This window comes from Commensalibacter melissae (assembly GCF_009734185.1).
Classification (GTDB): domain Bacteria; phylum Pseudomonadota; class Alphaproteobacteria; order Acetobacterales; family Acetobacteraceae; genus Commensalibacter; species Commensalibacter melissae.
On the sequence record NZ_CP046393.1, the window covers coordinates 57,672 to 115,342 of the forward strand.

At 38.2% G+C, this 57,671-nt stretch carries 47 protein-coding genes (2 of these 47 cut by a window edge); 32 read left to right on the forward strand and 15 right to left on the reverse strand.

Translation table 11 applies throughout. The features are described 5' to 3' along the window. Window positions 1-868, forward strand: partial view of an NAD(P)/FAD-dependent oxidoreductase gene (locus GN303_RS00285; RefSeq protein ID WP_158523889.1) — the 3' portion only. 728 nt of this gene lie to the left of the window's left edge; only the last 868 of its 1,596 coding nucleotides appear in the window; its start codon lies off the left edge, out of view; its stop codon occupies window positions 866-868. Window positions 869-1,179: 311 nt separating this feature from the next. Next, the gene (locus tag GN303_RS00290) at window positions 1,180-2,658 is read left to right on the forward strand and encodes a SulP family inorganic anion transporter (RefSeq protein ID WP_110439248.1); all 1,479 of its coding nucleotides are present in this window, start codon (window positions 1,180-1,182) and stop codon (window positions 2,656-2,658) included. Window positions 2,659-2,704: 46 nt separating this feature from the next. Here the strand turns inward: GN303_RS00290 and GN303_RS00295 are convergent, their stop codons facing one another. After that, entirely contained in the window at window positions 2,705-3,259 is a 555-nt protein-coding gene (locus GN303_RS00295; RefSeq protein WP_110439249.1) for a hypothetical protein, read from the reverse strand. Between the two features lie 189 nt (window positions 3,260-3,448). Between GN303_RS00295 and metX the strand changes: the two genes are divergently transcribed. The 3 genes from metX (at window position 3,449) to GN303_RS00310 (ending at window position 6,441) form a co-directional block, all read left to right on the forward strand. Continuing rightward, entirely contained in the window at window positions 3,449-4,636 is a 1,188-nt protein-coding gene (metX, locus tag GN303_RS00300; RefSeq protein ID WP_110439250.1) for a homoserine O-acetyltransferase MetX, read from the forward strand. Continuing rightward, entirely contained in the window at window positions 4,626-5,228 is a 603-nt protein-coding gene (gene metW, locus GN303_RS00305) for a methionine biosynthesis protein MetW (protein WP_110439251.1), read from the forward strand. Before metX ends, metW begins: the two co-directional genes overlap by 11 nt. Window positions 5,229-5,493: 265 nt before the next feature. Then, the gene (locus GN303_RS00310; RefSeq protein WP_110439252.1) at window positions 5,494-6,441 is read left to right on the forward strand and encodes a YihY/virulence factor BrkB family protein; all 948 of its coding nucleotides are present in this window, start codon (window positions 5,494-5,496) and stop codon (window positions 6,439-6,441) included. A gap of 10 nt (window positions 6,442-6,451) precedes the next feature. On the opposite strand, the gene GN303_RS00315 is transcribed toward GN303_RS00310, so the two are convergent. Continuing rightward, entirely contained in the window at window positions 6,452-6,967 is a 516-nt protein-coding gene (locus GN303_RS00315; protein ID WP_196424188.1) for a septal ring lytic transglycosylase RlpA family protein, read from the reverse strand. A 326-nt stretch (window positions 6,968-7,293) separates the two neighbouring features. On the opposite strand from GN303_RS00315, the gene aroQ reads away from it, so the two are divergent. The 3 genes from aroQ to accC are packed head-to-tail and all read left to right on the forward strand — an operon-like array spanning window position 7,294 to window position 9,579. Then, window positions 7,294-7,746: a type II 3-dehydroquinate dehydratase gene (gene aroQ / locus GN303_RS00320; RefSeq protein WP_110439253.1), complete on the forward strand. Its 453-nt coding sequence runs from the start codon at window positions 7,294-7,296 to the stop codon at window positions 7,744-7,746. Beyond that, the gene (gene accB / locus GN303_RS00325) at window positions 7,746-8,222 is read left to right on the forward strand and encodes an acetyl-CoA carboxylase biotin carboxyl carrier protein (protein ID WP_110439254.1); all 477 of its coding nucleotides are present in this window, start codon (window positions 7,746-7,748) and stop codon (window positions 8,220-8,222) included. The genes aroQ and accB overlap by 1 nt, the downstream gene beginning before the upstream one ends. Before the next feature lies 1 nt (window position 8,223). Continuing rightward, a complete protein-coding gene (gene accC / locus GN303_RS00330) occupies window positions 8,224-9,579 on the forward strand; it encodes an acetyl-CoA carboxylase biotin carboxylase subunit (protein WP_110439255.1) in 1,356 nt (451 codons plus the stop codon). A 4-nt stretch (window positions 9,580-9,583) separates the two neighbouring features. Here accC and GN303_RS00335 read toward each other — a convergent pair whose 3' ends face one another. Both GN303_RS00335 and GN303_RS00340 read right to left on the reverse strand, forming a co-directional pair. After that, window positions 9,584-10,144 carry an adenine phosphoribosyltransferase gene (locus GN303_RS00335; RefSeq protein WP_110439256.1) on the reverse strand — a complete coding sequence of 187 codons (561 nt, stop codon included), beginning with the start codon at window positions 10,142-10,144 and terminating at the stop codon, window positions 9,584-9,586. A gap of 82 nt (window positions 10,145-10,226) precedes the next feature. Beyond that, on the reverse strand, window positions 10,227-11,054 hold the full coding sequence (locus GN303_RS00340) for an SDR family NAD(P)-dependent oxidoreductase (protein WP_110439257.1): 828 nt from the start codon (window positions 11,052-11,054) through the stop codon (window positions 10,227-10,229). Window positions 11,055-11,233: 179 nt separating this feature from the next. Here GN303_RS00340 and GN303_RS00345 point away from each other — a divergent pair, with 179 nt between their 5' ends. Both GN303_RS00345 and GN303_RS00350 read left to right on the forward strand, forming a co-directional pair. Continuing rightward, a complete protein-coding gene (locus GN303_RS00345; protein WP_110439258.1) occupies window positions 11,234-11,947 on the forward strand; it encodes an NAD-dependent deacylase in 714 nt (237 codons plus the stop codon). 9 nt (window positions 11,948-11,956) lie between these two features. Beyond that, window positions 11,957-12,550 (forward strand): uracil-DNA glycosylase family protein, encoded by a 594-nt coding sequence (locus tag GN303_RS00350; protein ID WP_110439259.1) that lies wholly within the window; start codon window positions 11,957-11,959, stop codon window positions 12,548-12,550. Between the two features lie 72 nt (window positions 12,551-12,622). On the opposite strand, the gene GN303_RS00355 is transcribed toward GN303_RS00350, so the two are convergent. Beyond that, window positions 12,623-14,071, reverse strand: a complete 1,449-nt coding sequence (locus tag GN303_RS00355) for a glycosyltransferase family 2 protein (RefSeq protein WP_110439260.1) — start codon at window positions 14,069-14,071, stop codon at window positions 12,623-12,625. Between the two features lie 112 nt (window positions 14,072-14,183). Continuing rightward, a complete protein-coding gene (locus GN303_RS00360) occupies window positions 14,184-16,622 on the reverse strand; it encodes a DUF3772 domain-containing protein (RefSeq protein WP_110439261.1) in 2,439 nt (812 codons plus the stop codon). A gap of 206 nt (window positions 16,623-16,828) precedes the next feature. Between GN303_RS00360 and GN303_RS00365 the strand changes: the two genes are divergently transcribed. After that, window positions 16,829-17,431, forward strand: coding sequence for an IMPACT family protein (locus GN303_RS00365; protein ID WP_110439262.1), 603 nt, complete (start codon window positions 16,829-16,831; stop codon window positions 17,429-17,431). A gap of 86 nt (window positions 17,432-17,517) precedes the next feature. Here the strand turns inward: GN303_RS00365 and tldD are convergent, their stop codons facing one another. Both tldD and GN303_RS00375 read right to left on the reverse strand, forming a co-directional pair. Then, complete coding sequence (gene tldD, locus GN303_RS00370) at window positions 17,518-18,969, reverse strand: metalloprotease TldD (RefSeq protein WP_110439263.1); 1,452 nt, start codon at window positions 18,967-18,969, stop codon at window positions 17,518-17,520. A gap of 40 nt (window positions 18,970-19,009) precedes the next feature. Continuing rightward, entirely contained in the window at window positions 19,010-20,050 is a 1,041-nt protein-coding gene (locus GN303_RS00375) for a COX15/CtaA family protein (protein ID WP_110439264.1), read from the reverse strand. A gap of 131 nt (window positions 20,051-20,181) precedes the next feature. Between GN303_RS00375 and GN303_RS00380 the strand changes: the two genes are divergently transcribed. Both GN303_RS00380 and GN303_RS00385 read left to right on the forward strand, forming a co-directional pair. Beyond that, complete coding sequence (locus GN303_RS00380; protein WP_110439265.1) at window positions 20,182-20,877, forward strand: TVP38/TMEM64 family protein; 696 nt, start codon at window positions 20,182-20,184, stop codon at window positions 20,875-20,877. Between the two features lie 47 nt (window positions 20,878-20,924). Further along, window positions 20,925-21,548 (forward strand): glutathione S-transferase family protein, encoded by a 624-nt coding sequence (locus tag GN303_RS00385; protein ID WP_110439266.1) that lies wholly within the window; start codon window positions 20,925-20,927, stop codon window positions 21,546-21,548. A 65-nt stretch (window positions 21,549-21,613) separates the two neighbouring features. On the opposite strand, the gene thiM is transcribed toward GN303_RS00385, so the two are convergent. Next, window positions 21,614-22,435 (reverse strand): hydroxyethylthiazole kinase, encoded by an 822-nt coding sequence (gene thiM / locus GN303_RS00390; protein WP_110439267.1) that lies wholly within the window; start codon window positions 22,433-22,435, stop codon window positions 21,614-21,616. A 131-nt stretch (window positions 22,436-22,566) separates the two neighbouring features. Here thiM and GN303_RS00395 point away from each other — a divergent pair, with 131 nt between their 5' ends. The 7 genes from GN303_RS00395 (at window position 22,567) to GN303_RS08840 (ending at window position 34,396) form a co-directional block, all read left to right on the forward strand. Beyond that, window positions 22,567-23,313 carry an SDR family NAD(P)-dependent oxidoreductase gene (locus GN303_RS00395; protein ID WP_110439268.1) on the forward strand — a complete coding sequence of 249 codons (747 nt, stop codon included), beginning with the start codon at window positions 22,567-22,569 and terminating at the stop codon, window positions 23,311-23,313. A gap of 162 nt (window positions 23,314-23,475) precedes the next feature. Further along, window positions 23,476-23,718, forward strand: a complete 243-nt coding sequence (locus tag GN303_RS08790) for a hypothetical protein (protein ID WP_197037455.1) — start codon at window positions 23,476-23,478, stop codon at window positions 23,716-23,718. 123 nt (window positions 23,719-23,841) lie between these two features. Next, on the forward strand, window positions 23,842-24,453 hold the full coding sequence (locus GN303_RS08795; RefSeq protein WP_197037456.1) for a hypothetical protein: 612 nt from the start codon (window positions 23,842-23,844) through the stop codon (window positions 24,451-24,453). Between the two features lie 151 nt (window positions 24,454-24,604). Continuing rightward, complete coding sequence (locus tag GN303_RS00405) at window positions 24,605-25,267, forward strand: DUF421 domain-containing protein (RefSeq protein ID WP_110439269.1); 663 nt, start codon at window positions 24,605-24,607, stop codon at window positions 25,265-25,267. A 92-nt stretch (window positions 25,268-25,359) separates the two neighbouring features. After that, window positions 25,360-30,249 carry an alpha-2-macroglobulin family protein gene (locus GN303_RS00410; protein ID WP_110439270.1) on the forward strand — a complete coding sequence of 1,630 codons (4,890 nt, stop codon included), beginning with the start codon at window positions 25,360-25,362 and terminating at the stop codon, window positions 30,247-30,249. 86 nt (window positions 30,250-30,335) lie between these two features. Further along, window positions 30,336-32,666, forward strand: coding sequence for a peptidoglycan glycosyltransferase PbpC (gene pbpC, locus GN303_RS00415; protein ID WP_197037457.1), 2,331 nt, complete (start codon window positions 30,336-30,338; stop codon window positions 32,664-32,666). A 182-nt stretch (window positions 32,667-32,848) separates the two neighbouring features. Further along, the gene (locus tag GN303_RS08840; RefSeq protein ID WP_231504035.1) at window positions 32,849-34,396 is read left to right on the forward strand and encodes a hypothetical protein; all 1,548 of its coding nucleotides are present in this window, start codon (window positions 32,849-32,851) and stop codon (window positions 34,394-34,396) included. 98 nt (window positions 34,397-34,494) lie between these two features. Here GN303_RS08840 and GN303_RS00430 read toward each other — a convergent pair whose 3' ends face one another. After that, window positions 34,495-35,766, reverse strand: a complete 1,272-nt coding sequence (locus tag GN303_RS00430; RefSeq protein ID WP_231504036.1) for an MFS transporter — start codon at window positions 35,764-35,766, stop codon at window positions 34,495-34,497. An 88-nt stretch (window positions 35,767-35,854) separates the two neighbouring features. Next, window positions 35,855-36,898: an NAD(P)-dependent alcohol dehydrogenase gene (locus GN303_RS00435; RefSeq protein ID WP_110439272.1), complete on the reverse strand. Its 1,044-nt coding sequence runs from the start codon at window positions 36,896-36,898 to the stop codon at window positions 35,855-35,857. 289 nt (window positions 36,899-37,187) lie between these two features. Between GN303_RS00435 and GN303_RS00440 the strand changes: the two genes are divergently transcribed. Together GN303_RS00440 and GN303_RS00445 are read left to right on the forward strand one after the other, a co-directional pair. Next, window positions 37,188-38,243 carry a Gfo/Idh/MocA family protein gene (locus GN303_RS00440; RefSeq protein ID WP_231504037.1) on the forward strand — a complete coding sequence of 352 codons (1,056 nt, stop codon included), beginning with the start codon at window positions 37,188-37,190 and terminating at the stop codon, window positions 38,241-38,243. 72 nt (window positions 38,244-38,315) lie between these two features. Then, a complete protein-coding gene (locus GN303_RS00445) occupies window positions 38,316-38,639 on the forward strand; it encodes a DUF1971 domain-containing protein (RefSeq protein ID WP_110439274.1) in 324 nt (107 codons plus the stop codon). A 67-nt stretch (window positions 38,640-38,706) separates the two neighbouring features. Here the strand turns inward: GN303_RS00445 and rpiB are convergent, their stop codons facing one another. Then, entirely contained in the window at window positions 38,707-39,165 is a 459-nt protein-coding gene (gene rpiB / locus GN303_RS00450; protein ID WP_110439275.1) for a ribose 5-phosphate isomerase B, read from the reverse strand. 210 nt (window positions 39,166-39,375) lie between these two features. Here rpiB and GN303_RS00455 point away from each other — a divergent pair, with 210 nt between their 5' ends. The 5 genes from GN303_RS00455 to dhaL all read left to right on the forward strand — a co-directional run bounded on the left by GN303_RS00455 (window position 39,376) and on the right by dhaL (window position 44,291). After that, entirely contained in the window at window positions 39,376-40,491 is a 1,116-nt protein-coding gene (locus GN303_RS00455; protein ID WP_231504038.1) for an MDR/zinc-dependent alcohol dehydrogenase-like family protein, read from the forward strand. 64 nt (window positions 40,492-40,555) lie between these two features. Beyond that, complete coding sequence (locus GN303_RS00460) at window positions 40,556-41,833, forward strand: MFS transporter (RefSeq protein ID WP_231504039.1); 1,278 nt, start codon at window positions 40,556-40,558, stop codon at window positions 41,831-41,833. A gap of 18 nt (window positions 41,834-41,851) precedes the next feature. Further along, complete coding sequence (locus GN303_RS00465) at window positions 41,852-42,607, forward strand: SDR family oxidoreductase (RefSeq protein ID WP_110439277.1); 756 nt, start codon at window positions 41,852-41,854, stop codon at window positions 42,605-42,607. A 35-nt stretch (window positions 42,608-42,642) separates the two neighbouring features. Beyond that, window positions 42,643-43,641: a dihydroxyacetone kinase subunit DhaK gene (locus GN303_RS00470; RefSeq protein ID WP_110439334.1), complete on the forward strand. Its 999-nt coding sequence runs from the start codon at window positions 42,643-42,645 to the stop codon at window positions 43,639-43,641. 5 nt (window positions 43,642-43,646) lie between these two features. Next, on the forward strand, window positions 43,647-44,291 hold the full coding sequence (dhaL, locus tag GN303_RS00475; protein WP_110439278.1) for a dihydroxyacetone kinase subunit DhaL: 645 nt from the start codon (window positions 43,647-43,649) through the stop codon (window positions 44,289-44,291). Between the two features lie 66 nt (window positions 44,292-44,357). Here the strand turns inward: dhaL and GN303_RS00480 are convergent, their stop codons facing one another. The 3 genes from GN303_RS00480 to GN303_RS00490 form a co-directional block, all read right to left on the reverse strand. Then, the gene (locus tag GN303_RS00480; RefSeq protein ID WP_110439279.1) at window positions 44,358-45,899 is read right to left on the reverse strand and encodes a carbohydrate porin; all 1,542 of its coding nucleotides are present in this window, start codon (window positions 45,897-45,899) and stop codon (window positions 44,358-44,360) included. A gap of 70 nt (window positions 45,900-45,969) precedes the next feature. After that, entirely contained in the window at window positions 45,970-47,040 is a 1,071-nt protein-coding gene (gene hisC, locus GN303_RS00485; protein ID WP_110439335.1) for a histidinol-phosphate transaminase, read from the reverse strand. 31 nt (window positions 47,041-47,071) lie between these two features. Beyond that, window positions 47,072-47,605, reverse strand: a complete 534-nt coding sequence (locus tag GN303_RS00490; RefSeq protein ID WP_110439280.1) for an ankyrin repeat domain-containing protein — start codon at window positions 47,603-47,605, stop codon at window positions 47,072-47,074. A gap of 391 nt (window positions 47,606-47,996) precedes the next feature. On the opposite strand from GN303_RS00490, the gene tkt reads away from it, so the two are divergent. From tkt to nifJ, 5 genes are all read left to right on the forward strand, one after another. Beyond that, entirely contained in the window at window positions 47,997-50,051 is a 2,055-nt protein-coding gene (gene tkt, locus GN303_RS00495) for a transketolase (RefSeq protein ID WP_110439281.1), read from the forward strand. A gap of 70 nt (window positions 50,052-50,121) precedes the next feature. Continuing rightward, window positions 50,122-52,962, forward strand: coding sequence for a bifunctional transaldolase/phosoglucose isomerase (locus GN303_RS00500; RefSeq protein WP_110439282.1), 2,841 nt, complete (start codon window positions 50,122-50,124; stop codon window positions 52,960-52,962). 72 nt (window positions 52,963-53,034) lie between these two features. Beyond that, window positions 53,035-54,018: a phosphogluconate dehydrogenase (NAD(+)-dependent, decarboxylating) gene (gene gnd, locus GN303_RS00505; RefSeq protein WP_110439283.1), complete on the forward strand. Its 984-nt coding sequence runs from the start codon at window positions 53,035-53,037 to the stop codon at window positions 54,016-54,018. 257 nt (window positions 54,019-54,275) lie between these two features. Further along, entirely contained in the window at window positions 54,276-55,904 is a 1,629-nt protein-coding gene (locus GN303_RS00510; protein ID WP_110439284.1) for an NAD(P)-binding protein, read from the forward strand. Window positions 55,905-55,953: 49 nt separating this feature from the next. Beyond that, on the forward strand, window positions 55,954-57,671 hold the 5' end (the start) of the coding sequence (gene nifJ, locus GN303_RS00515) for a pyruvate:ferredoxin (flavodoxin) oxidoreductase (RefSeq protein ID WP_231504040.1). The gene runs 1,858 nt beyond the window's last position; only the first 1,718 of its 3,576 coding nucleotides appear in the window; the start codon lies at window positions 55,954-55,956; its stop codon lies beyond the right edge, outside the window.

The following is a 57,671-nucleotide window of genomic DNA, read 5'->3' on the forward strand; positions in this document are numbered from 1 at the left end:
TAGTGAGAATATTCATCAATTTGACAGTTTATCGGATTTGGAAAAAACCTTTGAATGGTTAAAAACGCATGAAAGGGTTTTTTATGATTATTTGCTGAAGAAACAATTTTCCATTCTTGATTTTAAATATTTGAGAAAATACGCATCTATTGCGCAGCCCTGTATCTCTGAAAATCATTGGGCATTAACAGGGGATGCATGCATTTTTTTGGATCCAGTTTATTCAAGTGGTATAGATTTGATGTGCATTGAAAACACGTTTATAGTTGATGTCCTTGCACAGGAAAAAAATGGTCAAGACATAAAAGAACGTATGGCATTTTATAATTCGGTCATATCAGATCTGGTAATTGCTTATAGTAACGTATTTGATAAAATGTACGAACAAAAAGATAATTGGTATTATATTTTTGTTAAATATGTTGTTGATTCCGTATTTTATTTTGGATCAATTTGCCCCTGTTTCATGAATAAGGGAATGAGAGATTTTAAAAACGCAAAGATTATATGGGATAAAATTCATAAAATTTATATGGAATATGATAAGGTGAATTCCATACTCAAAACCAAGAAATTTTCTGAAAACAATAGGCAGAATAATTTGGACTTACCAAGATTTATCAATCTTTCTGAAAGTCTATTTGCCAAAATAAACAGTTATTTGACGGAACCTGATAATGACCTGGAGAAATTGATTAACCTGTTACAGGATAATTACCAGGTCATGTGTAAAATATGTGAATATATTTCTTCCGATAGGAATTTATATGATTTGTATATTAGAAGGGATGGACCACCAGAAATCTTTCATACTTCATGGCGTTATGGTGAATTTTTTCCCAATCCAGAAATGGTGAATAGAAATTAATTATTTTCTGATATAGATATTTATATTTTATTATTCTGAAAGTGGCATTTTTATAGAAAAAGCGTTTACGTATTGATTCTGTGAATATTTTTAATTATAAATTATTAGTTTTTGTTACTAGATTGATTGATTTTAAAACTAAATTCTTATTGTTTTGTTGAATCGGAATGTTTGTTTTAACGCCGCCCTAAGTTAGCACTGTGTAACTAATTTTATTATTTCTGTTTTTTTAAAAAAACAGGAACAGGATTGATGCGATCAGTCTGTTATTGATTAATTTTTCAATTTAAAAATATTTATAGGATTATAATATGTTGCTGTCTTGTAATCGACAAGAATGGCTTGGAAATATTCGTGCGGATATTCTATCTGGTATTGTGGTTGCATTGGCCCTGATACCAGAGTCAATTGCTTTTTCCATTATTGCTGGGGTTGATCCGAGTGTAGGACTTTATTCGGCTTTTGCCATTCCTTGTGTCATTTCGTTATTTGGCGGACGTCCTGGAATGATATCCTCATCGACGGGTTCAATGGCTTTACTGATGGGGCCTTTGGTAAAGACTCATGGATTAAGTTATTTACTCGTTGCATCAATTCTTGCAGGTATTTTTCAGATCATTGCCGGATATTTGAAACTTGGTGAATTAATGCGTTTTGTTTCCCATTCTGTCGTGACTGGTTTTGTAAATGCGTTGGCAATTTTGATTTTTATGGCACAGCTTCCGCAATTAGTGCATGTGACATGGCATGTTTACGTGATTGTTGGTGGTGGATTGGCAATTATTTACCTTTTCCCTTATTTAACGAAATTAATACCGTCTCCCTTGATATGTATTATTATAATGACCGCCATTTCAATAGGTTATGGTTTAAATATTCCAACGGTGGGTGATATGGGTAAATTGCCAGGTTCTTTACCAATTTTGGCTATTCCAGATATTCCTTTGGACTTTCATACCCTCATGATCATTTTACCATATTCTGCTGGACTGGCAGCGGTAGGATTACTTGAAACCATGATGACAGCAACGATCGTTGATGAATTCACGGATACTTCAAGTGATAAAAATCGTGAGTGTAAGGGGCAGGGAATTGCCAATATCTGTACTGCTTTTCTGGGCGGTATGGCTGGATGTGCCATGATTGGTCAATCGGTTATTAATATCAAGTCCGGGGGAAGGGGACGATTATCTACCTTGGTGGCTGGTATTTTCTTGCTCATTCTTGTTGTTTTTTTAAAGGAATGGGTGGCCCGGATTCCTATGGCCGCCTTGGTGGCTGTGATGATCATGGTTTCTATTAGTACTTTTTCCTGGCGTTCAATTCTTGATTTAAAAAAATATCCGCTTTCTACCAATATTGTCATGATTCTAACGGTCTGTGTTGTGGTTGGAACAAATAATCTGGCCTATGGAGTATTAACAGGCGTGCTGGTTGCCTCTCTTGTTTTCGCAAGCAAGGTTTCACATTTCATGCTGATTAAATCAGAAAAAAAAGATCAGTCCCGTATTTATAAAGTGAATGGTCATATATTCTTTGTAACGGTTGATCGTTTTATAAATAATTTTGATCTCAAGGAAGAGATTAAGAATGTTACAGTCGATCTAACCCATGCGCATTTTTGGGATGTAAGTTCAGTGATGGCATTGGATAAGGTTGTCATTCATTTTCGCCAACGTGGTATAAAAGTGGAGGTTCAGGGAATGAATGATGCCACGGCGACTATCATTGACCGTTTTGGCATCCATGATAAACCAGAGGAAATTGAAAAGGTTATCGGGAGTTATTAATCAGGATCATTCTTGGCGATATATATAGTTAATGTGTTTATATCGCTTATTTAGGTCTATTTTTTTGATATTTATGAATGGATTTTTTTAATTCATTTAGATTGGGTCCCTGTTGGGTTTCAACATAAGTTGTTTTATTCCATATCCAGATATCTGAACCTTCAACTATCAAATCATGCATCCCCTTGTGGGATGTTTTTTTTATTTCAATATTGCCAGTAACAGAATCGAGTATTTTTACCCAATGATTGTTACGGTTAAGATAGGCTGTGGTGGTACAGCCTCCAGACCCACAAAGACTGGCGGATTGTAACTGGGTAAATAGAACAGTTTGCGGTTTTTTTGTGCTGGAGAGGTTTGCATTGCCAATAAGGATAAGCGGTTTCTCACCATGTTGAACAGCAAAATTAATATCGGTTTTATTCAAGTTATATGCAATTGTTGAAAAATTGTTCGCAGGTTGGGGGGTTAAAACGACTCTTCCTGATTTTGGATTTTGATAATTTCTGTTTTTTTTCGTATGATGGGAAACTGCGTAAGAGGATTGGACAGTAAAAGCAAAGGCACTGATTATACAAAATACAACAAGTTTTTTATTCATAATTATTAAGGCCTTTTTCTAAACAAGAATATTTGATATTAATAGATGAACTTTTAAAAAAACCTAACTTATACAGAGATAACATTTTTAATTTCAAATGATTATATAAGATAGTGCAGTTTATGGCAAAGAGATGATTTTTGGGATGGATTTTCATATTTTATAGTAAAAAGGATACCTGTATTATTTATGGTAACTTCAGGGATTAAACAGGTTGCAGCTGACGAAACACAAAATGAATCTATTCAGAAATTACTTTTTGCTGAAGGACTTGTTTTGGAAAATGGTCAAAAACTAAACCACTTGGAAATTGCATATCAGACTTATGGAAAGTTGTCATCAGCCAAGGATAATGCAATTTTGATTTGTCATGCTTTAACTGGCGATCAGTATGTTACAGGTATTAATCCAATCAGTAAGAAACCTGGTTGGTGGAGCAGAATGGTTGGTCCTGGGCTACCTATTGATACAGACAAATATTTTATAATTTGTAGTAATGTTTTAGGAAGCTGCATGGGAACGACAGGACCACGTTCCATACGAACAGATCATCAGAAAATAGGCTATTGGGGAATAGACTTTCCTGCAATTACCATTGGGGATATGGTCAATGCCCAAAAACTTCTAATCGATCATTTCAAAATTGATCAGTTATTTGCCGTTATCGGTGGTTCAATGGGAGGAATGCAGGCATTGCAATGGGCGGTAAGCTATCCAGATCAAGTTTATGCAGCTATACCAATTGCCACCTCGTCTTTTCATTCGGCACAGAATATTGCATTTAATGAAGTGGGAAGACAGGCCATATTTTCAGACCCCGATTGGCAAAATGGAGATTATTGGCGATATGGTGTTATTCCATCCAGAGGGTTGGCTGTAGCACGTATGATGGCACATATTACCTATTTGTCAGAAGATGCATTAAACCGAAAATTTGGACGGAGATTGCAAGAAACAATGATAGATTCTTCGTCACCAATTTTCGGGGAAATGTTTCAGGTAGAAAGCTATTTGCATTATCAGGGATCGAATTTTGTAAGACGTTTTGATGCAAATTCTTATGTGACAATCTCCCGGGCAATGGATTGGTTTGATTTGTCCCAAGCTTATGATGGGGATCTGGTCAATGCATTTTCACAGGTTAAATCCAGATTTTGTGTTATCAGTTTTTCTTCTGACTGGCTTTTTCCCACTTCACGGTCAAGAGTGATAGTCAAGGCATTAAATCGTGTTGGAGCCAAGGTTTCTTTTGTTGAAATTGTAAGTGATAAAGGGCATGATGCCTTCTTGTTGGATGAACCGGATCTTGATCATGTAATCAGCGGTTTTCTGGCAGGAATTAAAAGACAGAGGCAATTGGAAAATAATGCGTCTTGATCAATGTTGTATTGTTGACATGATTCAGCAAAATTCAACAATACTGGATATTGGATGTGGTGATGGTACATTAATTGATTATCTGTGCTGTAATCATCAATGTGATGCACGAGGAATAGAGTTGGATATGTCCTGTGTTACCAAGGCGGTAAGTAAAGGCTTATCTGTAATTCAGGGAAACGCAGATTTTGACTTGCAGAATTATCCCACGGATGGTTTTGATTATGTCGTATTATCGAGGACTCTACAGGCGGTTAATCGCCCACGTGAAGTTTTGCAACAAATGTTGCGAATAGGACGGTATGCTATTGTTTCATTTCCAAATTTTGGCCATTGGATTGTAAGAATGCAACTGCTTCTTAAAGGACATATGCCCATGACAAAAGTATGGGGAACCCATTGGTTTGAGACGCCGAATATTCATCCCTGTACCTTAACAGATTTTGTATCACTATGTAAACAAGAGGGATATCATATTAGTCAGTGGATGGCTATTGATGATCATGGCGAGGGGGAAAAGGCCCCCTGGCGACGTTCAATACGTTTGGCCAATTTTTTTGGGGAACAGGCCTTATTTTTGCTGACACGTTGATTAAATGAGACAATCAATGCAACTGTTACATATCTGATATTATATTGATTATATATAAACAAAATTGATATTCATTGGATTAGTTAACAGAGTATTTTAGATTTCTATTTTTATGTCATGAATTGGTTAATAGAATTGACGGGGTTGGATAATATTACTCTATCATTTACATTACATCATGGTTTTGTAGAGTCATATTTCTTATGAGTACGAATAAAATTTTTAGAATAATTTTTTAATATTTGATTGAGGTTTAAAAGAAGTAATGCGAGACTTGGATCGGTCTTCTGAAAGTCATATTTTTGTTGAAAAACATCATTCCCCTTTAAAGATATCATTTCATGGATGGATAAAAATTATAATGGCGACCATTCATACACTAATTGATGGTCCATATATGCTGGTTGCAGCTGGTTGCGCATTTTTTTCTACCTTGTCGCTATTTCCTTCTATAAGTAGCTTGATTTCCATTTATGGGCTGGTTTTTGATCCACAAACGGTTGAGCCACAACTGGAATTTCTACAACATTTTTTCCCCCCGAATGTTTATGTTTTTTTACAGGAAATGATTAACAGTATTGTCGAGCAAACCCATTCCACTTTAACAATACAATTGGTTGTTTCCATTTTGTTCGCTCTTTGGTCTGCATCCATTGGGACAAAGGGTTTGGTTACGGGGCTAAACGTTGCCTATAATACGCATGAGACACGGAGTTTCTTGAAATTTCAGGTTCTATCTGTTGTTTTGACATTCTGCGCTATTTTGGGAACGATTATGACCCTTGCGGTTATTGTTGCTTTACCGGCAATTTTGAATATTTTGCCATATCAATTTCTAAATATTCTTACAGATTACTTTCCTGCTTACAATATGGTGAGAATAAGTAGTAACATTATTGTTTTTCTTTTTGCAACGTGGACTTTTGCTTTATTTTACCGTTTTGGGCCCTGCCGTTCCAACGTGCATTGGCGTTGGACATGTCCAGGCGCTTTTATCGCCACAATTTTATGGTTGTTGGCTGCCTTTTCTTTTTCTTATTACGTTGCCCATTTTGCAAATTTTACAAGTACTTACGGCCCATTGGGAACCGTGGTTGCTGTTATGATGTGGTTTCTGGTTTCCTGCTATGTTGTTCTGGTTGGCGCTCAGTTCAATGCCCAGATAGAAGGATATATTTTAGATAGAAGCGAGGCTTCTAACAAGATACCATAGTCATAGAAAATTATTGGGGAGTTTCAGCAACTTCGATATTATTCAGGGGTTTAATTGTTACATGGGCAGTTCCCCGGCTTAACATGCCAATTTTTGCTGCAGCAGCTTTTGATAGATCAATAATGCGATGTTTTACGAAAGGGCCACGATCGTTAATGGTGACGATGACTGAGTGCCCTGTATCTTCTGATTTAACCAACACTTTGCTTCCCAAAGGAAGGGTAGGATGAGCTGCGGTAAAATTCTGGTTGTTGAATGTTGAGCCAGAGGCTGTTTTACGTCTTTGCGTATGTCGCCCACCGTACCAGCTGGCAATACCGCTTTGAAAAGCTGTTTCATCTGTACTGATGATCATGTCTGCAGGATGTCTATTTTTGTGAAGAGTGTAGGGCATCACTCTTTTCTTTAATTTTCGAATCCGGTGAGAGGTGATCTTATGAGAACCGGAGTTAGCATATACTTGCATGGATTGAACATTTAATCCGATAACAAGTGACAAAGCCAGTAATTTATTTCGACGTTTCATATACCCTGTTTATTATAGCGTTTTTTAATCATAATGATTAAGAAAACTACCATAATTCCTTTAAGTTAATATAAACCATGTTAAAAGCTAGAGAAAAAAAATGGCAAAAAAATGAAAAGATTTGCTTTTGTAACTTTACGCTAATACAATTGACGCACATATGGCAAATAATTTGTTTAATCTATTGTTTCTGGCTGAAATGATATAAATAAACATAGTTTATCAAAAAATTAAGAGAAAATTTAATTAATTTGTTGACTGTTTATAAGAGAGGCTTTTTAAATTCATATAGTGTTAAACCTGATTAAAGGCATGAATAACTAGTGATGGAATTGCCCCTCGTATATGTTTTGAATGGTCCTAACTTAAATATGTTAGGAATGCGTCAGCCAAATGTGTATGGTCATGCAACCTTGGATGATGTAGAACAAATCTGTATTCAAAATGCAGAACAGCTCGAAATAGCAATTGATTTTCGCCAATCCAATGATGAGGGGGAACTTGTTTCTTGGATTCAGGAGTGTAGGGGAAAAGCAAAGGGAATTATCATTAATGCAGGAGCATATAGTCATACTTCTATAGCAATTTTAGATGCTTTACTGGCAGTTGATTTACCTGTTATAGAGGTACATATATCAAATATTTACCGCCGGGAATCATTTCGGCATCATTCTTATGTTTCTCATGCGGCGACAGGGGTAATCTGTGGATTGGGTATTCAGGGTTATGCCTTGGCTTTGGCTGCGTTGGCAAATCTTATATTGGAAGAGGATAGTTGATGAGCAAAATGCTCGTAGATGTAGAAGTTATTCGTAAATTGGCTGATATTTTAACTGAAACAGGGTTAACAGAAATCGAGGTTTCCGAAAAGGATCAGCATATTCGCGTCGTAAAGAATATTACCGTTAACGCAAGTCCAGTAACAGCTCCCGTTTCCATGGCTCCTGTCATGAATTCCGCGCCTGTGCCTGTAACGGTTAATAATGATGATGCCAAACAGGAAGAAGATCTCTCTAAACATCCTGGCGCGCTGCTAAGTCCAATGATTGGTGTTGCCTATTTAACGCCGGAACCTTCTGCCCCCCCTTTTGTAACTGTTGGACAAGAGGTTCAGTCTGGACAGATCATCATGCTTATTGAAGCGATGAAAACGTTTAATCAAATTCGTGCCCATAAATCAGGAAAATTGACGCGTATGCTTGTTAATTCCGGTGATCCAGTAGAATATGGTGAGGTTCTGGCGGTAATTGAATAAAATGTTTTCAAAGATTTTAATCGCGAATCGTGGAGAAATTGCTCTTCGTATTTTACGGGCATGTCGTGAAATGGGAATTAAAACCGTTGCTGTGCATTCAACTGCGGATACAGATGCAATGCATGTGCGTTTGGCAGATGAAAGCGTATGTATTGGTCCTCCTTCAGTCACAGACAGTTATTTGAATAAGAGGGCAATTTTATCTGCAGCAGCCATCACAGGAGCCGAAGCAATTCATCCCGGTTATGGTTTTCTTTCCGAGAATGCAGATTTTGCCGAACTGGTTGAAGAGCATGGATTTGTTTTTATTGGTCCTTCTGCCCAGCATATTCGTATGATGGGTGATAAGATCCAGGCCAAAACAACCATGAAGAAATTCAATGTTCCTCTGGTTCCAGGTTCAGATGGGGCCCTGTCAGATCTTGCTACAGCAAAAGAGGTTGCAAATAAGATTGGTTATCCAGTTTTGATCAAGGCTTCTGCTGGGGGTGGAGGTCGCGGCATGAAAGTTGCCTCTACAGAAACAGAGCTGGAAGAGGCGTGGCAGGTTGCAAGGGCTGAAGCAAAAATGGCTTTTGGTAATGACGAAGTTTATATGGAAAAATATTTGGATAAACCTCGTCATATAGAAGTTCAGATTATTGGCGATCAACATGGTAATGTCTTATTTTTGGGTGAGCGGGACTGTTCTTTGCAAAGACGGCATCAAAAAGTGTTGGAAGAAGCTTTGTCTCCTTGTCTAACTGTAAAGGAACGTGATTTTATTGGTAAAGTTGCCACCCATGCCATGCAGCAATTAGGATATAAAAATGCCGGTACGCTTGAATTTCTTTATCAGGATGGACAATTTTGTTTTATTGAGATGAATACGCGTTTACAGGTTGAACATCCTGTTACCGAACTGGTTACCGATGTTGATCTTGTTGCAGAGCAAATTCGTGTGGCTGCAGGTGAAAAATTAAAATTAAGCCAAAAAGACATTCAGTTTAAAGGACATGCAATAGAATGCCGTATTAATGCCGAGGACCCTGAAAATTTTGTACCCAATCCTGGAAAAATCGAAGTTTTTCATTCTCCAGGTGGACTGGGGGTTCGTTTGGATAGCGCTTTATATGTTGGTTATACTATTCCACCATATTATGATAGTATGATTGCCAAATTAATTGCCTATGGACATGACAGGGCAACCGCAATTGCAAGAATGCAAAGAGCATTGGAGGAAATGGTTGTGACAGGTGTAAAAACAACCATTCCATTACAGCAGAAAATATTGGCAGATAAAGAGTTCCAGAAAGGTGACTATACCATTCATTGGCTGGAACATTTTATTGAGAAAAATAAAGCTGAATATAATTGAAGCTTTATTCATTATAAGTGATTGCTGAAAATAAGGGGACGTCAATTTTTTCGCGTCCCTTTAAATTTTTTAGTTCAATTAAGGCAGCTGCTCCGATGATATTGGCACCAGTTTTACGTAAAAGTTTAATAGCGGCCTGCAACGTTCCACCAGTTGCGAGCAAGTCATCAATAATAACAACGCGCTGTCCGGGCTTGATTGCATCTTCCTGAATATGGATACAATTTTGTCCATATTCCAAATCGTAATCAATTGAAATCGTTTTTCCAGGCAATTTGCCGGGTTTACGAATCATTATCATTCCACAGCCTAATGCTGTTGCAAGGGGTGATGCACTAACAAATCCTCTTGATTCAATTCCGGCAATTAGATCGGGTTGCCAAGCTGCAATTCCATGTGCCATACGTGCAGAAGCAATCTGCCAGGCATCAGCATTGCGTAGAAGTGTGGAGATATCGTAAAATAATATGCCTTCATGAGGATAGTTAGGAATAGTACGAATATATTTTTTTAAATCTATATTGGTGGGCGGTGTGAAATCTGTTTGATTAGGTGCGTTGCTCATTTCTAACAATCATTAATAAATTTAACATAAACCATTCATGTTTTAAAAGGTTCAAATACGTCACGCAATAAATTTATTGATCTTATGAATGTAGGTTATTTTTCTGCCAGTTTTTTTTTCTTTTTTCACAAAACTTTTCCACAAAAGGCATTAATCGTAGGATAAAATATGGTTTTAGCATCAAAAGTTTAGTTTGCAATCCTGACCATTTGGGAATGTAATATTCCAATCCTTTTTTCTTGAGGGCTTTCATAATTGTTTTACAGACAATTTCGGGTTCAAGAGGTGGAGAGCAGAAATTAAGCAAAGACCCTCCATTTTGCATTTCATTATGAAGCATTTGCGTGTCAATGGCGCCAGGAAAAATGGATGAAACATATATTTTCCGGGGACGGAGCTCCATGGCCAACGCCAAGGCAAATCCACGTAAACCATATTTACTGGCAGAATATAATGCGCTGTCTTTTAGGGGGAAAATACCTCCCAATGAATTTATAAAAACAATTGAGCTTTTTTTACGCATAAGCGGAAGTAAGCCTTTGGTCAAAAAAATGGCTCCATTAAGATTTACCTGAAGTTGGTTAAGTATTAATTGATCACTTAAATTTGAAAACGAACCTGGATAAATATTTCCTGCACAATGGATTAAAGCATTAATGTGATGGAATTGTTTTTTAATATCCTCACATAAATACTGTATTTCATTAAGATGAGAAATATCGCAAATACGAATAATGACTTTATCTCCATAATGTAGAGAAATTTGTTCTAATTGCGCAAGATTTCTTGCAATCATAATAATTTTGTAATGTTCTTCTAAAAGGTAAGAAACAAGTTTTTTGCCCAACCCCCCGGTTGCTCCAGTAAGAACAGCGATTTTATTAGATTGTTTAAAAATATTTAAATTCATTTAGATAAATCTCAAACTTAAAAGGTCATTATACTAAGTTATAGAATACTATTTAATTAAGTATAACATAATATTTTAAAATATAAGATATTTAGGTTTATATAGCGTAATTAATCAAACTTGTTTATTTTTACCATAAAATAATTTTATGAATTAAATGTTATAAGAAGTATCGAGCAATGAATAAAATTGTTGTTTTAACTGGAGCCGGGATCAGTCAGGAATCGGGCCTTGATACGTTTCGTGATGCTAATGGCATCTGGGCGAAATATAATATGGAAGAAGTTTGCACCTTGGAAGGATTTAAGAAAAATCCTGAAAAATTACATGAATTTTATAATCAGTTACGTTCGAATTTGCCTAAATATTTACCCAATGCCGCTCATATTGCCTTGGCGAAACTTGAACAGGCTGTCTTGAAAAAAGAAATTGAAGCTGAATTGGTTTTGATAACGCAAAATATTGATGATTTACATGAACGTGCCGGGAGCCGTTTTCTTTATCATATGCATGGAGAATTGTACAAGATAAGATGCACAACATGTGATCGACGTATGGAATGGCATAAGTCATGTTTTCCATATACATCTTGTCCATATTGTCATGCTGTGACATTACGGCCAGATATTGTATGGTTTGGGGAAATGCCTTATTATATGCAAGAAATTGGAAGGGCATTATCAGATTGTAACTTATTTGTCGCCATTGGTACTTCCGGTGTAGTCTATCCGGCTGCTGGGTTTGTAAACGAAGTACAGGGGCGAGCGAAAACAATCGAGTTAAATCTGGAACATTCTATGGGCACATCAAATTTTGATGAATCCTGGCAAGGTTCAGCAACAGAATTGGTTCCCGAATTTGTCAATTATTTATTAAACGCCTATCAGAAATAAGGGAAAAGAATGACTGACTCTTTAAACCGTCTTTTGAAAGAGGTTCGGGCTTGTCATATCTGCAGGGATTTACCTTTGGGTCCAAAACCCATTTTGCAGGTAGGTTCGTCTAAAGTGCGGTTGTTAATCACTGGACAGGCGCCAGGTACACGTGCACATGAAACGGGAATAACGTTTAATGATCCTTCGGGGGATCGTTTGCGTGAATGGATGGGAATTAACCGATCCTTATTTTATAATGATCAATTGATTTCAATTATTCCAATGGGATTTTGTTATCCAGGCAGTTATGAAAGAGGTGGGGATTTACCTCCTCGTAAAGAATGTGCGCCACAATGGAGAGCCAAACTTTTGAAATTATTGCCTAATATTGAATTGACCCTTCTGGTTGGATCTTATGCACAAAATTATGTCTTGGGAAAAGGAAGCCTAACAGAACGAGTTAAGAATTTTCGGGATTATTTACCTAATTTTTTGCCTCTTCCTCATCCTTCATGGCGGACAAGAATTTGGGCAAAAAAGAACCCTTTTTTTGAAACGGAAGTTTTACCAGAGTTGAAAAAAAGGGTTTGCGATATTTTGAATTTAGACATGAAATCTTAAATAATTATTTAATAACTTATTATATTAAATATAAGGAAACTATATATTGGCTGAAGTTGAAAAATAATTATTTTATAGCCAACTTATAATTTTTCCAACATTTTGTATATGAATTTTAGATTGTTCTTTTTTGGATAAAAGATTATATGCCAAGATAAAATCTGCATAGGTTATATCTTCACTATTTTGATATAAGTAATTATAAAAACTGTATAGATCATGTACAGAATCAGGTGAAACATTGAAATTAATTTCTAAATCCTTTGATTTCAGTTGAAGGTATTCCCATTCCTTACAAATGTTTCTGTTGGCGTCTACATCTCCAAAAAAACCTGATTCAGGATTTAATGACATAAATTTTTTAGAATAAGGTGTTTGTAATGAGTAATATGGTGTATCATTAACTGGTTGAATTGAAAATTGATAGGTAGAGGAAAATTTATTTAAAAATTTAATAATGAAAGGAATAGTGGATATAGAATTACTTTCTTTATAAAATAGATAAATCAAATTTGGTTTATGATTATATATAATACCGTATATTGGTATCATATTTTGAATATCTTCAAAATTAAATAAATATCCTTCTCGCATATGTAAAGCTAGATACCGTTCTTTTGTTGAGCAAAGGCTAAAACAACTTGTTTGTTTGTTGTTGGATTTTTTCTTGTTAAAAGATCCCGTAATTTCAAATATATAACGATATACACATTCTTGTTTAAGAGTTACTAATATTTCGTTGGCTTTTTTTATAAAATCTTTTCTTTCCTGATGTTCTATATCATTTCTATTGAAATGTTTCCATCGACCTTCTGAATTTATTAAATCTGTATTTAAACGATTTTGAATTCTAATTATATAGTCTTCCATTGATCGATTAATATAATGGTTGATGCATGCATTATTCCAAATAACAGTATCACTATCCGCACGTTTATCTTGAATAGATTCTCCATATGCATTTGCATAATTTTGTGGGACTGTTTTAAAATGATGGGGATTTGTATATTCAAATGAATAATCTTTAGGCCTTATAAAACATTTTGTTAATAATGTATCAGAAAAGTTTTTATCACAGTGCTTAGTATAAGCTTCGTAAGTAGGAATCTTGCTTTTTAAAACTCTGTCAGAGTTTCCATAAATTCTCCAATTTAAAGAAACACCATTATAGTTTGAAAATTTTTCAAGAAAATCCTGTATAGATAGGTCGTGTTCTAGTGATACATATTCATCGGCATCTAAAAATCCAATCCAGTCATATTCTTGATCCAATGCTTTTCGACAAGCGTCTTCGAATGCATTAGCTTGTCGATCATAAAAATAAGGCATATTAGCAGGATTTGTTAGTTCAATTTCAATGTTATATATATTAGAAACAGTTTTTAATATTTCATAAGTGCCATCTGTTGAATGATCATCATAAATAAAAAATTTATCGATACCGATAGCAAGATGCCAAGAAATCCATGATAAAATGTTTGGATTTTCATTTTTAAGAAATAAAGCGAGACAAATTTTCATATTTAAATAACTTCTTTTAGAAAAATAAAAATAATACTATAATAATATCAAAAAATTAATTATTTTTTTAAATTTTTCTTAATGTTAAGTTATTAATATTTATGTATATTGTCTATTTGTCACCCTTTTCTGAGGAAGATTTGTTATTGGATAACTGATTTATATTATTTAGATATTCAGATAAGATGTTATTTCTTACTGCATCTGTATTTGCCAGATAATTTGTATAACAAACAATGGTCATGACTAAAGAGCTTTCTGTAATGTTATCAACCCATATATAGGGTTTCGGATCATCTAGAACATCTTTTTGTTTTTCCATGATTTTCATGATTAACGTGCGTGCTTGATCCAATTGTTGAATGGTAATTACAGGTAATTTAAATGAAACCAGACCCATATGACGTCCACGGGTGGCATTCTGAACAGAAGATGTGATAATTTGTGAATTTGGAACAATTAGGGTTGAAAAATCTGACAAACGAATTTCGGTAGCTCTTACTTTGATGCTCATTACCACTCCTTTAACACCATTTATGATAACCGTATCCCCTATGCGGACGGGTCTTTCAGCGAGAAGGATAAGACCGGAAACAAAATTCTGGACAATGGCTTGTAAACCGAAACCAATACCGACAGAAAGAGCGCTGACAATCCAGGTAATGTTTTGAGTTGTTACCCCAAGGATGGATAAATCAATAATGGCGACAACGACCCAACAGCAATAATTGAAAATTGTATCAATTGAATTACAGGTTGCATTATCCAGACTGGTTTTTGGGAAGAAGTTTTTATTTAACCAGTTTCTGACAATTCTTATACAATATATACCAATGAAAAATACCAAGATTGCCTCGGCGATTGTTGAAAAGGAAAATGTAAAGTTACCTATTTTTTGGTTGGTTAGGGTGGTTGTTAAATGTTGGATGAAGACGACCAGATCAAAATTGCCGGGGGAAATAATGGAAACAATTGTCAGAATGACAGTTGTTAGTGTGATGACACCGGTAATGATGGTTGATAATTGTTCCATGCTTTGAGGTTTTATGCCTAAAAGTTGTATTTTTTTACCCAGCCAGCGATCCGGATCAAAGATGAGGTTTGTTATATCATTCAAAAGTATTCTTAAAAGACTTAAAGTACTGAAAACCAGAATTACCCAATTAAGCCATACACACATTGAATAACCCAAATGGATGTATCCTGTTAGGATGGCAACAATAGAGATGATACAGAATAATGGGAGCCCGATTGCAACGATAAGAAGTGTGATATCCGGACTTTGATTATTTTGTGCTGAATGAAGTTTGATTCTTTTCTGACCTACTTCGCGAAGCTTTATGGGAATGGATAAAAAAAGGATTGAGGCGACACAGGCAAAAAAACCATTGCATAATTGCTGTGCTATAATACTTACACCACTAACATTATTGATATAACGGACAATTCCAAGAAGCAGGATAATGGCCATATAAATATTGGGTAGAATATTGATTGAATGCGCAACTTCATCACCAATGGGCAATAACCGCCATTGTGGATTTTTTACAGCAAGAAAACCTCGATAAAGTCCAAAGATGAAACCGCAAAAATAAAGTTGGTGAATTATGTTTTGTGCAAAAGCATAGGCTTGTGGGCTGATCGTATTGTGGTTATTAATGGTTACCAAAATGAGTGTGGCAGATAATCCTGCGGTAAGAGAGGCTATTATTGCTGAACACAGCGTCATTAAACTGCGTCTAAGACGTGTGGGGGGAATGAATTTTTCTGTGAACTGTACCAGTCCTTTTTCAATAAGAGGACGTAGGATGAAAATTAACAGAATAGCGCCAAGAAAACCTGCAAGCATTGTAAGACGGCTTCCCCAGCCATCTTGCCATGTTTTGGTGAATAAACTGCCAAAATCAGAATATAGTTTATTTATGCGGGAACTGTCATCATCGTAATGAATGGCAATTTCATGCCAAAAATTATAACCTAGGGGGGAGGATATGCGGGTAAATAACTGCACCTGTTGAATCTTGGATAAAGCCTGCTGAATTTGTGCAACCTGACTATTGGCTTCCAAGGATATGATTGTTGCCTGCTGAATTTTTGCGCTAAGATCATTTCTATTTTGAATAAAGGATTTTTGTCGATCATTTAAATTTTTAATATCATCTTTATTTTTATCACTTCCTGTATTTTGGATAACGTTATCCAGTAGCTTTAAAGCCTGATTATATCCCTTCAGACGAGGGGTCAAATCAGTTACAATCACATCGGCCGAGGTGGATATCGATCGTGCTTGATTCAGCAGATTTTTGAATTGTGTAAAATCTTCAGAATGCTGAAGGTTTTGTAAGCTTTTATTAATATTTCCCAATTGTTTTATAAGCTTATTTAAAATTGGTTGAGTTGTTGTATCGGGAATATTGAGAAAAACAGGTGTATTTGAAGGGGTTGATGAGGAAATAAGAGAGTTGGCTGCTTCTTGCGCGTGGGTATTTTGTATAGATATTATTCCAAAGGAAAGGAAAAGATTAAATAATAGGTATTGCACTATTTTCATAGAAGCAGCTCCAAGTTTAAAGGCAAATTTGTTTTATTTTATAACGACTTGGTAAAGTAAACTATAAAAATATGTAAAAATATTGTTTTTTTGTACGAAATAAGGCGAAAATGATTTTTTTGGAATGAATTATATGGGAATTGTTAGTAAAATGTATTCTCAAACATTGCTTTATTACAATAAAAACATAATTTCTGAATGAATTAATGATAGCAAACAATCTGATTTATACGTTAACCGCCCCTTATCAGTTTCAGCAAGAAATTCGAAAAAGTATATTTTTGGCACATGCTGTGCCCGTCTATACAGAAATGCAGGTTGGAGAATGGTTGCAACGATTAAAAATACCAGAGGCAACACATAATTGCTGGGCTTATCGTATAGGACAAAATTATAAAAGCAATGATGATGGTGAACCTTCCGGAACAGCAGGGCGACCCATTTTACAAGTTATAGAAAGACAGAATTTTGATTGTACACTAGTAATAGTTATTCGATGGTTTGGCGGTATTAAGCTAGGCGCAGGCGGTCTTATTCGGGCCTATAGTGGAACTGCGGCTGAATGTTTACGTCAGTCTTCCTCCAAATTATATATTCCTAAAAAAGAAATCATAATTGTCTGTTCTTTTTCAGATTATGCTTTGGTAAAAGCCCGTATTGGAGAATATCAAGCAGAAATTGCCATGGAAAATTTTGAATCCATGGATGTGGAGTGTCATCTTGTCGTACCTGAAGAACAGTATTTGGCTTTGAAGCAGCGTTTACTTGATCTGACAAGGGGACAGATATTGATAGAGGATATTATATAGTTAAAGATCGGTGATAAAATACAGGAGGAGAGATGATTTCCTGATCCTTGGGGTATAAGGATCAGTTACGTTTGTATTGACAAAAATTAGAAATCTGTTCCCCCGACGGTCAGGCCGGAAAGTTTAAGGGATGGCTGTCCAACTCCAACCGGTACGCCTTGACCAGCCTTGCCGCAAGTTCCCACCCCTTTATCTAATTCAACTTCATTGCCAATCATTGTGATTTTGGTAAGGGCATCTGGACCATTTCCAATCAGGGTGGCCCCTTTAACTGGATGGGTGACCTTTCCATTTTCTATCAGATACGCCTCTGAAGTAGAGAAGACAAATTTACCAGAGGTAATATCAACCTGACCACCGCCAAAATTGACAGCGTAAAGACCTTTTTTGGTGCTTTTAATCATATCGTCCAACGTATCTTTTCCAGCCAGCATAAATGTATTGGTCATACGAGGAATTGGCGCACAGGCAAAAGATTCTCTACGTCCATTTCCCGTTGATGGTTTATTCATCAGACGGGCGTTCAAACGGTCATAAAGTAATCCTGTCAAAATGCCATCCTCGATCAGGTTTGTCCGTTGAGTTGGAGTTCCCTCATCATCAATATTAAGACTTCCCCGTCGTTCAGAGAGGGTGCCGTCATCAACGACATTAACCCCTGGAGCTGCAATTCTTTTACCCATTAAACCGGCAAAAGCAGAGGTTCCCTTGCGATTGAAATCACCTTCTAATCCGTGGCCGATAGCCTCATGTAACAAAATACCAGGCCATCCAGACCCGAGAACGACATCCATTTCACCGGCAGGTGCAGATTTACTTTCCTGATTGATTAGGGATTGATGCAAGGCTTCATGAACAGCATTTTTCCAAATATTTTCCTGTGTAATATGATCATAACCATAGCGTCCACCACACCCATAGGAACCTATTTCTCGACGTCCATTTTTTTCTGTTATGATGGTAACATTAAGTCGAACCAGAGGACGGATGTCAGCAACACGGAACTGACTGGTCCGGATAATTTGAATGGCCTGCCATTCTGCCGATAGGGATGCGCTTACCTGAACGACATGAGGACTTTTTGAACGGGCATAAGCATCAATTTCATGAAGCAAATGAGCCCGATCGGCAAATTTACCTTGATGAAGTGGGTTGTCAGGGTGATAAAGCTGATGATTGGTCAGGACAGGTTTATCACTGATTATAGATTCATGATCTGATTTCAATTGGCTAACAGTTTCACTGGCACGTTTTAAGGCTTTATCACTTAATTCATTGGAAAAAGCAAATCCTGTTTGAGTATCCAAGACTGATCGTAGGCCAAATCCAGAAGTGATATCTGTTGTCGCGGTTCGAATGGTTCCATCATCAATACTTATCATTTCACTTTCACGATATTCAAGAAATAGTTCTCCATCATCCATGGAAGAAAGGGTCTGATGAATGGATTTTTCTGTCTTATCCCGATCCAGCTGGGTTTTCTGTGGATTAAAAAATATAGAATCTGTCAGGGTCAAGGCATTGATGGGATCAGTCATAAATAATAGCTTTCAAGAGGATCAAAATAAAAAATGTTAGTTATGATAATGATTTATTTTTACGCATATGATGTAGGGCAATCGTAACTGTTGTCAATAAAACGATTGCAAAGGCTTGATGAACGGTGCCTGCCCAGACAGGAACAACAAGCAATAATGTTGTAACCCCCAGGGCGTATTGGATAAGGACAGCCCATCCCATTGCCATAAAGCTGTCCTTGGTCGCCTTGTCCAATGAGGATTTCAGACCTGTCATAACGGTTATTAGAATCATTATGCCCGTAAATGTTGCCAGGAGCCTATGATTGAATTGAATGGTTGAAATATTTTCAAACCAGTTTAGCCAGAAAGGGGATAGTCTATTATAATCAGCAGGAATCAGGTGGCCGTTCATTAGGGGAAAACTGTTAAAGGAATGACCCGCATGGGTTCCTGCAGTAAAACCACCGGCAACAATGGTGACTAGCAATAAAATGAAATCTGTTTTCAATAAGGTTTTAATAAATTTTATGGCTGGATTTTGGGTCAGTGGATTGGGAACAGGGTGGCGTAATGAAAGGGCTGTCCATAAAATAGCGATATAGAGAATAATGGCGCAGGCTAGATGCAAAACGAGACGGACCGGTTCAACCGCGGTACTGTTTGCTCTGAATCCAGAATGAACCATGAACCAGCCAATACCGCCCTGTAATCCACCGAGAATAAAAAAAATGAACAGGCGCAGAGCCAGTTGTTTTGTGATCATTTTTTTATAAATAAACCAGATTAAGGGTAAAATGAGAACCAGACCTATTAATCTTCCCAGAAAACGATGGCTCCATTCAGCCCAGAAAATCTGTTTAAATCCATCCAGTCCAAACCCATTGTTAAGAATTTGATATTGTGGAATGGTTTTATAAAGATCGAATTCCCGAACCCATTCTGCGTGGCTTAGAGGGGGGATGATACCAGTGATTGGACGCCAATCCATGATGGACAGACCGGAACCCGTTAGTCGTGTATATCCCCCAAGGGCTATCATGCAAAGAAGCATAAAGCAGATGAGGAACAGCCACGTTGAAATTGATTTATTGTTTTGCATGAGTAAAGAGATTCTAAATAAATGATAAAGGGTATCGTTTTAAAGAAAAGTGAGATATTGTGTTTTTTTTAGTCCTATAAGAAGGTTTTTGCAAGTCAAGCCTTTCATAAGGTCAATAATTTAGTTGTGTTATGAAAAGAAATAAAAATTTAACTCAATACAAAACACTAATTGGTCAAGTAATAAAACCATTATGTATGGTTTTTGGAATTGTTATTGTTCTTTTACTTGCTCGTTATTTTCACGGCTTTGATTTGTTTTTAAATGATCATACGTTATTAAGGCGTGGGATAAAAGGTCCCCTGATTTTCTTATCCATTGCCATCATTATGTGCATGGTCGGTTTTCCAAGACAGCTTGTCTGTCTGACGGCTGGGGTGGTATACGGTTTTTGGTTGGGTATTTTTTACGCCACGATTGCGACTGTCATAGGAGCGTTATTGGCCTATAACTGGGCCCGGTGGCTGGGACGTGAATGGGGGAAAAAATATCTTTCCCATGCAAAACTAAAAAAAATTCATCATTTTATTCAAACAAACCCTTTTCATACCGTTCTTATCTGCCGTTTGATGCCTGTGGGCTCTTCCGTTCTGTTGAATACCATGGCTGGTATAGTTGGTATTTCCGTTATGCCTTTTATCTGTGCCACTTTTCTGGGAAGCTTTCCACAAACGGTTGTTTTTGTTTTACTCGGCGGCGGAATTCGGATTGGCCATTTTGGGCAAATTACGTTAAGTTTACTTTTATTGACTGTTTCAATACTTGCTGGTTTGATTTTAATGAAACGTTCTTTTAACAAAAAAGATGATTTATTATTGCCTGAATAATTATAAAATCATTATAATTTCCTTAGGATATTTCAAGGAGGCTATTGATGTTAAAGCTTTATACAATTCCAGGCGCTTGTTCAACAGGATGTCATATTGCCCTATATTGGTGCAAAGCTGATTTTGACTTTGAAATTGTTGATCATGATGGTTTAAAAAAGGATGAATTTCTTAAATTGAATCCATCAGGTCAGGTGCCCGTATTGGTTGATGATCGGTTTGTGCTGACTGAAAATGTCGCCATCATGAATTATATTGCGGATTCTTTTCCACAAGGGAAGCTGCTCGGAGATGGTAGTAAGCAACAAAGGGCAGTGGCTTTGCGTTGGTTGGCTTTTGTAAATTCCGATATTCATCCTGTATTCGGTTTGATTTTTGGAGGACAACAAATCAGCGGCGATCAAAAAGTGATTGAAATCCTTGATACTGCCGCTCGTAAAAAACTTCATAAATTATACGGTCAGGTTGATAAACAACTGGCGGAAAAGGAATGGATCGCGGGTTTCCGTAGTGTGGCAGATCCATATTTATTCATGACCTTGACCTGGGTTCAAAATCTAAAAATAGATATTTCGAGTTATAAGAATCTGTTGCAGTTTTATATGAGAATGCAAAAAGATGATGGGGTTCTTGCTGTTTTCAAGGCGGAAGGTATTCCGAATTTCATTTAATGTCCAAATAAGGTATGATGAAAATGAAATTTCATTTTCATCATTTTGGAAAATTATTTTATCCATTATTTGACAAGATTAATTTTTGCATATTTTATAATCTTTTCATCGTTCAATAGATAAAGCTCGTCAATTAATCCGATTTGCAGACTGCCGGGGGCGTTGATATGTTGCATAGCGATATCGGCGGCAATGCCAATAAAAGCCATTGCCGCGGAACAAGCATATAGGGTGTTTTTTTCAACAGCCAGGCATGCTGCGGTGATGGCGGTTGCTGCACAACCAGATCCTGTTACTTTGGTTAAGAGAGGGTGGCTGTTTCTTACGGAGACACTCTCTTTTCCGTTGGTGATATAATCTGTTTGGCCACTGATTGACACAGTGGTTTTATAAGATAAGGCCAGTTGTTTAGCGGCTTCCAGTGCATCATGAGAGGAATCAAGACTATCCACTCCATGGCCCTGTGTTCGAAGAGATGTATTTTGATGATAATGGTAAAGACTGATAATTTCTGACGCATTTCCTCGAATGGCATTGGGGAAATTCTGTAAAAGACTGAGCGTTGTTTTAGCTCGATAAAGAGAGGCACTGATGCCCACCGGATCGAGTATCCATGGAATGTTTTGCTGGTATGCGGTACGACTGGCCAACTGCATGGAGCGTAATTGGGGTGTTGATAAAGTCCCGATATTGATAACCAGAGCGTTGGATTTTTGAACGAATTCCTCAACTTCCTCCTCCGCATTGGCCATGGCGGGTGATGCGCCAAGCCCAAGTAAAATATTTGCGGTAAATTGGGTTGCAACCTGATTGGTTATATTGAGGATAAGTGGATTTTTTGCGCGTATGGCATGAAGAGTGGAAATTAGGATATTGGGTTCGATCATGATAATACAAAGTTTTTGTTTTATAGGTTATGGTTTATGAATGGAGATTATAGACTATTTCGTTGCAAAAGATATCTGCCTTACGTAATCTAGAGATAATAATGTCTTTTAAAATTTGAGAGAATAATAAAGTGGATCTTGGTCTAAAAAATAAAAAAGTGCTTATTAGTGGCGGTTCCAAAGGAATTGGATTGGCGATTGCCCAAAAATTTATTGATGAAGGTGCGTTTGTCAGTATTTGTGCCAGAAATCAGCAAGGTATCGATAAGGCTATTCTGCAATTGGGTGACCGGGCCATGGGCATGACTGTTGATATTAACAAGGCGGATGAAGTTGAAAGATGGATCAAGGAAAGTCATAAAAAGATGGGTGGGCTTGATCATGTGGTGGCGAATGTAAGCGCTCTTGCCTCGGGACGGGATCTGCAAACCTGGAAAAAGGCGGTTGATACAGACCTGTTAGGTACCGTTGCCCTGGTTAACGAGACATTGCCTTATTTAACCAAACAGAAAAACGGATCAATTGTTATCATATCCAGTGTTTCCGCTTCTGAAATAGACGTATTTGCTGAACCATATGGTGCCTTAAAGGCTGCCTTGAATCATTATGGCAAATCGGTTGCACTAAGAGTTGCAGAACACAATGTAAGGGTTAATCTTGTTTCTCCAGGAACAATTTATTTTAAGGGAGGGATATGGGATCAAATTGAACGGGAGCAGCCTGAACTTTATAATACAGCCTTGAAGAATAACCCGTTAGGTCGTATGGGAACACCAGAGGATGTGGCCTCAACAGTTGTTTTTCTGACAAGTGAACAGGCAAGTTTTATTACCGGAAGCAACCTTGTTGTTGATGGTGGCATGACAAAACGCGTGTAAAATTATTGATATATTGCCTGTTCCAAGGCCTTTTTAAAATCAAATAGGCGGTATCGGGCAATTTAACCGGTTATATATATTATATTCTTTAAATAAGGTTAACCAATTATTTTAATATCATATGATAGAAATAATGAATTTATCTGAACAATTTATAATATTATGAAAAATTATACATTAATTCAGCAAGTTGTTTTATTTTTAAAAAATAATCCGCATAAACGATTTACCGCGCGTGAAATTGCAATTCAATTAGTTAAAATTTATCCTGATTATTATAAACAAAAAAGACTAAATAGCCAGCAGCGTTTTACCTCGGAAAATTCTTTTATTTCTCAAATTGTTGCTGAAATTGGTTCACGTATTAAAAGGTTAACACAATCAAATGCAGGAATATTGATTTAGGACCAACCTCGACCAAGAGTTTACGAATGGAAAGGTAATTCCAGGCTCAAGAGCAATTTTATAGATAAACTGAAAGATGAAGAAAATGCAGGTAAAGACATTTTAAATTTGCCATTAAAAAAGATGAATTATACGGAAGCTGATCTTTATCCTTTATTGATTGAGTATCTTGGTACGGAATATAATTTAAAATGTGATAGGATCAATGAAAAATTTTCTAAAAAAGGTAAAGGGGAAAATGGCAATAAATGGTTGCATCCGGATATTGTTGCTTTGCAGGCAGTGACTGAAGACTGGAATAGTTTGGTTAAAACTTGTGTACAGTCAGGGGATGCTAAAATGGCTTATCTATGGTCTTTTGAGGTAAAAAAACAGATTTCCCGCTCAACGGTTCGTCAATATTTTTTTCAAGCCGTTAGTAATTCCAGTTGGGCAAATTACGGTTATCTGGTGAGTGCAAGCATTCCAGATGATGGAACGATGAATGAGCTGAGAATGTTGTCGGCTTTACATGGTATTGGGTTAATTATACTTAAAACAGATAATGTAATTGATAGTCAGATAATGATTCCTGCGGCATTTAGAGCAGAGGTGGATTGGTGCTCGGTAAACCGGTTGGTTGAAGAAAATGTGGATATGAGATTGTTTATTCAAAAAGTTGCCAGTTATTATAAAAGCGGTTTGTTACAAAAAACTGGATGGAGTAATGATTTACTAAAAGTTGAGAGTAATTAAATATAAATTATTAATATATATTAATTTAACTATAAAAAACTGATTTGATTAAAATAATTCTTAAATAAATATATAAATATTTTCTAATATGTTATAATTTGCAGAGTAAAAATGAATTTATTCAGTGTTTTATTCATATAAGAGATTTTTCATGAATTTTTATATGTTGGTTTTTGTAAAATTTATTATCGGCTTTGCTGTTGTAATTTTTTATTTTAATCAGTCCGGCAAAACGCAGCTTTCCCAAATGACCCCTATTGATCTGATTGGAAATTTTATATTGGGTGGAATAATTGGGGGGGTTATTTATACAGATAGTATTTCTCTGTCTCGTTATATTGTTGTCTTGATAATTGGCACTCTATTAATGCATTTTCTAAATTATATTGCCAAGAAATTTGATGTTTTCCGTGCCTTGGCCTTGGGTAACACGATTGTTTTTATTAAAAACGGTTCTTTATTAATGGATAATATCCAGGATAAAAAAAATAAAATTGATATTATCAATATTATGTCCAGTTTACATTCCAGAGGCATTGGTTCAATGCAGGAAATATATTATGCCCAAATTGAGCCTAATGGATCGTTGACTGTTAAAAATAAAGAGGAAAAGGATCCTTCCGTCATTTTAATCCTTGATAGCGAGATCAAGGATTGTCCATCCCATTTGTTGGATATAAGTCAAGATACGGTCCAGCATTTACTTGATAAATATTCCTTGAAACTGGAGGATGTTTATCTAGCCGAATACTACGATAAAAAGATCATGTTTGCTTTATATGACGGTAAAAGAATAACTATTCCATTTTATTGAGCATCTATAGTGCTATATAAATTAATTTGAATATTTAAGTTTTTGTTTTTTAGTTTATTTTTGAAAAATGTTTTATTTTATTGGATTTTTAGATGTTTGAAAAACAAAGGTTCTTTGTCTTTTTTATATGTTTATTTATATGTAGTTTTTTTTTAAATTCATTATCTGTCAAAACTGTTTATGGAAATTCAAATGTTCAGAATTCGGGTAATGAACAAATTTTAAAGGTTGTTGACGTATCTGAAATAGACAGGGATGGTTGGGACTGTCTTGCGGTTACTTTTTCATCCCCCCTGAATGAAAACCAGAACTTTGAAGAGATATTGCATCTTTTTGATGCAAAAAAAGGAAAGGTGGATGGCGCCTGGATTTTATCTGAAGATCATCAGGAACTTATTTTTAATCATCTTGAGCCTAACCGGAAACTGGTTTTAACTGTTGATGCTGGATTAAAGGGTAAAGACGCAAAAATTCTCAGAAAAGAATATACGGCCAAAATCACAACAAACGATTTAAGTCCAAATATCAGCTTTGCCAGTCAGGGTTCTTTGTTTCCCGTAAGATTGGCCGAGGGTTTGCCTGTTATAACATTGAATGTAAATCAGGCAAATGTTGAATTCTTCAGAATAAAAAATGACCAGCTTGTCAATTTTTTTGAAGATAAGGAATCTTCCTCAATCTTGTCAAATGACATGATCTCGGCTTTGGTTGATAAGGCGGATCTGATATATACGGGTTCTTTTAAGCTAAATGTAGATAAAAATCATCGTCAGAAAATTTTACTGCCGATTTCTTCCATCAAACCTTTACAAAAAAAGGGTGTTTATTTTGCGGTTATGCGTTCCGCGGGAATGTATAATTACAGTTATCCTGTTACAGTGTTTACGATTTCTGATATTGGCATTTCCGTACATCGTTATCAGGATAATGATCAGGTCAGCGTTTTTACACAGTCTCTAGAAACGGGTGATGTCTTACCAAACGTAAATATCAGTGCCTTGGATAAAAAAGGGCATATCATTGCGACAGCTTTTTCAGATAAGGACGGTTATGCAAATTTGACAAATATGTCAAAAGTTAGAATTTTGCTGGCAACACAAAATGGTCAAACATCCTTTATCCAATTAAAGTCTCCAGCTTTGGATTTATCAGATTTTAAAATTGATGGAGATATCCAGCATGATTTACAGTTTTTCGTTTTTGGCCCCCGTGATTTGTATCGTCCGGGAGAAACCGTAATATTGAACGCTTTATTGAGGGATGCGGATGGGCAACCTGTTCAAAATATTCCAGTCAATGCTATTGTTTATAATGCAGAGGGAAAAAAGGCTCAAAATTTTGTTTGGAAAGCCTCAGAGACAGGATTTTATCAATATCAGTTAAAATTACCCGCCAATGCTGTAACAGGCAAATGGTCTGTCGTTGTGAAAGCGGGAAGGAAAGAATTGAATCAGTATCGATTTGCAGTTGAGGATTTTTTGCCTGAACGTATGGGTCTTACTTTACAATCGGAAAATCTGGAAAATTCGAAAAATAATGTGCCTCTGACCTCTCGGCAAGATTTGCATGTCAAGGCGAATGGCTGGTATCTGTATGGGGCGCCGGCCAGTCATAATCTTTTATCAGGTTCAATTACCATGCATTCATTGAGAAAAGCGGTTCCTCAATTGAAGGGATTTGAATTTGGTGATAGTCAAGAAAAAGGTCTTGATAAACGCATGGATTTTGACGAGATTCATCTGGATCAGCTAGGTTATGGCCAAATTAAAATGACCAATCAATGGCAAGGGATCAGATCACCTGTTCAATTGATTACCGAGGCCAGCCTGTTTGAAACCGGAGGACGTCCAGTGGTGAGACATTTGACGCAATTTGTATGGCCAGCCAAACAATTGGTTGGTATACGGCCCCTTTTTGATTCGGTTACCTCGCATGACAAGCCAATTCGATTTGAGGTTGTCATGGCTGATTTCGAAGGGCATAAATTACCGGCAAAAAATTTAAAAGCAAGATTTATTCATGAACGTCATGATTATTATTGGACGTATTCTGATGATACAGGGTGGGACAGCCATTTTAATAAGAAAGATGTTATTGAGGATGAACAGCTTTTAAACATAGGCCAAAACAAAACAGCGATGCTGACATTTCCTTCCAAAGATTGGGGATTCTATCGATTGGAAGTGTTCAATCCAGATACCGGTTTGACATCCAGTTATTCTTTTGAAACGGGGGCAGTTGAAGAAGCGGGTTCAGAAGAGAATTTGCGTCCTGATCAGGTTAAGGTCATGCTGGATAAAACGGCTTACAAAGCTGGCGATATTGCCCGAATCACTTTGACCCCTCCTTCTGATGGCAAGGGTTATTTGGCGGTAGAATCATCAGGTCAGTTATTATGGCGGCAATCTATTCAGGCTTCTGCCAAAGGTTCAAGTTTTACCCTTCCCATTAATTCAAAATGGTTACGTCATGATGTATATATTACAACTTTGATTATCCGACCCGGTGACCGTAAGGTTGGCGCCACTCCAAAACGATCTGTGGGAATATTACACTTACCTCTTGATCGGCAGGATCGTAAGTTAAAACTTCAAATGAAAATGAATTCAAAAATCGAGCCTTTAACGGATCAGAAAGTTAAGGTCAAAGTTACGGATGCATATGGGAAACCTGTAAAGGATGCCGAGGTTTTGTTATCCGCCGTGGATACAGGTGTCTTAAATATTACGGATTACAAAACTCCAGATCCTTTCAGGGCTTTCTTTGATCGCAAAGCTTATAATGTTGATCAGTTAGATGTTTATGGCAAGTTAATCGAGGCAAGTCAAAACCCTTTGGCAAGTTTGGCTTTTGGTGGGGATGCAATGGTGAAGGGGGGGAAACTGCCCGATACCAAGATCAAGATTGTTACGTTACAACCCAAGCCTATTCATGTGAATGATCAGGGTGAAGCCGAGATTTCAATTACTGTTCCAGATTTTAACGGCGAATTAAGAATTATGGGGCAAGTTTGGACAGCTGGTCAATTTGGTATGGCAGAAAATAAAATAACAGTTGCCGCACCTATTGTTGCCGAAATGTCCACACCACGTTTCCTGGCAGGGGGTGATGAAACGGTTCTGGCACTTGATCTTACTAACATGACCAGACAGTCACAGGAATTATCTGTGCGTTTCAAGACAGAAGGATTTATTTTTGCAACGCATTCTGGGGATCAAGCTGTTATATTGGCACCAAATGAACGGAAAACACTAAAAATTCCTGTCCAGGCAAAAACAGGATCAGGAGAAGGAAAAATCAGGGTTGATGTTTCAGGAATTGTCTCCAACGGCAAAAAGCAAGTATTGAGCCGTTCATGGTCAATTGGAACACGCCCGCCTTATGCTGCTCAATTTATAATAGAACAGACTAAACTAAATAAAAAAAGTTGGCAGATACCATCATCGGTCTTGCATAATATCGGGATTTCAGGTCGTGAGGGGAGACTGAACATAAGTCCTTATCCACCCTTGAATTTATCCAGACAGATTGAGGATTTACAAACTTATCCCTATGAATGTGCCGAACAAACAACAAGTGGAATTTATCCTTTCCTCTATGTAAATAAGGATATCTTAAAACAGCTTAATATTAAAAACAAGCTAACTGATCAACAGCGTCATGATGCGATTAATGCAGCGATTTTCCATATACTAACGATGCAGCGTTCAAATGGGGGATTTGGGTTATGGAGCAGTGACAGCCCAGAAGAATATTGGTTAACCGTTTATATCACGGATTTCCTTATTCAGGCACGGGACCGGGGTTATATGATTCCTGAAGATGCCTTGCAAAATGCCTTAAAACGTTTGTTAATATATGTTCAAAACGGCAATGAGATTGACCCTTATTACAGTCGTGACTTTAATGAATCGCGTTTTACGGTTCAAGCCTATGCTGGATATGTATTGGCACGAACAAAACAGGTACCTTTAGCCGCATTAAGAAATCTTTACAATCATCGTAAACAGGCACCATCAGGACTTTCTTTAATTCAGTTGTCAGCAGCATTAAAGCTAATGGGAGATGAGGGACGTTCTGCACAGACCTTAAATGAAGGTTTACATTATGGGCAACGTGTTCATGATTGGTGGATAGGAGATTATGGAAGTGATATTCGTGATAATGCGTTAATTCTTGCACTTTTACAGGATAATCATTTGGTCAGTGATGACGTTGTTATACAAAGGCTGTTTGCTTTAAGTCATCAAATTGAAGATAAAATATATTTGTCTACACAGGAAAAGAATGCAATTTTTCTGGCAGGATATCGCTATGTTTCAAAATCCGCTAAAAACTGGAAGGTTGAGGTCGACGTGGCAGGGAATCATTATAACCTGACAAACCAAAAATCTTTTTTGCAATTCAATGATCAGGAAATGAGACAGATCAATACGCTTCGCCTTGCCAGCAAAACGGGAGATGTTGATCTATATCCAAATCTCGGTTTATCCGGTTATCCGTTACGGGCTCCTGTACAGGTTCAGAAGAAGGAACTGAACATAGAAAGAGAATTTCTTGATATTTACGGTAATCCAGTGGATTTGAAAAATGTCAAAACGGGTGATCTTATATTGGTTAGAATTAAGATATTTTCGTTTTCAAGAATGCACGACGCTTTGGTGGTTGATTTCCTGCCCGCTGGATTTGAGCTGGAAAATCAAGATCTTTCAAATGCTTCTGTCAATTTGGAAAATGCAGGGGAGGTAATTAAAAAATCTCTTGAAAAAATGCAGGAAGCATCCATTCAACATCAAGAATATCGCGATGACCGTTATGTAGCCCAATTGGATCTTACAAATAAAACTGAACTGGTTTATTTGGTCCGTGCGGTGACACCTGGAAGGTATCACATACCATCGGCAACATTACAGTCGATGTATCAGCCAGGCCGGTTTGCAAGGACCAGTGGCAATATGACATTAATAGTTAAAGCACGTTAAAAAATTAATAAAAAGGTCATAATCAGGTGTGCATCAATATATGATGGTGTAAGCCTTATTTTTATTAGAAATAAATGGTGTGTATAGTGCGTGTGATAGGTCAGATTTACCGAAAAGGGGTAATATTCTGTTTATTTATTTGTATTGGGTTATTTATAGCGGATAAAACCAACCCTCTTCCTTTACCAAATATCAGTTCTTCTCGTGTCGTTTTGGCAGAGGATGGAACGCCCTTATGGCGTTTTACCAATCAAAAAGGGGTCTGGCGTTATCCTGTTACCATCCAACAGGTTTCTCCATATTATATTCAGGCTTTGTTAGCCTATGAAGATCGGTGGTTTTATCATCATCCCGGCATTAATCCTGTCGCTTTGGGCAGGGCTTTTGGACAAGATATTTATCATCATCATATCGTATCGGGTGGTAGTACGCTCTCAATGCAGGTTGCTCGTATTATTGATCCCTGTCCCCATACTTATTTGGGAAAAATTGGGCAGATTTTCCGGGCGTTGCAACTTGAATGGCATTTGAATAAAGAACAGATTCTAACCATTTATCTAAATCATGTATCTTATGGGGGAATGGTAGAGGGTATTGCGGCGGCAAGTTGGACATATCTTGGTAAACCACCGGATCAACTTACCAAAGGAGAGGCAGCCTTGCTGGCTGTTCTACCACAAGCGCCCAGCCGTTTACGACCAGATCGTTATCCTGAGCGTGCTAAGAAGGCCCGTGACAAAGTTCTGGAGCGGCTGGCTCAATTCAAGGTATGGTCAAAGAGGGATATTGAGGAAATTAAAGGGGAAAATGTTTTATTAAGTGAACGTCAGATACCACAATTGGCTCCCTTATTGGCGAGACGATTATCACTTCAGAACAAAGATGCAGTCATCCATAGCACTATCAATATAGATATGCAACGTCATTTGGAGGAACTTCTTGAAAATTGGAAAAACCGTTTGCCGCCTCATAATTCCGCTGCCATTTTGGTGGTGGATTCAGCGACAATGCAGGTTAAGGCCTATCTCGGCTCTGTAGATTTGCAGGATAAACAGCGTTTTGGTTATGTGGATATGGTAACCGCTATCCGTTCACCCGGTTCAATATTAAAGCCTTTTCTTTATGGATTGGCCATGGATGAAGGGCTTATCCATTCTGAATCCTTATTGCAGGATGTACCAAGACAATCTGGTCATTATAGGCCAGAGGATTTTTCTTCTTCATTTGTTGGACCCGTTTCAGTAAGCCAGGCATTGCGAAGATCACTTAATTTACCAGCCGTACAAGTGTTGGAAGTTTATGGAGCCAGAAAATTCTACGGCAAATTAACAGGTGCCGGCATTGGATTAAAACTGCCTCAAATGGTTGAACCAAATTTGGCAATTATTCTTGGCGGGATTGGCACGTCTTTGGAAAATGTTGTTACAGCTTATAGCGCGTTCGCAAGAAAGGGGAGGGTTGCAATGTTACGTTTCAAGAATAATGGATCCATGAGTGAACGGCCATTATTGTCTAAAGGTTCAGCCTGGGTTATTCGGAAAATTCTGGAAGGGGAAAGTCCATTGGACAGTAATTTTGATCGGCAGATTTTTCAGCAGGATCATTTGGCATGGAAAACAGGGACAAGTTACGGATATAGGGATGCTTGGGCTGTTGGCGTTGGCAGACATCATATAATGGGGGTCTGGATTGGAAGACCTGATGGCACACCTGTGGCAGGCCAATATGGAATAGCTTCCGCAACCCCCTTATTATTTCAAGTATATGATATGGTCAGAAACCAAGCTTCACAAACGTTTTCATATAGTATTAAAGATCATGAGCCGGCAACAGTAAGCGTGGCACAGATATGTTGGCCATCTGGACAGATATTGCCGGATAGGGATCAAAATTGCCGACAAAAAAGGACCGCATGGATTATAAACCATATAGTTCCACCCACTTTGGAAATGGCCGATCAACCGTTAGGAACGGGTATCAGCCAAACGGTATGGATCAATGAACGAGGATTTCAAGTATCGTCTGATTGTCCAGGAGCCATTGAAAAAAAAATTGATCTGTGGCCAATTGCACTTGAACCTTGGTTGCCCCTTACAGAACAGCGTCACAATCGTCTGCCCACACAGGATTTATCCTGTCCCTCCTTATCTATGATGGAATCTTCTTCCTTATCAATTATAGGTGTAAAAAACGGAGACCATTTACAGTTGCCTCCCAGTAATATGCATCCGTTAACTTTAAAATTATCTGCCCTTGGGGGGACAAAGAAAAAATGGTGGTTCCTAAATGGTTATCTTATTCAGGAAACTGATGGAAATCAAAGTTTTGATCATGTTTTTCATAATCATGGAAAGCAACAATTGACGGTAATGGATGAAATGGGAAAAACGGCTCTTGCTGAATTTACGTTGAATTAAAGGCATGAATTCATAGGATATACTATCAGGTAAAAAATAAATGGATTCATTGACGATTTGAAATCATATTTATGGCCTTGGTATAGATCATCTTCATTCAAGAAAATATCTTGTATCTTTTCATATAATCGTGGAAAACAATTGTTATACACAGGTAATAATTTCAAAGAGAATTATTGGATATGTATCCGAATCATTTTAAAAAAAACAAGGCATCCATTATTTCATTCCTGTTTTTAATTTTGTGTTTTGCATTATTTTTATATGAAAATATAAAAGGTTTAGGTTTTTTAAGATTTACAGACGAATCAGGTCATTTTGTAGGTGCACAAGCCATTCATAAAGGGGACAAACTTTACAGGGACTATATAGATTATCATGGTCCCGTAATTTATATGCTGACATGGATGATGGGATTAATTGTTGGTTTCTCAGAAGTATGGCTGTTGAGACTTATTTCTTCGTTTAGCGCAATGTTAGCTGCCCTGTGTTTATTTTTTTCTCCAATTTTTCATTATTTTTGGCAACGTTATCTCGTAGCCGCTTTGTGGTTTGGTTTCATTTCAAGTATCTGGCTTATACAGGGTTTATATCTTGATAATTATTGGACATTAGGTGGGTGTTTTGCAGCTATTGGTTTGGTCACTCTTGTTATTCCCATGATTTATGACATAAAGCCGTCACGGATACAGGCCTTTACAGGAGGATTTTTTATCACGCTTTTGCCTTTTATTGCCTATCCTTTTGCAATAACCGCCTTTATTTTATTTCTTGTTGTTATCAATGGAATTTGTATAGATCATAGAAAATATGTTTCGATATTCGTGACAAGTTTGTCGGGGTGTTTGACATCTATTATTATGATGCTTATCTGGTTAGGTATATATGGAGATATAGGTGGAATGGTTGCCTTTCATTTCATCACCAACCAAATGAATTATGCACGATACATTCCCTTCAATTTAAGCAATTTTTTTCTAAGTTTGATTCCATCTTTTTCCTCTAATCATATTGTTGAAACATTTGCTTTATTTTCGTTTTGTTTTGGGGGGATTATCCTGGTTGCAAAAGGAAAATATAAAATAAGTGCATGTCTTGTATTGTGCGGGATTCTGGGTTTGCAGGCTCGAGGAAGTATCCTGTTTCAAAATGGTGCTTTCCTTATTGCTTCTGTAACCTTAATAATCGTTGCTTTTGTAAAATCAACGGAAGTCAAGCCGGATATTTCCCTGTTTTTCTCTGTCATTTCAACTTTTTGCATCTTTTTTATCATTGATCAATATGCAGTAACCTCTCCCAATATTTTAGACAAGCGACAACGTAATGTCTATCAATGGCATGCCTTTCGTGAAGGATATAATGAAGACACGAAAGCAATTTGGTTTTACGTTGATAAAAACGAAAGAATATTATCTATACCTTATAATCCAGATATTTATATTTTGGCTAACCGTTTGCCCATAAAAAAATATCACGCTTATTTACCATGGGAGGCAGACTACGCTTCACATCCTTGGCACCATTATGAACGGGACCTTTGTAAAGATTTGCCTAAAAATAAGCCACCACTTATTTATTATGATCCATCAATAATATGGGGCAAATATATGCCAGATCAGTTCTTGAGTTGCGTATTGATAGTTTTGAAAAATGATTATACCCATATTGCAACGGATTCTTACATTTATGTTCGTAATGACCGTTATAGGGAAAAAGGTAAAATAAATTAGTCGTGTATTGTTTAACCATATTAGGGGTATTAACCTAATATGGTTATATTGTTATATAGCGTCCGGGTGATTGCTGATTGTTATTACGTTAATTTTAATTAAAAAGGTTTATCAACACCGGGTTGTTTGAGGCGGATAAAATAGGTCATGATTGCCGCGCAATAATATAAGAAACCAAAAATGATGAAGACGCTAAAATGTCCCAATCCTGTAAAAAGAATGAGAGAAACCAAAGCAGGTCCGCCAAAATTGCTTAGACCACCACCAAGATTTTGAATGGATACGGCTGCCCCTTTATGTTCAGGTGTCAACATTGGAAAAATGGCTCCCATTGGAACAAAGGCTGTAATGGTCAGGGCAAAAAACAGGATTCCGCATATGCTAGCCCATATATTTCCGGGAAACCAGACCGGAATAAAATAAAGCAGGATGGTTGCCGTTCCACATCCTATAAATCCCGCCCATCGCATTTGCTTTAACCAACCGATACGATCGCCGATAATGCCCCATAGAACATTGGTAAAAGGTTGGATAGGATATATACTAAGGCTGATAATTTTCCATTGTTCATCCGTAAAATGTCCACCATGTTCAGACGTGTAGAAAATAGGCATTACGACCGCAAGAATACCAAAAAGGGAAAAGTTACAGATCGCACGGGTTATGAGTGCAATTGCCAGATCACGATTATAAAAAACGAGTGAGAGATCTTGGATAATACCTTTAAATTTGTGTTCGAATGAATGAATCTGATGATTTTTCTTTTCTATAACGGGCGCCTTGAGAAGGAAAAAGGCGATTGCACCACCTGCAGTTGCCCAGCCTATGGATTGCCATAAAGTGTTGATCTCGCCAAAGTAACGGACAGAATAAATCGGTAACAAATTTCCGAGAATGCCAAACCCTATGGTGAACATGGACCAGATCCACCCCACCGCCGAGGCAAGCTGGCTATCAGGGGTTTCTTTTACAACCCAATAGAAAAATGCATAAAAGAATAAGGGATAAGCAAAACCGCGTAGACCATAGAATAGCAACATCATGTAATAGTTATGAGGTATAACTCCGAAAAGCATAAAGGCTGCGTGAAAAACAATCCATGTAATGGCACCAACCATCATGATTTTTTTTGCACCAAATGTTTCAGCTAGAACGCCAGAAAGCCAGCTTGAAATTGCAGCGGTTAACCCATAAGCAGCAAAAATAAGGCTGACTTTTTTTTCTGCGAATCCCAGTGTAACAATGTATTTGGAAAGGAAATTCAGTTCAAGACCGTCGCCAATCATGAAAAGGGCAATGGCAATATACCCCCAAAACAGAGAGACTGGCATTCCCATCATCATACGTGATTTTGTTTGGATATTATTCATAAGTAATCTTTGAGCATGATAAGTTTATAAAAAAAGCCCGAATTGAATTGATTTCGGGCTTTGTATCGGAATAAAATTCAGAAGAATCTTATTCGGGCATTTCAATTTGCAATTTTACATCAGTAGGTTGTGCTGATGCGGCCCGTTCAAAAGCCTCGATACTTTTTGAGAATGGATAAACTCCAGAAATTAATGGCTTGATATCAATCTTTCCAGAAGCAATCAGATTAATGGTCCGGTCATAAACATGTGCATATCGAAAGATTGTTTCCATATGTATTTCCTTTGCTTGTGCAGTAACAAGATCAAAGGGGATTTTGTCAACGGGCATCCCTACAAATACTATGGTTCCACCAGGGCGGACACAGGCCAATACGGTGTCATAAGCGGAGGGATGTCCTGAAGCCTCAAAAACGACATCTGCCCCCCAGTCTTTACCGCATTCCGCCTTGACTCTTTCCTCGACGGATTCATTTTTCAAATTAATTGGGATAATGCCATGATATTGTTTGGCAATATCCAGTTTGGGTTGAGCAAGATCAGAGATGAAAACCTTGCTTGCGCCAGAGGCAAGTGCGGCAAGTGCGGTCAGAATGCCAATTGGACCACATCCTGTCACTAAACAGATATCGCCAGGTTTTAATCGGGCTTTTACGGCAGCCTGAACGCCAATGGCAAGAGGTTCAACAAAGGCACCTTCCTCGAAAGATACGTTGTCGGGCAGTTTAAATGTAAAAGCAGCGGGATGTACCACTGTTTCCGTTAAGCATCCATGAACGGGTGGGGTTGCCCAGAACACGACGTCAGGATCAACATTGTAAATACCGAGTTTTGTTGCGCGTGAGTGTGGATTGGGTATGCCGGGCTCCATACATACACGATCCCCAACCTTTAAATTTTCAACATTTTTGCCTGTCTCAATAACAATACCAGAAGCCTCGTGCCCGAGCACCATTGGTTGATTTACGATAAAAGGGCCAATTTTTCCATGTGTGTAGTAATGTACATCACTTCCACAAATACCAACATTACGTATTTTTATTTTAACGTCATTATCCCCTACTGTAGAGGGTAAATCAATGTTACGGATACTTAATTTGCCTTTTTCTTCAAGTACAAGAGCTTGAGCCATGAAATGTTCCTTACTGGAATAAACATATAAAATACACAATTATGTTACCAATATTCCGTAAGTATGAAAAATAACAAATGTGTTATTTCAAAGTAATTTCATTCTATTTATAAAAGATTGAAATAGCAATTTTTAATAAAAAAATATTTGTTCGTAATTATAAATAGTTTTATTGTTATTACAGTTCAGTAGTTTATATAACTATTACATTTAATTGGATAATGACAGAAATATTTTATTTAATTTTTTGTCATTTTGTTTAAATAAAAAAATCCAAGAAAAGAGTTCGATGATGATTAAACAAATATCAGGTAACAAAACGTTAAAGATTGGAATCATTGGTACTGGAGCTATTGGTCAGGATCATATCAAACGATGTGCGAACTTTTTATCAGGGGTCGAGGTTGTTGCTGTCAGTGACATTGATAAAAAATCTGCACAGAATGCCATTTCCACATATGGATTGGATGCTAAAGCATATGAATCAGGGAACGATTTGATTCAAGCGAAAGAGGTGGATGCAATTATCATTGCCTCTTCAGGTAAAACCCATGCGGAATATATATTGTCTGGCATTGAGGCAAAAAAATTCATTTTTTGTGAAAAGCCGCTGGCAACGACAATCGAGGAATGTCAAGCGATCATTGAGGCTGAGCAAACATATGGAAAACGTTTAGTTCAGGTTGGATTTATGCGCTCTTATGATCGGCGATATCAAGAACTGAAAAAAATCATTCAAGATAAAAAATTAGGCCAGATCCTGATGATACATGCGGCACATAGGAATCAGGAGTCTCCAGAGAATTTTACATCTGAAATGGTTATAACGGATACCTTAATTCATGAGCTGGATATATTTCGTTGGTTGTTGAACGATGAATTTGTTACCGTAAGTATGATTCCAATCCGTAAAACATCAAAAGCGCCAAAAGGCTTGCAGGATCCTCAGTTTGCACTTTTGGAAACCCAATCAGGAATCAGAATTAATGTGGAATTATTTGTAAACTGTCAATATGGTTACGATATCAAATGTGAAATTGTGGGTGAAGAAGGTGTGGCCAGCTTACCCGCTCCTGCTGCTGTTTCAATATGCCAGCATGAAAAACGGTATGATCAAATTTTGGCAAATTGGCAGGATTGGTTTTTGGAAGCCTATAATATTGAAATACAGGAATTCATTAATGAATGTCTGGTTGGAAAATTACAAGGTCCGGACGCATGGCGGGGATATATGGCGACTTATGTGGCCGAATTCTGTATTGAATCTCAAAAAAAAGGTCAGGAAATTGCAATACCCGTCTTGAAATGTCCCGATTTTTATAGGTCTGATAATAAAATTGAGTAAATTTATAAAAAATTGGAATATATTTTAAGTATAGAATCTAAATCATGATTATTTTTAACAGATAATGAGAAAATGATGAATGCTGTAAAACAGAATTATGGGGATGGTAAATTGGTTTGCTATAAAACTTTGCCAATATGGAATGTAAAAACTTTACCAAAATCTTTCAAGGAATGCCATAATACAAAAGAGGGTGTCTGGGCAAAATTAAAGATATTATCAGGATCTTTGGTAATGGAATTTTTGAATGATAAAAAAGAAATTGAGAAAGAAACTGAATATTCAGTTGTGCATCAACCTGAAATGATAAAGCCACGCCAATATCATAAAATCGCTTCCTGCAGTGAGGATATGACCTGTCAGTTATCTTTTTATACAGTTTCGTCAAATGATTGATACGGGTATCTCCTGTTCCATAGACTATTAATCGATACCAATTAATAGTCTATGGAATTATGTAGGATTACTCGGAAATTGCTTTATCTTCGTAATACGCAATTCTTTTTACCTTAGGCTCTGATCTACCTTTTTCATATTCAGAATCAAGCCAGGCCTGAAGAATTGTTTTTGCCAGTTCTTCACCGATAACACGGGCACCTAATGTGATGATTTGTGCATTATTGCTTTTTCTGGCCCGTTCGGCGGAATAGGTATCATGGCATTGAGCCGCACGAATGCCGGGTATCTTATTTGCAACAATTGCCATTCCTATTCCAGTGCCACAAATCAAAATCCCTCTTTCATGTTTGCCGGACTTGATTGCCTGTCCTACAGACCAGGCAATATCCGGATACAGATTTGAATCGCGATTGGAATCGCTACTGTAGTCTGTCACTTCAATATTGTTGGATTGAAGCCAGTCTACGATTTTATTTTTTAAGTCAACAGCAGCATCATCGCAGCCGATAGCAATAGAAGGCATTTTTATATTCCTTAAAATTTCTCAAAATATTTCATTGTATTGGTGTATTAAAAATATTTTTAAAGATTCCCATTTATAGTATGTATTTTATAAAGTTTTTCACCAATAAATATACAAGTAATTTAGATTAAAAGATCACAAGAAGTTTATTTGTTTTTGAATATATTCTGGCTGATCATCATAGTAAACATTACAGATGAGCAGAGAAAAATGATGGAAAAAAACGGTAAACCTTCTATTACAAAAATAGATAATATTCCCAAGACAATGAAAGCAATTGTTGCTTATGCGCCACATGATTACCGTTTGGAAGAGGTTCCTGTACCACAAATTGGGTCTGAAGAAATTCTTGTTAAAGTAGAGGCGTGTGGAATTTGCGCTGGGGATACCAAAGCATTTGATGGGGCACCAAGTTTTTGGGGGGATGAAAAGCAACCTGCCTATATTAAGGCTCCCATGATACCCGGTCATGAATTTATTGGGCATGTTGTTGCCTATGGCGATAAAATCAAAGATTTCAAACTGAATGACCGTATTATTTCCGAACAAATTGTTCCTTGTTGGGAATGCCGTTTCTGTAAACGTGGTGAATACTGGATGTGTGAAAAACACGATCTTTACGGTTTTCAAAACAACGTTAATGGCGGCATGGCAGAATATATAAAATTGCCTAAAGAAGCGATTAACTATCATTTGCCAGATGATCTTCCCATGAAACAGGCTGTTCTGGTTGAACCATATGCCTGTTCATTACATGCCGTGCAACGTGCAAGTGTTAAGTTGGGAGATTTTGTGGTGCTATCTGGTGCTGGCACTCTGGGTTTAGGTATGATTGGCGCATTGAAAAAATCCGGCCCCGACAAACTGGTTGTTCTTGATTTGAATGATGATCGTTTAGCACTGGCTAAGAAATTCGGTGCTGATATCGTGATGAATCCAGCCCGTGAAGATGTCGTCAAGAAAATCAAGGATATGACCGAAGGATATGGTTGCGATATTTATATTGAAGCTACGGGTGCAGGCAAATCAGTAGAGCAGGGTCTGTCAATGATTCGCAAACTTGGTCGTTTTGTTGAATTTTCTGTATTCAAAGATCCGGTATCGGTTGACTGGAGTATCATTAGTGATCGTAAGGAGTTGGATGTCTTGGGATCACATTTGGGTCCTTATTGCTATCCCATGGTGATCAAGGGAATACAAAATGGTGATTTTCCAACGGAAGGCGTTGTAACGCATGTTTTCCCGCTAAAAGATTTTAAAGAAGCTTTTGGCATAATGAAAAAAGGAGTGGGTTCTTTAAAGGTCGTACTCGATCCAAATTTATAATTTATTGAATTTTAGCCATCTAATTATTTGAAAGTAATTTATTTACTAAGAGGGAGACCTGCACGTGAACAAAGTCATAGAGAGACTTTTCATTTCTCCAAAATTGATGTTGGGTTATTTTGGAGTATTAATTTTCATGGCTGGTGAAGGGCTGGAACAGAACTGGTTGTCTCCCTTTTTACAACAGCATGGTCTAACTGCACATCAGGCTTCTACCATTTTCACGGTTTATGGATTGATGGTTGCCATTTCATCATGGCTTTCAGGTGTTTTGGCAGAGATTTTCGGGGTTCGGAAAGTGATGACCATTGGACTTGTCCTTTTTTTTGTAGGGTCATTTCTTTTTTTGGTTTTTGGTATTCCAACTTATAATTTTAGCGTTATATTGCCTACCTATGCAGTGCGGGGACTTGCTTATCCTCTGTTCGCTTATGGTTTTCTAGTTTCAGTTGCATATGAGGCTCCCCGTGAACGGTTGGGAGGTGCTGTCGGTATGTTCTGGCTTGTTTATGCAGGTGGGATTTCCGTTCTGGGAACTGGCTATTCAAATATTATGCTTTATTATTTCCATATGGAAAACCTTCATTTATTGTGGACAGCATTGATTTTTGTTGCTGTAGGTGCTGTTATTGCATTGAGTCTAAGTGGGAAAAAATCTGCCCAAAATAATTATCCAGAAGATGATGAAACTCATTCATTAAAACATTTGTTAAAAGGTTTAACGATTGTTTATGAAAAACCAAAAGTGGGGATTGGTGGTCTTGTCCGAATGATTAATACAAGTGCTGCATACGGTTTTTCAGTTTTTATGCCAACTTTTTTATTCGGTATGGGATATGCTGAAAATGCGTGGCTTGAAGTTGCCGTGTATTTATGGATGGGTAATGTTGTATTCAATCTTATCTTTGGGGCCGCAAGTGACAAATTGGGGTGGCGTAACGTTGTTATGTGGTTTGGCTGTATAGGCTGTGCATTGAGCGTTATGGCATATACCTATTGCATTTCTATTCATGCGGATCTTTTTACCATAAAAATATGCGCCGCTGTATATGGTGCATTACTTGCAGCATTTGTCCCTTTATCAGCCATTATGCCAAATCTTGCCCCTGAAAATAAGGGTGCGGCCATGTCAATTCTTAATTTTGGTGCAGGAATGAGTTACTTTTTTGGTTATGCAATTGTCATGCTTTTTCAAGGGATCATTGGTAATTTCGGGGTGATGTATATTTATATCGGGCTCTATTTTGTTGCTGCAGCATTAATGATTTTTGTCAAGGTTCAACAATATAAAAATGAAACAATTGATCGAGAAGTTGGTGTGGCAATAGAAGAAACATTATAGCCTATTAAGGAGAGATTTATGTCAACAAATCAAATGTTTGATTTATCAGGTAAAACTGCACTTGTTACCGGGGGGGCTGCCGGTATTGGAAACGAGATTGTGCGGACTTTTTTACAAAAAGGTGTAAAGGTAGCGTTGTTGGACCGGCTTGATACCATTGATCAAGTCGCAAAAAATCTAGGTCCAGATAATGCTATTGGTATCCAGGTTGACGTAACGAATAAAAAACAGGTTGATCAGGCAGTAAAAAAAGTTGTTGATCATTTTGGTCGTATAGATATTGCTGTAAATTGTGCGGGTGTTGCTTTGCTTGATGCAGCTGAAACGCTCAGTGAGGAAATGTGGAATGCGACTATTAATATCAATTTAACTGGTACCTATTGGGTTGCCCAGGCAGTGGGAAACGTGATGTTAAAACAAAAGAGTGGATCCATTATTAATATGGCTTCACAGGCGGGGGTTATTGCCTTGCAAAAACATGCTGCTTATTGTGCCAGCAAGGCAGGTGTTATTGGATTGACACATGTACTGGCATTGGAATGGGGACCTCATGGGGTCAATGTTAATGCGATTTCTCCAACCGTTGTTTTGACGGAACTTGGGAAAAAAGCATGGGCAGGTAAAGTTGGTGAGGATATGAAGGCGCAAATTCCCATGCGCCGTTTTGCTGAACCCGAACAGATTGCCGCTGCAGCTGTTTATCTTGCCAGCTCTGAAGCATCTATTGTGAATGGTGCTAATTTAGTCATTGATGGTGGATTTACCATTCAATAAAAAGAAATAAAAAATAATGAGAATAAATAATGACAATGAACAGAATTATTAATGATCCAGATTTAGTCGTTGAAGATGCAATCGAGGGATATGTCGTCGCCCATCCAGAATTTTTTGAAAAAACGGATAATTCTAGAGTTCTAAAATATTCAGGTTCAGAAAAAAAAGGTAAAGTTGGCATTATTACAGGTGGCGGTTCCGGTCATGAACCAGCCTTTCTGGGATATGTGGGTAAAAATATGGTTGATGCGGTTGCAATTGGGGAAATTTTTTCTTCTCCCACTGCTGGTGCATTTTTGGATGCAATGAAAGCCGCAGATTCAGGTGCTGGTGTTGCTTGTTTATACGGCAATTATGCTGGCGATAATATGAATGTCAAGATGGCAATAAAGAAGGCCACAGCCGCTGGTATTACAGTCAAAACAGTTGTTGCCAATGATGATGTCGCTTCCGCACCGGCCAGTGAAAAAGAGAAACGCCGCGGTGTTGCGGGTGAAATCCTTATGTGGAAAATTGGTGGGGCTGCCGCTGCCGAAGGATATGATCTTGATGGTGTTATTGCCGCTGCCCAAAAAGCAATAAATAACTGTCGTTCAATTGGGGTTGGCTTGAGTTCTTGTACTATTCCTGCAGTTGGAAAACCAAATTTCCATATTGAAAAAGGAACAATGGAATTGGGTATTGGCCATCATGGTGAACCTGGAATCAAGGTTGTTCCTATAGAAACGGCAAAAGAGATGGCGGAAACCATGCTTCATCCAATCATGGAGGAAGGTCTTTTTGAACCCGGATCTGAAGTGGTCGTGCTGGTTTCCGGCCTTGGAGCAACACCTGTTATGGAGCTTTATATCTATTATGCAGAGGTTGAACGTCTTTTGAAGGCTAAAAATGTCAAGATCCATCGCTGTTATGTAGGAAATTATTTTACTTCTCTTGAAATGATGGGTGTGACGCTTTCCGTTATGAAATTAGATGCGGAATTAAAAAAACTGATTGATATTCCTGCACGTTCTTTGGGTTTGGTACAGGAGTAAATGGCATGACAGAAGTGGCTAAAATTGAAAATGGCACCGAGATTGTTGATGATCTAATCAGCTGTATCGTGAATAACCGTGATTATTTAAGTGAGATTGACGGTGCGATCGGTGATGGTGATCATGGGATCAACATGGCAAAGGGATTTAACATTTGCAAACATCGTATTGATGGGAAAAATCTTTCATTGTCAGAAGCCTTTGAAATATTAAGTGATTCCCTGATGGAGGGGATTGGTGGTTCAATGGGGCCTTTATATGGCAGTATTTTTGCTGGATGGGCTGAGGCAATTCAAGGTAAAAGTACCTTGAATTCAAATGAATTCAAGGAAATGCTTTCAAAAGGGTTGCATGAATTACAGGAAATTAGTTCTGCCAAACAGGGTGATAAATGTTTGGTTGATACTTTGATGCCTGCAATTGAAGGATTCAAAAAAGCGAATGAATCCGGAAAAACATTTCATGAAGCTTTGATTATTATGAAACAGGCAGCACATGATGGTAAGGAATCCACCCGCAATCTTGTTGCCAAAATAGGTCGTGCCAGTCGTTTGGGTGAACGTTCAAAAGGCATTTTAGATGCTGGTGCAACTTCTTGCTGTTTGCTGTTAACGCAACTTGCGGACAGTATTTCGAAAAGAATTCCCTAAATTTTTAAAAAATAAAATACAAATTATATACATTATCGATTTATCGATAATGTATATAACCTTTTATTAAAAGTTGACCGTAGATCTCAATCCAAAAATGGCGGCATTTGGAATTTTCTTTTTACTATTTTCCTCAAGATTTAATCCTCCACCGGAACGGAAGACATATTGAAAATCAGGTTTTAACTCTAGCCATGATGTGGCCTGTATTTGCCAGGCGAGCTCGATATGATGTTCTGTTTTTCGAATACACCAGTATGGATCCGCAAAATTGCGGTAATCACGGTCATAATGTCTGGCACGATTGCCAGTATGGGCAAATCCCCAGCCAAAACCCAGGGAATCATGTTCCCGATTGAGAAGTCCCTTATAGACAATCCCTGCATCTCCTGCATAATTGATGGGGCTACGGTCAGTTGGGCTGACTTGCATTCTTCCAAATATGCCAAGAGATTCTTTTTTGTTTCCCGGATTTCTCCATATCATTTGATCCATAATTCCATAAACTGACCAGGTATGGCGATGGTTGAGCATTGTTTGGGGGTTGTCCGGATTTCCTAATGGATTCCCATCCCTGTTATAACGTTGATCCGGGAATTTTGAACTATCAAAATAGGCTCCCAACCGATAAGTTCCAGGATAAGCGGTATATTTTTCATCATCTTCATTGCCAGGATTCAGATGATATTGAATTTCATTGGTTATGAATACCCCGGTGGTAAAATTGAAATGTGTTCCTGATTGATGCTTGGAATATGGATCACAGGTAAATGGTCCGGATGGATTGCAAAAAGAAACATTGTTGGGATTACTGTCCGCAACTGCAAAAAGGTCCGTCCAGTGATCATTGGGTTGGAAACTGAAACGGATTGCAGGAGAGGCAACGGGATAATCAATTCCTCCACTATAGGTATTGACTGATGGAATCATGGGCCATCCAAAAGAGGAGTTAATAAATAGCGTTGCATAATCGCTGATGTTAAACTCCTGGTCCAAACTTAATTTCCCGATGCGAACGGTCATTTTATTATCAAAAAATCCCTGTTGGTACCATAGCTCCCATAAACGAGTCGAACGATCGCCTTCCCAACCACTGGTAGAGTTATAGGCTCCTATATTTTCTGCCGTAAAAGCCCGTCCTCGAAGTTGCAGGGCGCTAATGTTAAAAAGACCATTCTTAATTCCTGTCACTTTCTCGGGATCCCAGTTCAAGGTAACTGTGGTCAAACCTGTATAGGCAGCACCCTGCTTGATGCCCCCATAAGGATTTCCCCATACCTCATTGACATCTACCAGGGTGAGGGTCAGACCATATTGTGCCATAAGGGAACGTAATCCCAAAATATTTCCCAATAACATATCGTTGTTTTCGGGTGCCTGACCTGTATCCTTATCAAGGATTGTGGCTGGTGGAGGGGATTTTTTTACCGGGGTGGCACCGCTAATATTTGTCGATGGAGATGCACCCTGATTAACAATAGGGGAATTTCCAACCGCATGTGCTGAATGTTGATTAATCAGAGCTTGATATACAACAAAATTAATTAAAACAATTTTGGGTAAATTATTTTTTTTTGATAAAAATAGCTGGGAATAGCGATGAGACATTATAATACACTTCATTGCAAATGATTATTATTAACGCGAAATTAAAGTTAATCTTATTTATTTTGTATTGTCAATTAGTTGATATTATTGTGCTTATGACCTGTATCAGGATTTGACATTCTTTTTCTGTGCCAATTGTTATCCTAAGCCAGTTTTGAATGCGTGGAAGATTAAAATGTCTAACTAAAATTTTATTTTTTCTTAACTGTATTGCAAGCTCTTCACCAGATATCTTGGGATGAGATGTAAAAACAAAGTTTGATTTTGAATCGAGAGTTGTGAATCCTAATTCAGAAAGGGCATTGATCAGGTAATCTCTGTTTTTGATAATCTGTCGGGCATTATTAACAGACCATTGAATGTCTTTTACTGATGCAATCGCACCAATTTGTGCCAATCGATCTAAGGGATATGAATTAAAGCTGTCCTTTACACGTCTAATACCCTCAATTAATTGTGTGTTTCCAATTGCATAACCAACGCGTAACCCGGCAAAGGCGTGAAATTTCGAGAAAGTTCGAACAACTAGAAGATTTTGAAATTGATTGATAAGGGGAATGATCGATTTTCCACCAAAATCTATATAGGCTTCATCGATAATAACAATTTGTTCAGGGTGTGTTTCAAGGTAATGCCGGATTGTCTCCTGGTCAATCAGCAAGCCAGTTGGAGCGTTGGGGTTGGCAATGACGATCCCGCAAGCGTCCTCTGCATCATATTGTTCAAGGTCAATCTTGAAATTTCCGGTTAGGGGAATGGTTTTATAGTCAATATTGAAAAGATTGCAGTAAACAGGGTAAAAACTATAGGTTATATCTGGAAAGAGAACAGGTTTTTCATGTTTTAATAAGGCATGAAAGGCAAATCCAAGTACCTCATCAGAGCCATTGCCGACGAAAACCTGGTCTGGTTGGACATGGTGTAAATCAGCCAAGGATTGACAAAGGGCCTGGGATGTAGGATCGGGATACAATTTTAATAAATTGTTGGTATTTGTCTGTATGGCTTTTAATACGCTGGGGGATATATCATACGCATTTTCATTTGTATTAAGTTTGATAAGATTATTTACCTTGGGTTGTTCCCCAGGTGTGTAAGGAACTAAATTTTTGACAAAAGAACTCCAATAACGATTTTGCATAAGGATATACCTATTTAAAAAATTATGAAATTTAAATGTTTTGATAGTTTTCAAGTAAGTATATTAGATGTTTATTCCCCTGTTGTTCTGCAAGTTTTAAGGGTGTAATGCCTTCCCCATCGGCGTGCAGAGGGTTCGCCCCGGCTTTTAATAAAATTTCAGTCATGTCGTTTCGGTTAAAAAGGATTGCAAACATCAAAGGTGTGCGTCCTAGATTATTGGGAATATCAACCGAGGCACCAGCCTTAATTAAAAGATTGGCCATTTCAACATGATCTTTGAAAGCTACGCCCATTAAAGCCGTTGCACCTGTTTTATCCTGCAGATCAGTATTTGCCCCGCTTTTTAATAGGAAAGCCGTTGCATCATGATGATTATTGTAAGTGGTTAAGATGAGAGGAGTATATCCTTTTTCATTCTGATGATTGATATTCATACCCGCGACGATGAATTCTTCAAGCAAAGGAAGTGAACCTTCTCTAGCAGAATTGAAATAAAGCGTTTCTATTTCCTGTGAAGTGAATTCGGGGGAAGAACTAGAATCAAGAGAAGATGAAACCGTCATGGTATTGCCATATTATTGAGAGTTAATAAACAAAAATCTGGTTTTTATTTTATAGTGCCGCGTATAAAAAAGAAAGATCAAGAAAAATAAGATTTCTTTTATAGGAGAAAGTTTTATAAAAGTGTATGATTTTAATATAATTTAATATAATCGATAAAATTGATTACAGATAAAATGTTTTATTAATTGAACATTTGGCAGGGGTCAGAATTTATCGGAATATTAACAATTCAATCTTAAGTTAATTGATAGCTTTGTAGGATAAAATTTTTGTAATTTGAACAATCGATTTTTTTTCCTTTTTTATTGGGTGATATAAATTGATTTAAAAAAACGATTAAATTTATGATTAACGAAGTTATTTTAAAAGTTGTTTGATGGAGAGACTTGAATGAATATGGATAAGGTATGTATTAATACCATTCGTGGACTTGCAATTGATCAAGTGCAGAAAGCTAACTCTGGTCATCCAGGTACGCCGCTTGACTTGGCACCCGCGACATATGCCTTATGGAATAATATTTTAAATTATGATCCTGCGAATCCATTGTGGCCGGCCCGAGATCGTTTTGTTTTGTCAGGTGGTCATGCCTGTTCCCTTTTATATGCCATGATTCATTTAAGCGGTATTAAGGAAGTGACACGTCAAGGTAAAGTGGAAAACAAACCAGCCTTAACCCTTGAAGATTTAAGTCAATTCAGACAGCTCAATTCAAAAACGCCCGGTCATCCAGAGTATTTGCATACCACCGGAATTGAAACCACAACAGGACCTTTAGCTCAAGGGATTGCAACGTCTGTGGGGATGGCGATTGCCCAGGAATGGTTTGCTGCACGTTATAATCGACCAGAATTTCCATTGTTCGATTATCACGTCTATGCCTTTTGCGGTGATGGTGATCTTATGGAGGGGATTTCCTATGAGGCGGCTTCTCTTGCAGGACATTTGAAGTTAGGTAACCTTATCTGGGTATATGATCGGAACCGTATTACGATCGAGGGCAATATCAATATTGCCTTTACAGAAAATGTTGAAAAACGTTTTGAAGCTGCAGGATGGAAAATCTATCATGTAAAAGATGGTAACGATATCGATGATTTCCAAAATAAGATTAATCAAGCGCGTCAAAATAAAGCCGTGCCAAGTTTTATCGTCATTGATAGTGTTATCGGGTATGGGTCTCCTAATAAAGCGGGAAAATCAGTAGCGCATGGTGAACCGCTCGGGGTGGAAGAAGTTAAAGCGACCAAAAAGAATCTTGGTTTGCCTGAAGACAAAGATTTCTTTGTCCCTGATGGTGTAATGGATCATTTTAAAGCCAATATTGGTAAAAGAGGAGCTGCAGCCTATCAAAAATGGCATACGCTGTTTGCGGATTATAAGGTAAAATATCCCGAGTTGGGTCAAGAGATCGAGGATATTTTAAATCATCGCCTACCAAAGGGATGGGACAAGGATATTCCAATTTTTGCGCCTGATGCCAAAGGGGTTGCATCGCGGTCCAGCTCAGGAAAGGTATTGAATGCCATTGCGAAGAATGTTCCCTGGTTAATCGGTGGGTCTGCTGATCTTGCCCCCTCTAATAAAAGCAATCTGGATTTTGAAGGGGCTGGAGTTTTTCAGAATCCTGCTTATGGCGGCACATATGATGGACGGAATTTTCATTTTGGTGTTCGTGAACATGCTATGGGGGCAATTGTCAACGGAATGGCCTTAAGCGGTTTGCGTTCGTATGCCGCAGGATTTTTCATTTTTTCTGACTATATGAAAAATCCCATCCGTTTGTCTGCATTGATGCATTTGCCAGTCATATATATTTTTACGCATGATAGTATCGGGGTTGGTGAGGACGGTCCGACACATCAGCCAGTTGAGCAGTTGGTTCACTTCAGGGCAACGCCTAATCTTGTTGTCTTTCGGCCCGCCGATGCAAACGAGGTTGTCGAGGCATGGAAATATGCGATGCAGGAAAATTCTAAACCAGTCATTCTTGCATTAAGTCGTCAGAATTTGCCAACAATTGACCGCCATCAATATGCTTCGGCAGAAGGGCTTAAAAAGGGTGCTTATGTTGTTGCGGATTGTGAAGGTAAGCCAGACTTGATTCTCATGGCGACAGGAAGCGAGGTTGGTTTGATTATGGAAGCTTATCAGGTTTTAACAAAATCCGGAAAAAAGGTTCGGGTTGTTTCAATGCCCTCATGGGAACTTTTTGAAGAACAGTCCAAGTCTTATCGTGATCAGGTTTTGCCTCCTAGTATAACAGCACGTGTCGCGGTTGAACAGGGATCTCCCATTGGATGGGATCGTTATGCTGGAACAACCGGTGCAATCATCGCTATGCGTGGTTTTGGTGCCTCTGCTCCCTATAGTGATTTACAGAAAAAATTCGGGTTTACTCTTGAAGCTGTTTTACAAGCGGCACAGGAACAATTGACAAGGTAAATGTAGTGAATCCTTCTTAATTTATTAAGAAGGATTTTTTGTCGCAGCATATTTAAGGAAAGAAATAGAAATGGTTGAAAACCCTCTCATTAAATTAGAACAGTATAAACAATCACCTTGGCTAGATTTTATCCAGCGTTCATTTACACAAAGCGGTGGGTTAAAAAAACTGGTTGATGAAGATGGATTAAAGGGCGTTACTTCCAATCCTTCAATTTTTGAAAAGGCAATGGGGCATGGCACTGACTACGATGAACAATTTAAACAACTGATTTCTTCGGGAATCACCGATGTTGTTACCTTATATGAAACAATGGCGATTGATGATATCCGTGCGGCCTGTTCAGTATTGTATCCTGTATGGGAAAAAACCCATGGGCTGGATGGATATGTCAGTTTGGAGGTTTCTCCATATATCGCTATGGACGGGCATGCAACATTGGAAGACGCACGCCGATTATGGAAAAGGGTTGCTGAAAAGAATCTTATGATCAAGATTCCAGCAACAGCACCTTGTATTGCCGCTATTGAAGGGGCCATTGCCGAGGGAATCAATGTTAATGTAACTTTACTATTTTCCTTGGATATGTACAAACAGGTTCTTGAAGCGTATATCAAGGGGCTTGAAGCGCATCTTGCCAAGGGGCATCATATTGCGCATATTGCCAGTGTGGCCTCTTTCTTTATTAGTCGTATTGATACGGCCATTGATAAGCAAATTGATCAAAGGATCGCCGCAGGGGATAAGGAAAGCGGTGCATTAAAAGCTATTCGTGGCAAGGTTGCCATTGCAAATGCAAAACTTGCTTATCAGCATTATCTTGAAGTGATGCAAAGTGACCGATGGAAAAAACTTGAGGCTGCAGGGGCGAAACCCCAACGTTTATTATGGGCCAGTACAAGTTGCAAGGATAAGACATTTCCAGACACTATTTATGTTGATCAACTGATTGGTAGGGATACTGTCAATACAATTCCACCTGCCACCATGGATGCTTTTAGAGATCATGGTACTGTGGCTGACACCCTGGAACAAAATATTGATGAAGCTAAAAAGATTCTGGCTGAGGCTGAACATTTGAACCTTGATTTAAAAAAAGTTACGGATCAGTTATTGGAAGACGGTGTTAATTCATTTGCCGACGCTTTTGATCAATTATTGGGTTCTGTTGGTGAAAAGCAGATGATATTACAGGGGAATAAGCTAACTCATTTGCAGTCTGATTTACCTTCAGATTATGAAACCGCTGTAAAAACTGGTCTGGATAAATGGCGTAAGAATGGTACAGTCCGTAAACTGTGGGATCGTGAATCTTCTGTCTGGACGGGAAAGGATGAGAATAAATGGCTCGGTTGGCTTGATATTGTTGATCAACAGGTTGAAAATCTTGCTGAACTGGAGGAATTCCAAAAAGAAGTCAGGAATAGAGGTTTTACCGATATCCTTTTACTAGGTATGGGCGGATCAAGTCTTGGTCCTGAAGTTCTAGGAGAGGTTTTTGGACATCAGGCTGGTTTTCCGCGTCTTCATGTCCTGGATAGCACTGATCCACAGCAAGTGCACAGCTTCCAGCAGAAAGTGACAATTGCGACAACCCTGTTTATTGTTTCTTCGAAATCAGGCAGCACTCTGGAGCCTAATATTCTTAAGGCGTATTTTTTCAATGAAGCCAAAAAGGTGCTGGGTGACAAAGTGGGGCAGCATTTTGTTGCGGTCACCGATCCGGGTTCCCATATGGAAGATGTGGCCAAGCAGGATGGTTTCTGGAAAATCTTTTACGGCTTGAAATCAATCGGTGGGCGTTATTCCGTTTTATCTAATTTTGGAATTGTTCCCGCAGCCGCGGCGGGATTGCCTTTACAGGAAATCCTGTATTCGGCCCAACGAATGGAAAAAGCTTGTTCTGCAGGATCTCCACCAGCACAAAATCCGGGAGTTCAACTCGGGACAATTTTCGGGGTTGGTGTTGCTGAATTCAAACGGGATAAATTTACAATCATAGCCTCACCTGATATTGGCTCCTTAGGTTCATGGCTTGAGCAACTTTTGGCAGAATCAACGGGTAAGGTTGGTAAAGGAATCATTCCTATAGATGAGGAAACCTTGACTGTACCATCTGTCTATGGAAAGGATCGTTTATTTATCTATTTACGGTTGGAGAATAAGATTGATCCTCAACAGGAAAAAGCGATTGCTGAATTAAAAGCGGCTCAACAGCCTGTTGTGACAATAAATCTACATGATAAAGCACAGATTGTTCAGACTTTTTTCCAAACTGAATTTGCAACCGCTGTGGCGGGTGCCTTCATTGGAATTAATCCTTTTGATCAACCCGATGTTGAAGCCAGTAAGATTGAAACCAAGAAAATTACAACTGCTTATAATGAAAAAGGTTCTCTTCCCGTTATTACCCCAATCGTTCAAGAGCAAGGGTTTGATCTTTATGCAGGTAAGGTTGAAATTGCAAAATTAAAAGGTCTTTCCACAATCTCCGAAGCCTTGAAAAGCTTTTTCAATGAAATTGTTGCAGGGGATTATGTTGCTGTTTTGGCCTATATTGAACGTGATTTGGCAACACGGGAGTGGATCCAGAAATTACGTCTGGCTATAAGAGACAAGAAAAAGGTTGCAACAGCGGCTGAATTCGGTCCCCGGTTTTTGCATTCAACTGGACAGGCTTATAAGGGTGGACCAAATAGTGGTGTATTTTTACAGATCACTGCCGATGATGATCATGATTTGCCTGTTCCCGGTGAAAAATACACATTTGGAATTGTGAAGGAAGCACAAGCTCGTGGTGATTTCGACGTATTATCGGGACGGGATAGAAGGGTTATCCGTATTCATGTAAAAGGGAATATGAAAGTTGGATTGGATAAATTAAGCCAATCAATTTTAAATATTCTGTAGATTAATCAACGTTTATATCTTACGATTACCGCAAGATATAAACTTATTGTGATGAAAATGGAGAAATTAACTATGAAACTAGGTATGTATGGCTTGGGCAGAATGGGTGGTAACATGGCAATTCGTTTGGCTCGTCATGGTCATGAAGTTGTTCTGTTAAATCGTACGCGCAGCAAAAGTGAGGAAATTCATAATCAAGCTCCTAAAAGTACCATTGTCGATGATTTGAAATCTTTGGTAGAAGCATTGCCTTCCCCAAAAATTGTTTGGATTATGCTGCCTTGTGGTGAAGTGACAGAACAGGCAATCAAAAGTCTTGGAGATATGTTAAATAAAGGGGATATCGTTATTGACGGTGGAAACACGTTCTATAAAGATGACATACGTCGTGCAAAAATGCTGGAAGCAAAGGGTATTCACTATGTTGATGTTGGAACTTCCGGTGGCGTTTGGGGCCTGGAACGTGGATATTGCATGATGTATGGTGGCAGTAAGGAAGCTGTTGACCATATTGATCCGATTTTGGACTCTTTGGCTCCTGGAATGGGCGATATTCCACGTACAAAGGGACGTAATGCCAATTTGAATCCCCGTGCGGAAAAAGGTTACCTTCATTGTGGTCCCGCAGGTTCTGGACATTTTGTCAAAATGGTTCATAACGGTATCGAATACGGTATGATGCAGGCCTATGCAGAAGGGTTTGATATCATGCGTACCAAAGGGTCAGATCGTTTACCCGAAGATGAACGTTTTGATTTGAATATGGCAGATATTGCAGAAGTATGGCGTCGTGGCAGCGTTATTCCATCATGGTTGTTGGATTTATGTGCGGATGCGCTTGCAAAGGATGGTACTCTTGCAGGTTTTAAAGGTGATGTTGCAGATACGGGAGAAGGGCGCTGGACCATTGAAGCCGCAATTGAAGAGGCTGTTCCTGCCCCCGTTATAACTTCCGCTTTATTCACCCGTTTTCGTTCCCGTTCAGGAAATACGTTTGGCGAAAAGATGTTGTCAGCAATGCGTTTTGGTTTTGGTGGCCATGTAGAAAAGAAATAATATAAATTTTCCAATTTCATTGGGAAAGGCCTTAATCGTGAGGATTAAGGCTTTTTTTTTATAAATTTTATACAAAATATATAAGGAATATATGGAGTTAGTGAAATAAATCAAATTTATTTTACTAACATTACGTTAAACAAAATTCGCTATTGAATGGTTTATGACATAATAATTTTCTAACAACATACATAAGCATAATGGTTTTTCATAAAGATTATAAAAATCTACAAGATATAATTTAAGGGTATCATCTAATGGGAACAAAACATCACGATATGAGTCCGGTCATTGATATGACTCAACAACAGTTTGGTGGGCCGGTAAGGAAATTATATCCTGTTTATAATCGCCATTTACCACCATGTAATTATGCTTGTCCCGCCGGTGAGGATATACAAGGGTGGCTTTCCCTTGCTCAAGAGGGAAAGTTTAGAGAGGCTTGGGAACATATTCTTGATAATAATCCCATGCCTGCAGTTCACGGGCGGGCATGTTATCATCCATGTGAAGGTTCATGTAATCGTAAAGAATTGGATGGATCTGTCACCATTCACGCTGTTGAACGGTTTTTGGGGGATATGGCTAATGACCGGGGATGGCAAGTTTCCGTTGCAGATAATCCTAATCGTAAACGTATTTTAATTGTTGGAGCTGGACCTGGGGGGTTATCTGCAGCTTATCATTTGTGTCGTATGGGGCATGAAGTTGTAATACGTGAGGCTTTTCCTGAACCTGGAGGCATGATGCGTTATGGCATTCCCGCTTATCGTTTACCGAGGGATATTCTAAAGCTTGATATTCATCGGATTGAACAGATGGGGGTCAAGATCAGATGTAATGATCCAGTGAGGGACTTATTGAAAGAAAAGCAGGAGGAACGGTTTGATGCGGTCTTTTTGGCAATAGGGGCTACAAAACCAAGTTTGTTAAATATTCCAATTGATAAGGAAGCGCGTCTTTTGTCAGCCATAGAGTTTTTGGGTGATGTCAATGCTGGGAAAAATCCAAAAATCGGTAAAAACGTTTTGGTCTATGGAGCCGGAAATACAGCGATGGATGCCGCTCGAACAGCCTTTCGTGCAGGGGCGCAAAAAGTAACGGTTATTTTCTTTTGGGATCGTTCGCATATGGAGGCGCATCAATTTGAGATTAAGGATGCAGAGGCAGAAGGTACTCAATTTAAATGTATGAGGACAATTGATTCTGTTTTTAAAGACAGGGTAATTTTACGGAAAATGATCATTGGCCAGGATGCTCGTCCGGAACCATCCGAGGAGATGGAGGAAATACAGATGGATACCGTTATTATGGCATTGGGACAGCAACCTGATAATCATTTTTTGCAAAATATTGAAGGAATAGAATTTGATTCAAAGGGGACTCTGGTTATTGATGCCCAGATGATGACTGGGGTTTCTGGCATATTTGCGGGCGGGGATGCTATTGACGGTCCTCGAAGTATCACGAATGCTGTGGGTTCTGGTAAAAAGGCTGCTCGGTTCATTAATGCTTGGCTGGATAATAAACCCTTTATTGTATCCCCAAAAAATCCGATTACCTATTATACGGATTTACATCTTCCCTTATTGGAGGATACACCTCAGATCCTACAAAAGGAATTGCCTGTTGAAAAGCGTGTTGGATTTACGGAAACATTAATCGGTTTTAATGAAAAGGAAGCTCTGTATGAAGCCAAACGCTGTCTTTCCTGTGGAAATTGCTATGAGTGTGATAACTGTCTGGCAGCTTGTCCAGAGGATGCTTTAACCAAAGCCGGAGTGGGAAAAGGGTATTTACTGGATATGGATCGTTGCACGGGATGTGCGGTCTGTTTTGAATCCTGTCCATGCCAAGCAATTGATATGACAGCTGAAAATATCTAAATATATTAATATTATATGCAGATAACGTCTCAAGAGAGGATGGTTATAGATGACTAATACAATAATGGACGCCAATACTGCAGTTGCCCATATTGCTTATCGTGTTAATGAGGTTTGTGCCATATTTCCGATTACGCCCTCATCCCCGATGGCTGAGCATATTGATGAATGGGCGGCAAAGGGAATTAAAAATATTTGGGGAAATATTCCCCTTGTTCAGGAAATGCAAAGTGAGGGTGGTGCTGCAGGAGCAGTACATGGCTCTTTACAAACAGGGGCGTTAACAACAACCTTTACGGCATCACAGGGATTGTTGTTGATGTTGCCAAACATGTTCAAGATCGCTGGTGAATTGACCTCGACGGTTTTTCATGTGGCAGCACGTTCTGTTGCAACTTCTGCCCTGTCAATTTTCGGGGATCATTCTGATGTCATGGCAAGCAGAATGACAGGTTTTGGCATGTGCTGTTCTGCATCAGTCCAGGAAGCCCATGATTTGGCTTTGATTATGCATGCTGTTACATTGGAGGCACGTGTACCTTTCATTCATTTTTTTGATGGTTTTCGTACGTCTCATGAATTAAACACATTGGATATCATATCTGATGAGATTATGGCTAAAATGATCGATGATGAATTTGTCATTGCACATCGTGAACGGGCCCTAAATCCCGAAAAACCCTTTATTAGAGGAACGGCTCATAATCCTGACACATTTTTCCAGGCACGTGAAGCGGTTAATCCATATTACAACCGGGTTATCAAACTTGTTGAAAAATACGTAAAGCGTTTAGGGGATTTAACAGGGCGTTACCATGATCTGATTGAATATGTTGGGGATTCTCGGGCAGAGCATGTTATCGTATTGATGGGATCCGCTGCCGAAACTGCTGACAATACAGCTGAAGCCCTCATAAAACAGGGGGAATCTGTTGGTGTTTTAAAAATTCGTCTCTATCGTCCTTTTCCTTCAGAAAAATTTCTCGAATTCCTGCCTACTTCAGTCAAACGAATTGCAGTTATGGATCGCACAAAAGAATCAGGTGCGTTGGGGGAACCTTTATATTTAGATGTGATGGCGACTTTGGCCGAGGCTGTCTCAAGGGGGAAAAGAAGGGATTTGCCCTTGATTATCGGTGGTAGGTATGGTCTTTCATCCAAGGATTTCACCCCTGCAATGGTCAAGGCCGTATTTGATGAGTTAAAGACAGAGAATCCTCGACATGGTTTTACAGTCGGTATCCAGGATGATTTAACCCATAACAGTTTAACCTATGATTCATCCTTTACAATTGATAGTGATCAAATTAAACGCGCCATGTTTTTTGGATTGAGTGCGGATGGAACCGTTGGGGCCAACAAAAATAGCGTGAAAATTATTGCTGAGGATGCAGGGGAATATGCACAGGGGTATTTTGTTTATGATTCTCATAAATCCGGTGCGCAGACTGTGTCCCATTTACGTTTTGGTAAAATTCCGATCAAGGCGGCCTATCTGGTTCAACGTGCCGATTTTGTTGGGTGTCATCATTTTCATTTTCTTTATCGTCAGGATATTCTTGAACATGTGGTGGAAGGTGGAGTTTTTCTGCTGAATGCGCATTATAATGCAGATGAAATTTGGCAACATTTACCTCGTTTGGTACAACAGCGTATTATTGAAAAGAAATTAAGATTTTACGTTGTTAATGCTTCAAAAGTTGCCCAAGAAGTTGGGTTGGGTATGCGCACCAATACGATTTTGCAAACCTGTTTTTTTGCAATTTC

What these genes read in the sequence shown, in the direction of transcription:
- GN303_RS00290 (WP_110439248.1), top strand. Translation starts at nt 1,180, where the DNA reads ATGTTGCTGTCTTGTAATCGACAAGAATGGCTTGGAAATATTCGTGCG.
- GN303_RS00295 (WP_110439249.1), bottom strand. Translation starts at nt 3,259, where the DNA reads ATGAATAAAAAACTTGTTGTATTTTGTATAATCAGTGCCTTTGCTTTT.
- metX (WP_110439250.1), top strand. Translation starts at nt 3,449, where the DNA reads ATGGTAACTTCAGGGATTAAACAGGTTGCAGCTGACGAAACACAAAAT.
- metW (WP_110439251.1), top strand. Translation starts at nt 4,626, where the DNA reads ATGCGTCTTGATCAATGTTGTATTGTTGACATGATTCAGCAAAATTCA.
- GN303_RS00310 (WP_110439252.1), top strand. Translation starts at nt 5,494, where the DNA reads ATGCGAGACTTGGATCGGTCTTCTGAAAGTCATATTTTTGTTGAAAAA.
- GN303_RS00315 (WP_196424188.1), bottom strand. Translation starts at nt 6,967, where the DNA reads ATGAAACGTCGAAATAAATTACTGGCTTTGTCACTTGTTATCGGATTA.
- aroQ (WP_110439253.1), top strand. Translation starts at nt 7,294, where the DNA reads ATGGAATTGCCCCTCGTATATGTTTTGAATGGTCCTAACTTAAATATG.
- accB (WP_110439254.1), top strand. Translation starts at nt 7,746, where the DNA reads ATGAGCAAAATGCTCGTAGATGTAGAAGTTATTCGTAAATTGGCTGAT.
- accC (WP_110439255.1), top strand. Translation starts at nt 8,224, where the DNA reads ATGTTTTCAAAGATTTTAATCGCGAATCGTGGAGAAATTGCTCTTCGT.
- GN303_RS00335 (WP_110439256.1), bottom strand. Translation starts at nt 10,144, where the DNA reads ATGAGCAACGCACCTAATCAAACAGATTTCACACCGCCCACCAATATA.
- GN303_RS00340 (WP_110439257.1), bottom strand. Translation starts at nt 11,054, where the DNA reads ATGAATTTAAATATTTTTAAACAATCTAATAAAATCGCTGTTCTTACT.
- GN303_RS00345 (WP_110439258.1), top strand. Translation starts at nt 11,234, where the DNA reads ATGAATAAAATTGTTGTTTTAACTGGAGCCGGGATCAGTCAGGAATCG.
- GN303_RS00350 (WP_110439259.1), top strand. Translation starts at nt 11,957, where the DNA reads ATGACTGACTCTTTAAACCGTCTTTTGAAAGAGGTTCGGGCTTGTCAT.
- GN303_RS00355 (WP_110439260.1), bottom strand. Translation starts at nt 14,071, where the DNA reads ATGAAAATTTGTCTCGCTTTATTTCTTAAAAATGAAAATCCAAACATT.
- GN303_RS00360 (WP_110439261.1), bottom strand. Translation starts at nt 16,622, where the DNA reads ATGAAAATAGTGCAATACCTATTATTTAATCTTTTCCTTTCCTTTGGA.
- GN303_RS00365 (WP_110439262.1), top strand. Translation starts at nt 16,829, where the DNA reads ATGATAGCAAACAATCTGATTTATACGTTAACCGCCCCTTATCAGTTT.
- tldD (WP_110439263.1), bottom strand. Translation starts at nt 18,969, where the DNA reads ATGACTGATCCCATCAATGCCTTGACCCTGACAGATTCTATATTTTTT.
- GN303_RS00375 (WP_110439264.1), bottom strand. Translation starts at nt 20,050, where the DNA reads ATGCAAAACAATAAATCAATTTCAACGTGGCTGTTCCTCATCTGCTTT.
- GN303_RS00380 (WP_110439265.1), top strand. Translation starts at nt 20,182, where the DNA reads ATGAAAAGAAATAAAAATTTAACTCAATACAAAACACTAATTGGTCAA.
- GN303_RS00385 (WP_110439266.1), top strand. Translation starts at nt 20,925, where the DNA reads ATGTTAAAGCTTTATACAATTCCAGGCGCTTGTTCAACAGGATGTCAT.
- thiM (WP_110439267.1), bottom strand. Translation starts at nt 22,435, where the DNA reads ATGATCGAACCCAATATCCTAATTTCCACTCTTCATGCCATACGCGCA.
- GN303_RS08790 (WP_197037455.1), top strand. Translation starts at nt 23,476, where the DNA reads ATGAAAAATTATACATTAATTCAGCAAGTTGTTTTATTTTTAAAAAAT.
- GN303_RS08795 (WP_197037456.1), top strand. Translation starts at nt 23,842, where the DNA reads ATGAATTATACGGAAGCTGATCTTTATCCTTTATTGATTGAGTATCTT.
- GN303_RS00405 (WP_110439269.1), top strand. Translation starts at nt 24,605, where the DNA reads ATGAATTTTTATATGTTGGTTTTTGTAAAATTTATTATCGGCTTTGCT.
- GN303_RS00410 (WP_110439270.1), top strand. Translation starts at nt 25,360, where the DNA reads ATGTTTGAAAAACAAAGGTTCTTTGTCTTTTTTATATGTTTATTTATA.
- GN303_RS08840 (WP_231504035.1), top strand. Translation starts at nt 32,849, where the DNA reads ATGTATCCGAATCATTTTAAAAAAAACAAGGCATCCATTATTTCATTC.
- GN303_RS00430 (WP_231504036.1), bottom strand. Translation starts at nt 35,766, where the DNA reads ATGAATAATATCCAAACAAAATCACGTATGATGATGGGAATGCCAGTC.
- GN303_RS00435 (WP_110439272.1), bottom strand. Translation starts at nt 36,898, where the DNA reads ATGGCTCAAGCTCTTGTACTTGAAGAAAAAGGCAAATTAAGTATCCGT.
- GN303_RS00440 (WP_231504037.1), top strand. Translation starts at nt 37,188, where the DNA reads ATGATGATTAAACAAATATCAGGTAACAAAACGTTAAAGATTGGAATC.
- GN303_RS00445 (WP_110439274.1), top strand. Translation starts at nt 38,316, where the DNA reads ATGATGAATGCTGTAAAACAGAATTATGGGGATGGTAAATTGGTTTGC.
- rpiB (WP_110439275.1), bottom strand. Translation starts at nt 39,165, where the DNA reads ATGCCTTCTATTGCTATCGGCTGCGATGATGCTGCTGTTGACTTAAAA.
- GN303_RS00455 (WP_231504038.1), top strand. Translation starts at nt 39,376, where the DNA reads ATGATGGAAAAAAACGGTAAACCTTCTATTACAAAAATAGATAATATT.
- GN303_RS00465 (WP_110439277.1), top strand. Translation starts at nt 41,852, where the DNA reads ATGTCAACAAATCAAATGTTTGATTTATCAGGTAAAACTGCACTTGTT.
- GN303_RS00470 (WP_110439334.1), top strand. Translation starts at nt 42,643, where the DNA reads ATGAACAGAATTATTAATGATCCAGATTTAGTCGTTGAAGATGCAATC.
- dhaL (WP_110439278.1), top strand. Translation starts at nt 43,647, where the DNA reads ATGACAGAAGTGGCTAAAATTGAAAATGGCACCGAGATTGTTGATGAT.
- GN303_RS00480 (WP_110439279.1), bottom strand. Translation starts at nt 45,899, where the DNA reads ATGTCTCATCGCTATTCCCAGCTATTTTTATCAAAAAAAAATAATTTA.
- hisC (WP_110439335.1), bottom strand. Translation starts at nt 47,040, where the DNA reads ATGCAAAATCGTTATTGGAGTTCTTTTGTCAAAAATTTAGTTCCTTAC.
- GN303_RS00490 (WP_110439280.1), bottom strand. Translation starts at nt 47,605, where the DNA reads ATGACGGTTTCATCTTCTCTTGATTCTAGTTCTTCCCCCGAATTCACT.
- tkt (WP_110439281.1), top strand. Translation starts at nt 47,997, where the DNA reads ATGAATATGGATAAGGTATGTATTAATACCATTCGTGGACTTGCAATT.
- GN303_RS00500 (WP_110439282.1), top strand. Translation starts at nt 50,122, where the DNA reads ATGGTTGAAAACCCTCTCATTAAATTAGAACAGTATAAACAATCACCT.
- gnd (WP_110439283.1), top strand. Translation starts at nt 53,035, where the DNA reads ATGAAACTAGGTATGTATGGCTTGGGCAGAATGGGTGGTAACATGGCA.
- GN303_RS00510 (WP_110439284.1), top strand. Translation starts at nt 54,276, where the DNA reads ATGGGAACAAAACATCACGATATGAGTCCGGTCATTGATATGACTCAA.